This is a genomic window from Paractinoplanes ovalisporus (genome assembly GCF_016834655.1).
Taxonomy (GTDB): domain Bacteria; phylum Actinomycetota; class Actinomycetes; order Mycobacteriales; family Micromonosporaceae; genus Actinoplanes; species Actinoplanes ovalisporus.
This window is the reverse complement of record NZ_JAENHP010000017.1, coordinates 56,644-114,314: the sequence shown is the minus strand read 5'-3', so window position 1 is coordinate 114,314 and position 57,671 is coordinate 56,644. Positions and strand designations below refer to the sequence as shown.

At 69.7% G+C, this 57,671-nt stretch carries 47 protein-coding genes (2 of these 47 only partly in view); 29 read left to right on the top strand and 18 right to left on the bottom strand.

The genetic code is table 11. The features are described from left to right. Together JIG36_RS36385 and JIG36_RS36380 are read left to right on the top strand one after the other, a co-directional pair. A protein-coding gene (locus tag JIG36_RS36385) for an MFS transporter (protein WP_307873054.1) crosses the window boundary here: on the top strand, positions 1–476 show its final stretch. It extends 847 nt beyond the left edge of the window; the window shows 476 of its 1,323 coding nt (coding positions 848–1,323); its start codon lies off the left edge, out of view; its stop codon occupies positions 474–476. Between the two features lie 128 nt (positions 477–604). Then, positions 605–1,081 (top strand): peptidoglycan-binding domain-containing protein, encoded by a 477-nt coding sequence (locus JIG36_RS36380; protein ID WP_203380977.1) that lies wholly within the window; start codon positions 605–607, stop codon positions 1,079–1,081. 11 nt (positions 1,082–1,092) lie between these two features. Here the strand turns inward: JIG36_RS36380 and JIG36_RS36375 are convergent, their stop codons facing one another. The 5 genes from JIG36_RS36375 to JIG36_RS36355 form a co-directional block, all read right to left on the bottom strand. Further along, positions 1,093–2,181: a Gfo/Idh/MocA family protein gene (locus JIG36_RS36375; RefSeq protein ID WP_203380976.1), complete on the bottom strand. Its 1,089-nt coding sequence runs from the start codon at positions 2,179–2,181 to the stop codon at positions 1,093–1,095. 66 nt (positions 2,182–2,247) lie between these two features. Next, on the bottom strand, positions 2,248–3,702 hold the full coding sequence (locus JIG36_RS36370) for a mannitol dehydrogenase family protein (RefSeq protein WP_203380975.1): 1,455 nt from the start codon (positions 3,700–3,702) through the stop codon (positions 2,248–2,250). Beyond that, complete coding sequence (locus tag JIG36_RS36365) at positions 3,693–4,970, bottom strand: enolase C-terminal domain-like protein (protein ID WP_203380974.1); 1,278 nt, start codon at positions 4,968–4,970, stop codon at positions 3,693–3,695. Before JIG36_RS36365 ends, JIG36_RS36370 begins: the two co-directional genes overlap by 10 nt. Next, positions 4,967–6,379 carry a glucuronate isomerase gene (uxaC, locus tag JIG36_RS36360; RefSeq protein WP_203380973.1) on the bottom strand — a complete coding sequence of 471 codons (1,413 nt, stop codon included), beginning with the start codon at positions 6,377–6,379 and terminating at the stop codon, positions 4,967–4,969. Before uxaC ends, JIG36_RS36365 begins: the two co-directional genes overlap by 4 nt. A gap of 4 nt (positions 6,380–6,383) precedes the next feature. Further along, on the bottom strand, positions 6,384–7,622 hold the full coding sequence (locus JIG36_RS36355; RefSeq protein WP_203380972.1) for a Gfo/Idh/MocA family protein: 1,239 nt from the start codon (positions 7,620–7,622) through the stop codon (positions 6,384–6,386). A 232-nt stretch (positions 7,623–7,854) separates the two neighbouring features. Here JIG36_RS36355 and JIG36_RS36350 point away from each other — a divergent pair, with 232 nt between their 5' ends. The 8 genes from JIG36_RS36350 (at position 7,855) to JIG36_RS36315 (ending at position 15,524) form a co-directional block, all read left to right on the top strand. After that, complete coding sequence (locus JIG36_RS36350; RefSeq protein WP_203380971.1) at positions 7,855–8,889, top strand: LacI family DNA-binding transcriptional regulator; 1,035 nt, start codon at positions 7,855–7,857, stop codon at positions 8,887–8,889. A 14-nt stretch (positions 8,890–8,903) separates the two neighbouring features. Next, the gene (locus tag JIG36_RS36345) at positions 8,904–10,223 is read left to right on the top strand and encodes an ABC transporter substrate-binding protein (RefSeq protein WP_203380970.1); all 1,320 of its coding nucleotides are present in this window, start codon (positions 8,904–8,906) and stop codon (positions 10,221–10,223) included. Continuing rightward, positions 10,220–11,185, top strand: a complete 966-nt coding sequence (locus tag JIG36_RS36340) for a carbohydrate ABC transporter permease (protein WP_203380969.1) — start codon at positions 10,220–10,222, stop codon at positions 11,183–11,185. Before JIG36_RS36345 ends, JIG36_RS36340 begins: the two co-directional genes overlap by 4 nt. After that, a complete protein-coding gene (locus JIG36_RS36335) occupies positions 11,185–12,015 on the top strand; it encodes a carbohydrate ABC transporter permease (protein ID WP_203380968.1) in 831 nt (276 codons plus the stop codon). Before JIG36_RS36340 ends, JIG36_RS36335 begins: the two co-directional genes overlap by 1 nt. A gap of 7 nt (positions 12,016–12,022) precedes the next feature. Then, positions 12,023–12,658 carry a hypothetical protein gene (locus JIG36_RS36330; protein ID WP_203380967.1) on the top strand — a complete coding sequence of 212 codons (636 nt, stop codon included), beginning with the start codon at positions 12,023–12,025 and terminating at the stop codon, positions 12,656–12,658. 9 nt (positions 12,659–12,667) lie between these two features. Continuing rightward, entirely contained in the window at positions 12,668–14,359 is a 1,692-nt protein-coding gene (locus tag JIG36_RS36325; RefSeq protein WP_203380966.1) for a DUF6311 domain-containing protein, read from the top strand. A 24-nt stretch (positions 14,360–14,383) separates the two neighbouring features. Then, positions 14,384–14,755, top strand: coding sequence for a hypothetical protein (locus tag JIG36_RS36320; RefSeq protein WP_203380965.1), 372 nt, complete (start codon positions 14,384–14,386; stop codon positions 14,753–14,755). A 250-nt stretch (positions 14,756–15,005) separates the two neighbouring features. Continuing rightward, a complete protein-coding gene (locus tag JIG36_RS36315) occupies positions 15,006–15,524 on the top strand; it encodes a monooxygenase family protein (protein WP_203381070.1) in 519 nt (172 codons plus the stop codon). 281 nt (positions 15,525–15,805) lie between these two features. On the opposite strand, the gene JIG36_RS36310 is transcribed toward JIG36_RS36315, so the two are convergent. Next, the gene (locus JIG36_RS36310) at positions 15,806–16,249 is read right to left on the bottom strand and encodes a hypothetical protein (protein WP_203380964.1); all 444 of its coding nucleotides are present in this window, start codon (positions 16,247–16,249) and stop codon (positions 15,806–15,808) included. A gap of 37 nt (positions 16,250–16,286) precedes the next feature. Here JIG36_RS36310 and JIG36_RS52660 point away from each other — a divergent pair, with 37 nt between their 5' ends. Next, positions 16,287–16,952, top strand: a complete 666-nt coding sequence (locus tag JIG36_RS52660) for a DUF3052 family protein (protein ID WP_236048950.1) — start codon at positions 16,287–16,289, stop codon at positions 16,950–16,952. Between the two features lie 228 nt (positions 16,953–17,180). Here the strand turns inward: JIG36_RS52660 and JIG36_RS36300 are convergent, their stop codons facing one another. Both JIG36_RS36300 and JIG36_RS36295 read right to left on the bottom strand, forming a co-directional pair. After that, positions 17,181–18,266, bottom strand: coding sequence for a right-handed parallel beta-helix repeat-containing protein (locus JIG36_RS36300; protein ID WP_203380963.1), 1,086 nt, complete (start codon positions 18,264–18,266; stop codon positions 17,181–17,183). Between the two features lie 181 nt (positions 18,267–18,447). After that, positions 18,448–19,686 (bottom strand): FAD-binding protein, encoded by a 1,239-nt coding sequence (locus JIG36_RS36295; protein ID WP_203380962.1) that lies wholly within the window; start codon positions 19,684–19,686, stop codon positions 18,448–18,450. Between the two features lie 231 nt (positions 19,687–19,917). Between JIG36_RS36295 and JIG36_RS36290 the strand changes: the two genes are divergently transcribed. Both JIG36_RS36290 and JIG36_RS36285 read left to right on the top strand, forming a co-directional pair. Next, complete coding sequence (locus JIG36_RS36290; RefSeq protein ID WP_203380961.1) at positions 19,918–20,058, top strand: hypothetical protein; 141 nt, start codon at positions 19,918–19,920, stop codon at positions 20,056–20,058. 2 nt (positions 20,059–20,060) lie between these two features. Beyond that, complete coding sequence (locus JIG36_RS36285; protein ID WP_203380960.1) at positions 20,061–20,369, top strand: STAS domain-containing protein; 309 nt, start codon at positions 20,061–20,063, stop codon at positions 20,367–20,369. 265 nt (positions 20,370–20,634) lie between these two features. Here the strand turns inward: JIG36_RS36285 and JIG36_RS36280 are convergent, their stop codons facing one another. Continuing rightward, positions 20,635–21,609 carry a sigma-70 family RNA polymerase sigma factor gene (locus JIG36_RS36280; protein ID WP_203380959.1) on the bottom strand — a complete coding sequence of 325 codons (975 nt, stop codon included), beginning with the start codon at positions 21,607–21,609 and terminating at the stop codon, positions 20,635–20,637. A 106-nt stretch (positions 21,610–21,715) separates the two neighbouring features. Between JIG36_RS36280 and JIG36_RS36275 the strand changes: the two genes are divergently transcribed. Continuing rightward, a complete protein-coding gene (locus tag JIG36_RS36275; protein WP_203380958.1) occupies positions 21,716–22,543 on the top strand; it encodes an alpha/beta fold hydrolase in 828 nt (275 codons plus the stop codon). A gap of 200 nt (positions 22,544–22,743) precedes the next feature. Here JIG36_RS36275 and JIG36_RS36270 read toward each other — a convergent pair whose 3' ends face one another. Further along, a complete protein-coding gene (locus JIG36_RS36270) occupies positions 22,744–23,643 on the bottom strand; it encodes a LysR family transcriptional regulator (protein ID WP_203380957.1) in 900 nt (299 codons plus the stop codon). Between the two features lie 84 nt (positions 23,644–23,727). On the opposite strand from JIG36_RS36270, the gene JIG36_RS36265 reads away from it, so the two are divergent. The 5 genes from JIG36_RS36265 (at position 23,728) to JIG36_RS36245 (ending at position 30,522) form a co-directional block, all read left to right on the top strand. Further along, positions 23,728–24,600 (top strand): NAD-dependent epimerase/dehydratase family protein, encoded by an 873-nt coding sequence (locus tag JIG36_RS36265; RefSeq protein ID WP_203380956.1) that lies wholly within the window; start codon positions 23,728–23,730, stop codon positions 24,598–24,600. A 297-nt stretch (positions 24,601–24,897) separates the two neighbouring features. Beyond that, positions 24,898–25,266: a hypothetical protein gene (locus tag JIG36_RS36260; protein WP_203380955.1), complete on the top strand. Its 369-nt coding sequence runs from the start codon at positions 24,898–24,900 to the stop codon at positions 25,264–25,266. 255 nt (positions 25,267–25,521) lie between these two features. Next, positions 25,522–26,730 carry a hypothetical protein gene (locus tag JIG36_RS36255; RefSeq protein ID WP_203380954.1) on the top strand — a complete coding sequence of 403 codons (1,209 nt, stop codon included), beginning with the start codon at positions 25,522–25,524 and terminating at the stop codon, positions 26,728–26,730. Positions 26,731–26,926: 196 nt separating this feature from the next. Next, entirely contained in the window at positions 26,927–28,972 is a 2,046-nt protein-coding gene (ftsH, locus tag JIG36_RS36250; protein ID WP_236048949.1) for an ATP-dependent zinc metalloprotease FtsH, read from the top strand. Between the two features lie 1,109 nt (positions 28,973–30,081). After that, positions 30,082–30,522: a DUF4440 domain-containing protein gene (locus tag JIG36_RS36245; RefSeq protein WP_203380953.1), complete on the top strand. Its 441-nt coding sequence runs from the start codon at positions 30,082–30,084 to the stop codon at positions 30,520–30,522. On the opposite strand, the gene JIG36_RS36240 is transcribed toward JIG36_RS36245, so the two are convergent. Continuing rightward, positions 30,503–31,363, bottom strand: a complete 861-nt coding sequence (locus JIG36_RS36240; RefSeq protein WP_203380952.1) for a hypothetical protein — start codon at positions 31,361–31,363, stop codon at positions 30,503–30,505. The two genes, JIG36_RS36245 and JIG36_RS36240, sit on opposite strands and share 20 nt — an antisense overlap. 172 nt (positions 31,364–31,535) lie before the next feature. Here JIG36_RS36240 and JIG36_RS36235 point away from each other — a divergent pair, with 172 nt between their 5' ends. Further along, positions 31,536–32,378 carry a PHP domain-containing protein gene (locus JIG36_RS36235; protein WP_203380951.1) on the top strand — a complete coding sequence of 281 codons (843 nt, stop codon included), beginning with the start codon at positions 31,536–31,538 and terminating at the stop codon, positions 32,376–32,378. 258 nt (positions 32,379–32,636) lie between these two features. Beyond that, entirely contained in the window at positions 32,637–33,479 is an 843-nt protein-coding gene (locus JIG36_RS36230) for a PHP domain-containing protein (RefSeq protein WP_203380950.1), read from the top strand. Positions 33,480–33,707: 228 nt separating this feature from the next. On the opposite strand, the gene JIG36_RS36225 is transcribed toward JIG36_RS36230, so the two are convergent. Beyond that, positions 33,708–34,196, bottom strand: a complete 489-nt coding sequence (locus JIG36_RS36225) for a hypothetical protein (RefSeq protein ID WP_203380949.1) — start codon at positions 34,194–34,196, stop codon at positions 33,708–33,710. Between the two features lie 156 nt (positions 34,197–34,352). Here JIG36_RS36225 and JIG36_RS36220 point away from each other — a divergent pair, with 156 nt between their 5' ends. Beyond that, complete coding sequence (locus tag JIG36_RS36220; protein ID WP_203380948.1) at positions 34,353–36,665, top strand: sensor histidine kinase; 2,313 nt, start codon at positions 34,353–34,355, stop codon at positions 36,663–36,665. Beyond that, positions 36,662–37,297: a response regulator transcription factor gene (locus JIG36_RS36215; protein ID WP_203380947.1), complete on the top strand. Its 636-nt coding sequence runs from the start codon at positions 36,662–36,664 to the stop codon at positions 37,295–37,297. The genes JIG36_RS36220 and JIG36_RS36215 overlap by 4 nt, the downstream gene beginning before the upstream one ends. Positions 37,298–37,743: 446 nt before the next feature. Here the strand turns inward: JIG36_RS36215 and JIG36_RS36210 are convergent, their stop codons facing one another. Continuing rightward, entirely contained in the window at positions 37,744–39,945 is a 2,202-nt protein-coding gene (locus tag JIG36_RS36210) for an MMPL family transporter (protein ID WP_307873051.1), read from the bottom strand. 241 nt (positions 39,946–40,186) lie between these two features. Here JIG36_RS36210 and JIG36_RS36205 point away from each other — a divergent pair, with 241 nt between their 5' ends. The 5 genes from JIG36_RS36205 (at position 40,187) to JIG36_RS36185 (ending at position 49,959) form a co-directional block, all read left to right on the top strand. Next, the gene (locus JIG36_RS36205) at positions 40,187–40,954 is read left to right on the top strand and encodes a S1 family peptidase (protein ID WP_203380945.1); all 768 of its coding nucleotides are present in this window, start codon (positions 40,187–40,189) and stop codon (positions 40,952–40,954) included. Between the two features lie 173 nt (positions 40,955–41,127). Next, entirely contained in the window at positions 41,128–41,694 is a 567-nt protein-coding gene (locus JIG36_RS36200) for a TetR/AcrR family transcriptional regulator (protein ID WP_203380944.1), read from the top strand. Positions 41,695–41,913: 219 nt separating this feature from the next. Then, positions 41,914–44,094, top strand: a complete 2,181-nt coding sequence (locus JIG36_RS36195) for an MMPL family transporter (RefSeq protein WP_203380943.1) — start codon at positions 41,914–41,916, stop codon at positions 44,092–44,094. 215 nt (positions 44,095–44,309) lie between these two features. Then, the gene (locus JIG36_RS36190; protein WP_236048948.1) at positions 44,310–49,079 is read left to right on the top strand and encodes a PDDEXK-like endonuclease domain-containing protein; all 4,770 of its coding nucleotides are present in this window, start codon (positions 44,310–44,312) and stop codon (positions 49,077–49,079) included. An 82-nt stretch (positions 49,080–49,161) separates the two neighbouring features. Beyond that, positions 49,162–49,959, top strand: coding sequence for an ATP-binding protein (locus JIG36_RS36185; protein ID WP_203380941.1), 798 nt, complete (start codon positions 49,162–49,164; stop codon positions 49,957–49,959). 95 nt (positions 49,960–50,054) lie between these two features. On the opposite strand, the gene JIG36_RS36180 is transcribed toward JIG36_RS36185, so the two are convergent. The 3 genes from JIG36_RS36180 to JIG36_RS36170 all read right to left on the bottom strand — a co-directional run bounded on the left by JIG36_RS36180 (position 50,055) and on the right by JIG36_RS36170 (position 53,639). After that, on the bottom strand, positions 50,055–51,506 hold the full coding sequence (locus JIG36_RS36180) for an NAD(P)/FAD-dependent oxidoreductase (protein WP_203380940.1): 1,452 nt from the start codon (positions 51,504–51,506) through the stop codon (positions 50,055–50,057). Positions 51,507–52,158: 652 nt separating this feature from the next. After that, positions 52,159–52,746 carry a Cap15 family cyclic dinucleotide receptor domain-containing protein gene (locus JIG36_RS36175; RefSeq protein ID WP_203380939.1) on the bottom strand — a complete coding sequence of 196 codons (588 nt, stop codon included), beginning with the start codon at positions 52,744–52,746 and terminating at the stop codon, positions 52,159–52,161. A 2-nt stretch (positions 52,747–52,748) separates the two neighbouring features. Then, positions 52,749–53,639 carry a nucleotidyltransferase domain-containing protein gene (locus JIG36_RS36170; RefSeq protein ID WP_203380938.1) on the bottom strand — a complete coding sequence of 297 codons (891 nt, stop codon included), beginning with the start codon at positions 53,637–53,639 and terminating at the stop codon, positions 52,749–52,751. A 671-nt stretch (positions 53,640–54,310) separates the two neighbouring features. Here JIG36_RS36170 and JIG36_RS36165 point away from each other — a divergent pair. Then, entirely contained in the window at positions 54,311–55,234 is a 924-nt protein-coding gene (locus JIG36_RS36165; protein ID WP_203380937.1) for a hypothetical protein, read from the top strand. A gap of 536 nt (positions 55,235–55,770) precedes the next feature. Here JIG36_RS36165 and JIG36_RS36160 read toward each other — a convergent pair. Both JIG36_RS36160 and JIG36_RS36155 read right to left on the bottom strand, forming a co-directional pair. After that, positions 55,771–56,874 (bottom strand): glycoside hydrolase family 53 protein, encoded by a 1,104-nt coding sequence (locus tag JIG36_RS36160; protein ID WP_236048947.1) that lies wholly within the window; start codon positions 56,872–56,874, stop codon positions 55,771–55,773. A gap of 174 nt (positions 56,875–57,048) precedes the next feature. Further along, on the bottom strand, positions 57,049–57,671 hold the 3' portion of the coding sequence (locus JIG36_RS36155; RefSeq protein ID WP_307873050.1) for a LacI family DNA-binding transcriptional regulator. Its footprint extends 412 nt past the window's final position; the window shows 623 of its 1,035 coding nt (coding positions 413–1,035); the start codon falls outside the window, past its right edge; it ends in the stop codon at positions 57,049–57,051.

The following is a 57,671-nucleotide window of genomic DNA, read 5'->3' as shown; positions in this document are numbered from 1 at the left end:
TCATGGCCGTGGCGTTGCAGGTGCGGGCCACCCGCGGCGCCGACAGCCTGGCCGGCTCGACCCGGTTGCTGCGCTGGGCCGCGCTGGCCTCGGTCGCGGCCTGCCCGGTGGTCGCGCTCAGCGGCGCCACCCACGGCTGGGTGACGATCGCGCTGCTGGCGGCCGCGATCGTGTTGCTGACGGCCACTGAGCTGTGGATGTCGGGCGCCCAGTGGTACCTGCAGACCGAGATCCCACCCCCGGACCAGCGCGGCGCCTACATGGGCGCCAGCAAGTCGGTCGGCGGCGTGACCAAGATGATCGGCCCGGCCTCCCTCACGTTCCTGGCCATCCATACCGGCGGCTGGGGCTGGTGGCTGATCGCGGCCATCTTCCTGGCTGCCTGGGCCGCGGCGGCTCCGATCGTGGCCTGGGTCGAGCGCACCCCTCGCAACGGCATCCCGCCCGCCTTGATTCGATCAAGCAGCCCGTCCTGATTCGATCAAGAAGGCTGTTCTGATTCGATGACGGAGAAAGTCATCTCCCCCGAACGGTTCATTGACTGTCGTCGAATTGCGGTCATAGATTCCGCTCCATAGTGGAAAACGGGGAGAGGAAGAATTCCATGAGCAGAATCCTGATACGGGCCGCCCTGGCCGTGCTGGCCGGCCTCGCGATCGTCCTGTCGGCGACCGGCCCGGCCAGCGCCGACGTTCCGGCCGGGGGCCTTGCCGCCTCGGTCTCGTGCACCCGGGCCGCGCAGTTCACGTCGGGCGGATATCTCGCCAACTACGTGCCGGTCACCTCGGGCAGGAGCACCAACTGCATTCTTTCCAAGGGCAACAACAGCGGGGCCGTGACGGGCCTGCAGTCCAACCTGAACATCTGCTATCAGCGCAATCTCGCCCTCGACGGCGATTTCGGCCAGAACACCAAGAACGCGCTGATCTACGCACAGGGCAAGATGAAGACCGACACGGACGGCGTGTACGGGCCGGACACGCGCAAGAAGATGCTGATGTACTTCACGCTCAGCGGCACCACGCCGCTCTGCACCGTCTGGGGCGAGCGCACCTGGACGTTCGACCACTTCCAATACTGACCCCGCAAAGGTCACGAGACCGGCAACCTACGCCGCTCGGGTCGGCCGGCCCACGGAACTCCCAGTTCAGAGGGGAGTGACAGTGTGTCGGCCGAAACCCGCAGCAGGTCGTTGATCCCGGGGATCGTCCGGCCGGGAACCTTCAGCAACTTCGGGACGGCGGCGTCGGGCAGGGTCAGCGCCTCCAGCACGGTCGTGAACGCGACGGTGGATTCGAGCGGCACCAGCAGCGGGGCACCGTCGACCCGGTGGGCGAGCAAATTGGTCAGCAGGTCGGCCCGGCCGGGAACCTCGGTCAGGGCCGGATCACCGGGCAGCGCCAGTCGGTCGGTGGGATATTCGAGCAGAGCCCGGCCGAAAGGACCGCGGGCCTCGATCTCACCCGGAATGAAATCCTCGCCGGCCAGGGTGACGGCGACCAGCAACGGCAGCCCGCTCTCGAAGGTGACGCGGGCGAACGCCGTGTCCTCCACCTCGATCGGCCGCACCCGGTAGCGCTCGACCTCGAGCAGGCGAGGACGCCCCGCGCCCGCCGCCGCCCCCGCCGCCAGGGCCTGCATCACCGCGTGGGCCAGCGGATTGACCAGCGCGCCGTCGACCACTGGCCGGCCGTTCACCGTGCGGCGACCGGCCCAGGGGGAGCGGGCGTAATAGGCGTCGTCCCGCTTCCACGACGCGATCGCGGTCAGGGCGGTCAGGGAGGGGTCGAGGGCCGTCCGGAAGCGGGCCCAGGCCAGCGATCCCAGCGCCTGGAAACCGACCTGGCACGCGCGCCCGGCCCGGGAGGCCGCCTCGACCAGCGTGTGGTGCGCGGCCAGTGAGGTGACCGGCGGCTTCTCGAGCAGCAGGTCGCAGCCGGCGTCGAGGGCGTCGAGGGCGATCGGCAGGTGGGTGTGCGGCGGCGTGCAGATCACCACGACGTCGGGCTTGGTCTCGGCCAGCAACGCCCGATGGTCGGTGAACGAGGGCGCGTCCGGCGGCGGGTCGATCGGCCGCACGTCGGCCAGCCCGACCAGCGACACCCCGGACAGCGAAGCGATCGTCCGCCGATGCCACCGCCCATGCCCATTAGCGCCAACAAGCGCGACACGAACCGTCATGAAAGAGCCCCGATCAGCCCGACACGAACCGTCATGAAAGAGCCCCGATCAGCGCGACACGAACGGTCATGAAAGCGCCCCCACCAGGGTCGCCTCGACGCCGTGCTTGTCGAAAGCGGTCAACCACTCCACCAGCACAGCGCGCAACGCATCGTCCTCGGCCAGCGCGGGCGTGAACACCGTGTCCAACCCGAGCAGTGCGCCGACCACGCCGTCGGGAGTGTCGGGCGCCGCCGCGAGCCGGGCCCGGATCCGGTCGGCCAACGGATCGTTCAAGGGCAGCGGCTGCCCGTTGTCGGACACGCCCTGCACGAACCGCATCCACGCCGCCACCACCAGCGCACCCCAGCGCGGCACGTCCCCGGCCGCCAGCCGGTCCTGCACCGTCTGCAGCACCCGCTGCGGCATCTTCTGCGAGCCGTCCATCGCCACCTGCACGGTCTGATATTCGATGGCCGGGTTGGCGAACCGGGTCAAAACCTCTTCCCCGTACGCGATGGTGTCGACCCCGGACGGCGGAACAAAACTGGGTGCCACGTCGGACGCGATGTACTGCCGTACGACCTCGCGCATCCCCGGCACCTCCAGCGACGACGCGATCGTCGACCGCCCGGCCACCGCGCCCAGATAGGCGATCGCCGAGTGCACACCGTTGAGCGTCCGCAGCTTCAACCGCTCGTACGGGCGGGGGTCACCGGTCATCACCGCCCCGGCCCGCTCCCACGCGGGCCGCCCGGCCGGGAAGTTGTCCTCGATCACCCACGCCGAGTACGGCTCGCCGGAAACGGCCGCCCGGTCCCGCACGCCGAGTGACGAAAACGCCTCCGCCAGCGTCGAGGGAGTCGTGGCCGGCACGATCCGGTCGACCATCGACCCGGGGAACGTGACGCTCTCGCGCACCCAGTCGCCGATCGCGGTGGCCGCCGCCAGCTTGTCGATCAGCCCGCGCAGCCGGTGCCCATTGGCCGGCAGGTTGTCGCAACTGGCCAGCGCGATCGGCCCGGCGTCGGCTTTGCGCCGCGCGCAGAGCCCCCGGATCAGCAGGCCGGGCACGGTCTGCGGGGGCCGCCCGGTCTCGAGGTCGGCGCGCAGGTCGTCGTCGAGCAGCAGCCGTCCGGTGGCCGCGTCGAGCTTGTAGCCCTTTTCGGTCACGGTCAGCGTGACGATTTTGATTGCCGGGTCGGCCAGCAGCGCCACCACGGCGTCCGGGTCGGCGGCGGCCCGCATCTGCCCGGCCGACGAGCCGACGACCCGGGTGCTGTTGCCGGCCGGGTCGAGCGTGGTGACGCTGAACAGCCCGTCCTGAGCGCGCATGGCGTCGACGACCTGCGGCGAGCGCGGCGCGACACCGACGATGCCCCAGTCGCCACCGGCCGCGGCCATCGCGTCCTCGGTGAAGACGGCCTGGTGCGCGCGGTGGAACGCGCCCAGCCCGAGGTGCACGATCCCGGCGGCGGGCGCGTCGATGCGGGGCCGGGACGAGGCCGGCACGTGGGGGAGGGAGGCCCGGTTCAGTTCCATGCCGGGCCGTCCGGGAACGAGAACTCGGCGATCGAGGCGGGGAGCATGTCGGAGCTGTAGCCGGGCTGGTCGGGCACGAGATAACGGCCTTCCCGCGTACGCACCGGGTCCGCGAAGTGTTCGTGCAGGTGATCGACGTACTCGACCATGCGCCCGTCCAGCGACGTCCCGACCCGCAGGTAGTCGAAGATCGCGATGTGCTGCACCAGCTCGCACAGCCCGACCCCGCCCGAGTGCGGGCAGACCGGCACCCCGAACTTGGCGGCCAGCAGCAACTCGGCCAGCACCTCGGGGATGCCCGCGACCCGGCAGGCGTCGACCTGCATCACCCGGATCGCCGACGCCTGCAGAAGTTGCTTGAAGATGACGCGGTTGGCCGCCACTTCGCCGGTCGCGACCCGTACGGGGGAAACCGCTTGTTGAATGCGTGCGTGGCCGAGCACGTCGTCGGGATGGGTCGGCTCCTCGATCCAATAGGGATCAAATTCGGCCAGCCGGGCCATGTTCGCGATCGCCTCGTCGACGCCCCAGATCTGGTTGGCGTCCATCATCAGCAGCGCGTCGGGGCCGATCTCGGAGCGGATGATCCCGGCCCGCCGCACGTCGTCCTCGATCGGGCCGCCGACCTTCATCTTCATCGCGCGCCAGCCTTCGGCGTACGCCTGCTTGGTCAGCGCCCGCACCTTGTCGTCGGGGTAGCCGAGCCAGCCGACGCTGGTCGTATAGGACGGAAATCCGTCGGCGCGGAGGAGCGAGAGCCGGTCCTCGATACCGACCCGCCCCTTGTCGAGAATCGCGGCCGCTTCGGAAGGCGTGAGCGCGTCCGAAATGTGCCGAAAGTCCACGCAGGCGACAAGGTCTTCTGTCGACGAAAAAGCCAAGAACTCCCACATCGGCTTACCGGCCACCTTGGCCCGGGCGTCCCAGGCGGCATTCACCACGGCCCCGGTCGCCATATGCAGCGCCCCCTTCTCGGGCCCGATCCACCGCAGCTGCGGATGAGCGGTCAGCGAGCGGAGAAACTCCAACGGGTCACCAGCCAGGTCCACACCGATCAGAGAAGGAGCCAGAGCCCGTACGGCCGCGCAGGTGATCTCGTTCCCCTGCCCGTTGGTGAAGGTGAAGCCGGTGCCGGTCACCCCCGCGTCGGTGCTCAGTTCGACGTACGTGGCCGAGTAGTCGCCCCGGTTGATCGAGTCGGATCCGTCGCCCGCCTCGGCGGTCGGGAACCGCACGTCGTGCACGTCGACGCCCGTGATGGTGGTCATGACTTCTCCAGCTTGAAGATGCGCTTGGGCAGGTGGTAGGCCAGGTCGGCCATCGTCTCGGCCGCTTCGCCGAACGGCAGGCGGTCCTGCACGACGAGCGAGGCCAGGTAGGCGGCGTCGACCCGGCGCGCGACGTCATGGCGTACGGGAATGGAACAGAAAGCCCGTGTGTCGTCGACGAATCCCGCCGTGTTGTAGAAGCCGGCCGAGTCGGTGACCGCCTCCCGGAACCGGCGCATGGCGTCGGGCGTGTCGAGGAACCACCACGGCGCGCCCAGGAACAGCGCCGGGTATCCGCCGGCGAGCGGGGCCAGCTCCCGGCTGAACGCCGTCTCGTCCAGCGTGTACAGCACGACGCGAAGGCGCGGTTCCATCCCGTACGCATCCAGGAGCGGCCGCAGAGCGTGGACGTACCCGGTCGCCTGCGGGATGTCGCCGCCCACATCCCGGCCGTGCGCGGCGAACAGGACCCGGTTGTGGTCGCGCGACGCGCCCGGGTGCAGTTGCATGACCAGGCCGTCGTCGATCGACATGCGCGCGAACTCGAGGATCATGTGCCCCCGGAAGGTCTCGGCGTCGTCGGCGGTCGCCTCCCCGCGCAACCCGCGTTCGTAGAGCCGCGCGGCTTCGGTGGGGGAGAGCGCCACCGTACGGGCGGTGGGGTGCCCGTGGTCGGACGAGGTGGCGCCGGCCTCGATGAAGGCTTCCCGCCGCCGGCGCAGCGCCGAGAGATACCCGTCGTACGTGCCCGTGTCCTCCCCGGCCAGTTCGCCCATCCGCGCCACGTTGCCGGCCCAGCCGTCGCGTTCCAGGTCGACCACGTCGTCCGGCCGGAAGGTGGTGATCACCCGGCCGCCCGGACCGCCCCACCCGTCGGCGGCGAGCTTGGCGTGCCGCGCGAGGTCGTCGGTGGGCGACTCGGTGGTGGCCAGCACCTCGATGCCGAACCGCTCGAACAGCGCCCGCGGGCGGAACCCGGGCTCGGCCAGCCGCGCGGCGATCGCGTCGTACACCTCGTCCGCGGTCTCGGTGGTCAGGGGAGTGTCGACCTGGAAGACCGTACGGAACGTCTGCTCCAGCCACAGCCGGGACGGGGTGCCTCGGAACAGGTGCCAGTTCGCGGCGAGCAGGCGCCAGATCGCGCGGGGATCGGTCTCGACCGGGCCGCCGTCGCGTCGGGGAACGCCCAGCCGGTCGGGCGGGATGCCCTGGCTGAGCAGCATGCGCGTGACGTAGTGGTCGGGGACGATCAGCAGCCGGGCCGGATCTCCGAACGGTTCGTCGTCGGCCAGCAGCGCCGGGTCGACGTGCCCGTGCGGGCTGATCAGCGGCAGGTCGCGCGCCACCGCGTACAGGTCGCGGGCGATGCCGGCGTGCCGCGGATCGGTGACGAAGATGGGGTCGGGCACGGGGTTACTCCTTCTTGAGCAGATCGTCGACCCGCACCGGCGCCGCGTCCCGCAGGCTCTGGTTGGCGGCGAGCCCGGTGAGCAGGGCCAGGGTGCCGTCGCGGGCGGTCGCGGAGCGGTTCATCGGGTCGGTCTGGCCGCCGAGCAGCACGCCGGTCATCCGCTTGTCGGCCCCACCGTGGCCCTCGCGTTCGACCGGTTGCAGTTCGACCGCGTACGGCGGTGTCCAGTACGGCCGGATGGTCAGCCGCACCGAGCCCGACTCGGGGCTGGCGCCGTGCTTGACCATCCCGGACGCCGCCGGGCTGACGTGGTCGCTCTCGACGACCTCGAGCTCGAGCCGGCCCTTGCTGCCGTTGACCATCAGCCGGTAGCCCTCCCAGGGCGCGTACGCGGTGAGGTGGTAGGTCATCGTGGCGCCGGTGTCATAGCGGACCAGCACGGCCAGGTCGTCCTCGATCGTCACACCGGGCGCGAAGACGTCCTGGTCGCGGCGGTAGCCGTCCTCAGCTGACGGCTCCTCATAGAGCGCCTCCAGTCTCGGGTCGGCCGTGAGGTCGAGCGTGAACCGCTCGTCGTCGAGCCCCCGGCCCCGCCCCCGGTCGCCGTAGAAGAACAGCCGCCCCGACGCGAAGACCTCGAACGGCGCGGCGCCCAGCCACCAGTTGACCAGGTCGAAGTGGTGGCCCGACTTGTGCACGAGCAGGCCGCCCGAGTTGGCCTTGTCGCGGTGCCAGCGGCGGAAGTAGTCGGCGCCGTGCCGCACGTCGAGCATCCACTCGAAGTGGACCGAGCCGATCTCGCCGATCTCCCCACCGGCCAGCAGGGTGCGCACCACCTCGTGCACCGGGTTGAACCGGTAGTTGAAGGCGACCTGCACCCGGCGGCCGGTGCGCTCGACGGCGTCGAGGATGCGTTCGCAGCTGGGCGCGTCGACGGTCATCGGCTTCTCGGTGATGACGTCGCAGCCGGCCTCGAGGGCGGTGACGATGTGGCCCGCGTGGGTGCTGTCCACGCTGGTCACGATCAGTTCGTCCACGCGTTGCTCGTCCAGCATCCGAGCCAGGTCGGCGGCCTGGTAGGTCGGCACGGGCCGCTTCAGCCAGCCGTTGTGGACGTCCATGCGGGACTGGTTGACGTCGGCCAGGGCGACCAGCTCGGCGGTGTCGGCGTGGTCGTCGGTGACCGCGCGGATGAACATCTCGGCACGCGAGCCGGTGCCGATCACAGCGATGCGGCGCATGGGGGCCTCCCGGCGGCAAAGGTTTGCAGGGAAGTTAGACAGATCGATTTCCGGGCGTCAATGACCACGTGGTACTTGGTGGTGATTTGCCCAATTAAGAGTGCGTGCGGAGCGCTCCCATGCAATGTTTTCGTAACTCTCACCCATTGACTTGCGTGCAACCGCTTGCATTAATGGCTGTCATCACGTGACCGGGGCCACACCACCCACGTCGTCCACAGAGGAGGTCCGCATGGCCGTCACCATTCGCGACGTCGCGCGGGCGTCCGGCGTGCACATCTCCACCGTGTCCCGCACGTTCTCGGCCCCGCACCTGGTCAACCCGAACACCCGCAGTCGCGTGCTGGCCTGCGCCGAGCAACTGGGATACCGGCCCAACCGGGCCGCCCGCGCGCTCATCACCGGCCGCACCTACAACATCGGCCTGATCGTGGCCGACATCGCCAACCCGTTCTTCCCGCCGCTGATCAAGGCGGCCGAGAGCCAGGCCCGCAAGCACGACCACCACATCTTCGTGGCCGACACCAACGAGGACGCGGCCGTCGAGGAAGAGGTGGTGCGCGCCCTGGCCAAGCAGGTCGACGGCGTGCTGCTCGTCAGCCCCCGGATGAGCAACACGCTGATCGAGCAGCTCAGCCGCGAGGTGCCGCTGGTCGTGGTGAACCGGCAGATCGCCGGCATCCCGGCCGTCGTGATGGACGTCGCCCGCGGCGCCCGCATCGCGATCGAGCACCTCGTCGCGCTCGGCCATCGCCGGGTCGCGCTGCTCAGCGGCCCCCGCGGCTCGTGGACCAGCCGGGAGATCCGGCGGTCGGCGGCCGCGACCGCGAAGGCCGGCGGGGCCGAGCTCACCATCATCGGCCCCAACCCGCCGACCGAGGTCGGCGGGCTCACGATCGCCGAGGACGTGCTGCGGGCCGGCGCCACCGCCGTGCTCGCCTACAACGACCTCATGGCGATCGGTCTCATCGAGGGTCTGCTGGCCGCCGGGGCACGCGTGCCCGCCGACGTCAGCGTCGTCGGGATCGACGACATCATGCTCAGCCGGCTCACCCGTCCGAAGCTGACCACGGTGGCGACCCCCACCGCCGCCGCTGGTCGGGCGGCCGTCGACATGCTCCTCGCGCATGGCGACGACCGTCGCACCACCGCCCAGATACATCTGCAGACCGAACTGGTCATACGCGACTCGACGGGGCGGGGCCCGGGTCCGCACAGCCCTGCGGACCCGGGCGACGTGAACGCCCCCGGAGGTGTCGCTTCCTGATTAGGAGAAGCGTCATGGAGCCCAACCCGAGAGCGGGCACGCCCGCTCAACGTACTACCCGGCGCCGGTTACTCGCCGCCGCCCTTACCGTTCCCCTTCTGCTCGGCGGCGCCGCAGCCTGCGGCGACGATGATTCCTCCAGTGGTGGCAAGACCGAACTGTCGATCTTCTGGTGGGGTGCGGAGAAACGCGCCGAACTCACCGACCAGGCGCTCGCGCTCTACACCCAGAAACACCCGGACGTCACGTTCAAGAAGACCTGGCAGGGAAACCAGGGCTACTTCGACAAGCTGGCCACCCTCACGGCCGGTGGCAACGCGCCCGACATCTTCCAGATCGACGACAACTACATCTCCGAGTACGCGGGTCGGGGCGTCACGCTCGACCTGACCCCGTACACGCAGAACGGCAAGCTCGACGTCAGCAAGTTCCCCGAGAGCCTGCGCAAGTACGGCGAGGTCGACGGCAAGCTGGCCGGCGTCGCCATGGGCGAGAACACCCAGGGCCTGGTCTACAACAAGACGCTGCTCGAAAAGTTCAAGCTGCCCGAGCCCAAGACCGGCATGAGCTGGGAGGAGTTCATCGACTGGGCGGCCAACGTGACCAAGGTGTCCAAGCTGCCCGGCACCCAGGACGCGAGCGCGGTCTACCAGGCGCTCTGGGTCTACCTGCGGCAGAACGGCAAGGACCTCTACTCCGGCAAGCAGCTCGGCTTCGACGAGGCCGACATGACCAAGTGGTTCACGCTCTGGAAGGACGCCCGCGCCAAGGGGGCCACGCCGACCCCGGACGTGATCCACGAGGGCAACGCCAGCGACGTCAGCAAGCAGCTGATCGTGACCGGCAAGGCCGGCACGTCGTGGGTCTGGACCAACCAGATGCCCGAGCTGAAGAAGAACACCGAGGACGAGCTGGGCCTGATGGCCTACCCGGGTGACTCCAAGGTGCAGTGGGCGCGCGCGTCGCTCTACTTCTCGGCGTTCCGCGGCAGCAAGAACAAGGACGTCGCGGTCGACGTGATCAACTTCCTGGCCAACGACCCGGACGCGGCGAAGATCCTCGGCACCGACCGTGGCCTGCCGCCCAACACCGACATCCGGGCGCAGATCGCGGCCAGCGTGACCGACCCCAACATGAAGCAGACCATCGCCGTCCAGGACGAGCTGGGCAAGCAGTTCGGGCCGAACCCGCCGACCGTGCCGCCGCAGGGCCACAGCAAGGTGCGCTCCGAGCTGGTCCGGGTGGCCGAAGAGGTCGTCTACGGCCGGCAGACCCCGGAGCAGGCCGCCGCGGCGTACGTCTCGGCCGCCAAGGCGGCGATCGGCGCCTCGTGACCGCCTCGACTTTGACCCGCGACCCCGCTGCCCCCGCCGCTCACCGGCCGGGGCGGCGGGTCCGCCGGCGCCGGGAGAACCTGGCCGGATACGTCTTCCTGTCCCCGTGGCTGCTGGGCCTGCTCGGCATCACGGCGGTCCCGATGCTCATCTCGCTCTACCTGAGCTTCACCGACTACAGCCCGCTGATCTCGCTGGGCGACGCGAGCTGGGTCGGGTTCGACAACTACCGGCGCATGTTCACCGCCGACCAGTCCTACTGGCACGCGGTCACCGTGACCATCACCTTCGCGCTGGTCGCGGTGCCCCTGAAGCTGGCCGCCGCGCTCGGCGTCGCCATGCTGCTGAACCGCACCATGCGCGGCATCTCGGTGTTCCGCGGCCTGTTCTACCTGCCGTCGCTGCTCGGCGGCAGTGTCGCCCTGGCCATCGTGTGGGTCAGCATGTTCAACCGCGAGGGCGCGTTCAACTCGTTCCTCGCGCTGTTCGGCATCGAGGGCCTGCCCTGGGTCAACGACCCCGACTGGGCGCTGTACACGCTGATCCTGCTCGCGGTCTGGCAGTTCGGCGCCCCCATGGTGATCTTCCTGGCCGGCCTCAAGCAGGTGCCGTCCGAGCTCTACGAGGCGGCGTCGGTCGACGGCGCCAGCCCGTGGCGCAAGTTCGTGCACATCACGCTGCCGATGCTCTCGCCGGTCATCTTCTTCAACCTGGTCCTCGAGACGATCAACGGGTTCCAGGGCTTCACGTCGGCCTTCGTGCTCTCCAACGGCACCGGCGGCCCGGTCGACTCCACCCTCATGTACACGCTGAACCTCTACATCAAGGGATTCGTCGAGCTGGACATGGGCTACGCGTCGGCCATGGCGTGGGTCTTCCTGCTCGTGATCGGAGCCATCACGGTCGTGCTGTTCTCCACGGGCCGCTTCTGGGTCCACTACTCCGACAACGAGGAGCGGTGATGCGTTCGTACGTACGGCTTCTCGCTCTGCTGTTGATCCTCGCGGTCGTGCTCTACCCGTTGGTGTGGATGGTCGGCACCTCGGTCAAGTCGCCGTCCGAGATCGTCAACAACATCGGGTTGATCCCGCGCGAGTTCACCCCCGGCAACTTCGCCGAGGGCTGGACCAAGTTCGACGTCAGCTTCGGCCGCTTCTTCCTCAACAGCGCGCTCGTCTCGCTGCTGACCGTGGCCGGCAACACGATCTCGTGCCTGCTCGCGGCGTACGCGCTGGGCCGTCTGCGGTTCCGCCTGCGCGGCGTGTGGTTCGCCCTGATGATCGGCACGCTGCTGCTGCCCGGCCACGTGCTGATCATCCCGCAGTACATCCTGTTCCGGACCCTGGGCTGGGTCGGCGGCGACTGGCCCTACCTGCCGCTGCTGGTGCCGGCGTTCCTGGCCACCGAGGCCTTCTTCGTGTTCCTGATCGTCCAGTTCATGCGCGGCATCCCCCGCGAGCTCGACGAGGCGGCGGTGATCGACGGCGCTTCCCCGTACGGGATCTTCCGGCACGTCATCCTGCCGCTGTCCCGCCCGGCCCTGGTCACCACGGCGATCTTCTCGTTCATCTGGACCTGGAACGACTTCTTCCGCCAGCTGGTCTTCCTGTCCGAGCTCAAGGACTACACGGCTCCGGTGGCGCTGACCCTGTTCATCGACTCCACCAGCGAAAGCGCGGTCGGTCCGATGTTCGCGATGTCGCTGCTCTCGCTGATCCCGGTGTTCCTGTTCTTCGTGGCCTTCCAGCGGCTGCTGGTCGAGGGCATCAACACCAGCGGCCTGAAGGGGTGAGTTCCTGATGCCTCACGACTGGCGCGATTCGCTGCGGCTGGCGGCCGACCTGGCCCTGCTCGGCATCCTGGTGACGGTCGGGTCTCTGCCGATCGTGACGGCGGGCGCGGCCGTGGGCACCGGAAGCATGGCCGTCCACCGGCTGCTCACCATCGGCCGGTGGCCCACGGCGGCCGAATGCTGGGCGTCGTTCCGATCGCGCCTCGTGCCCGGTGTGTGGGCCGGGCCGCTGGTTCTGGTCGCCGCCTGGCTGATCGCGGTCGACGTGGCGGCGTTGCGGCGAGGCGCGGTGCCGGGCGGGGGAGTGGTGGTCGGTGCGGTGTTGCTGGCCGCCGCGCTGGGAGCCGGCTTCGCCGCTGTGGTGGCCGGGCTCTCCGGCGCTTTTCCCGTACGCATGGAGGCCGCACCCGGCGCGGCGGCCCGCCCCGGTTCGATCCGCCGGGCCCGCGCGCTCGTGGCGGCCCGGCCGGCTGCGTTGCCCGCCGTGACCGGCGTGGTGCTGGTCGCGGCGATGCTGGCCGCCTTCGTGCATCCCGCGCTGGTCCCGGTGCTGGCCGGGTTCGCGCTCTTCGCCGTGCACGCCGTGCTGGGGCGCGTCGCCTTTATCCGCGGATCCGCCGGTGGGAGCCCATCGCCGATGTAACCATGGTGCGTGGTCGCTCGCGGCTGGATCGTCCGGCACCGCGCCGACGGCCTCGCGGTCGGCGTCTTCGTCGTGCTCGGCCTCGTGGTGATGGGCCAGTACCTGCCCGATCCCGACGGCCGGGTCGCCGCGCACCTCGACATCGACAACACGTGGTTCGAGTGGTTGCTGGCGCACGGCGCCTACTCCGTACGTCATCTCAGCAATCCGCTGTTCTCGTTCCGGCAGAACGCGCCCGACGGCGTGAACATGATGGCCAACACGTCGGTGCTCGGCGTGACCCTCCCGCTGGCGCCGCTCACCCTGCTGCTCGGCCCGAAGATCGTCTACGTGGTGTGGATCGTCGCCGCCACCATCGCCACCGCGACCACCACCTACTGGGCCCTCGCCCGCCACCTGGTCCGCTCGCGGGCGGCCGCGTTCGCCGGGGCCGCCCTGGCCGGTTTCGCGCCCGGGGTGGTCAACCACGCGAGCGGCCAGCCCAACTTCGTCTCCCACTTCCTGCTGCCGCTGATCGTCGTCAAGGTGCTGACCCTCGGCCGCCCTTTGCGCGACGGCTTGGTTCTGGCCCTGCTGGTGACGTGGCAGGTGTTCATCAACGAGGAGATGCTGCTGATCACGGCCTGCACCTTGGCCGTCACGGTCATCGCGTACGCCTGGCAGCGCCCCCAGGCCGCCCGCGCCCGACTGCGCCCGTTCGCCGCGTCGCTCGCCGTCTGCGCGGTGATCGCGGCCGCGCTGTGCGCCTACCCGCTCTGGATGCAGTTCGCCGGCCCGCAGAGCTACCAGGCCCTCCCCGACTTCCACTGGTGGGGCGAGGACATCGCTGCGGTCGTCACCCTGCCCCGCGACTCCATCGGCGCGTTCGGCGTCGAGCCCCCGTTCAGCCGCACCGAACAGAACACCTGGTTCGGCTGGGCCCTGACCATCGTCGCCGTGCTGCTCGCATTCCTGCTGCGCCGCACCTCGGTCGCCGCGCGCACCGCCGCCGTGGTCGCGCTGGTCCTCGCCTTCGCCGCCCTCGGCCCCCAGATCCAGATCAACAACGAGCCCACGTACGTCCCCGGACCGTGGGCCCTGATCTCCGACCGCACACCGGTGCTGGGCCTGATCATGCCGAGCCGCCTGTCCTACGGCGTGCTCGGCGCTGTGGTCGTCCTGGTCGCCCTGGGCTGGGAACACGCACCCCGTCTCAGCCGCTTCGGCCGCCCGATCATCGTCGCCGCCCTGCTCCCGCTACTCCCCGTCCCCATCCAGACGGTCCCCGACCCGAGGCCTCCGCACTTCATCACGTCCGGAGCCTGGCGCCCGTACGTCCCACCCGGCACCACCCTGGTCCCCGTACCGTTGCCCGGCCTGGGCCTGGGCCGCACCACCCTCACGTGGAGCGCCGCCGCCCACCACGAGTTCCCCGTCCCGTGCGGCTACTTCCTGGGCCCCGACGAACACGGCGTGGCCCGCATGAACCCCGGCGCCCGGGTAACCACCGTCCAGCTGATCCTCGACGTCATCTATACCCGCGAGGTGCCCACCGTCACGGCCGCGACACGCGCCGCCGTACAAGCCGACCTGACCCGCTGGAACGCCGCCGTGGTCGTCCTGGCTCCCCAGCCGGCCGAGGCTCAGCTCCGTTCCCTGCTGGTCGACCTGCTAGGCCCGGGCGAGCGCCACTCAGACGTGTGGCTCTGGACCGTGCGCTGAGGCCGTTCCTCTACCCTGGCCCGCATGCACGATCACAGTCCCGCTGCCGCCGACGGCTCGTACGTCCATGAGGAGCACGAGGTCTTCCGGTACGTGCCGTTCCCTTTCCCGGAGGGGCAGTTCCCGCACAGCCTGGGCGCGGTCGTCCAGCGCACGGTTCTGGAGGGTGTCGAGCCGGCCCGCCAGGTCTTCCACACCGCGGACAACTCGTGGAACGTGGGCGACGGGGTCAACGACCCGAACGAGCCCGGAGCCGTCGTGGTCACCTGCCTCCGGCGGTTGGTCGACCGGGACCCGTCCATGGCACAGCTGGTCGACCTGCCCCACGGATACGAGGCGTACCGCGCCGGCCCCGATCAGCCGTGGCGGCGTGAACCCTTCACTCCGCTCGACTGAGCCGCCCCGCTTCCGGCCTTCGGCCTAGCGGGACGCGGGTCCGATCATGACCTTGTTTGCTGCGACCCGCAGATGGAGCGTCTCCGACCGGAGAAACCCGGTCGCGCTTTGCCGGAGCGTGCGGCCGGCGCTGGGAACCTCGTTCGGAGCAGGCGCCGATAGCTGACCGAGAAGGCCGCACGCACCAAAGTGGATGGTCGGTGCGCGGCCTTACCATCGGAGGATCCCTTGACCGGAAGGAGATCCGGTGATGCTGAGCCGCGTCAATCGAGAAACCGTCGACCTGTCGTCCTATCCCGACCTCGTGGTGGTCTATCTGGGCATGCGCGTCAACCGGCTCTACGGCCTGCGCACCCTGATGGCCCGCGGCCCGCGGATCGACCAGTCGGCCGACAAGCCGGACGGGTTGCTCGCGCACGAGCCACTCCTCTGGTCGTTGTTCCCCATGCACCTCGGCATCCGCCAGTACTGGCGCGACCTGCCCTCGCTGCTGACCTGGGCCCGTTCCGAGCCGCACCGCGTGTGGTGGCGCGACTTCCTGCGCGACAGCGGCGGCACCGGCTTCTGGCACGAGACCTACCTGCGGCGCGGCGGCATGGAGGCGGTCTACGACGACGTCCCGCAGCGCCTCGGCTTCGCCTCCTTCGCCCCGGTGCACCCGGCCCGCGGCGCGATGTTCGGCTCGGCCGCGCGTGTCGGCCGCCCGGAGGACGACCTCGCCCCGGTCGTCACCGAGGACGACCTCTACACCCCCGGGACCGGGCAGTAGATTCTGTCTCTCATGCCGCCGGGACAGCGGGGACCCAGTCGGGCATTTCGCGGTGGTCCTTGCCTTCGCCCGCCCTGGGCCCGCAAACCCAGATCAACGGCGAGCCCACGGACCTTTCGGGACCGTGGGCTCTGATCTCCGACCGCACACCGGTGCTGGGCCTGATCATGCCGAGCCGCCTGTCCTACGGCGTGCTCGGCGCCGTGGTCGTCCTGGCTGGGAAACACGCTCCCCGCCTCAGCGGCTTCGGCCGTCCATCGAGGCAAGCGGCCGCAGCGCGATCACCAAACCGTGTCATTCCGCCACGGATAGCCGTAGTTCTCTTTGCCGTTGCTGAGATTCCTGCGCGCTGCCACCCATTTGATGTAGTCGGTCGTCGCAGTCGGGCCGTAGACGGATATGTTGACCTCCCCGCCGCAATCCCCGGCCGGGCCGACCCAACCATTGGCGAGGAGCCCGGAATAGTGGTAGCCCGTCCTGTCCTCAGTGCGTCGGTCGTAGATCTCGTAGTAGACGAACGGCCGGTATCCGTCACCGCAGTTGTCGTCCTTGACCGTGAAGAGGTTACGGCCGACGTGATAATGCGTGCCCGCGTTGTACCAGGCGTACCCCGCACCGGACGGGGCACCCATCTCCGAGGTGGCGGCCAAGGCGGGCGCAGCGGTCGACAGAAGTGCCGCCACGGCAACAGTGGCGACAAAAGAAGAGCGTTTCAGGATGTTCATTTTTCCCGTTCCCCCGTTCCAGGCTCACCGTGATCCGATGAGCTCGAATCAAATGGCGTCGCGACCGGACAAGAATCGCATTCCGATTCTTTCCCTGCCGACCACCGTAGGAGTCCCGGCGATCGTCGCCCAGAGCCAATCCGGTGGCGGCTTGACGGTGCCACTCAGGATCTTGAGACGTGCGGGGCCGATCACCCGGCGCGGCCGCAGGTCTGTTCTGGGTGGACGGCGGCGCGGTTACCATCCTCGGGTATCCGACGATCGCGAAGGCGGGGCTGGCATGGCTGGTTACTCGGGCACGCCGCTGCATCGCAAGCTCGGCATCAAGCCGGGGCATCGGGTCGCGTTGCTCGACGCGCCGGACGGTTTCGCGGGCACTCTCGACGGACTTCCGGACGGGGTCGTCCTCCGGCCCGGGCTGGCCGTCGATGCGCCGAGCGACGTGGTCGTGCTGTTCGTGACCGAACGCGATGAGCTGCAGGCCCGCCTCGACGAGGTCAGGGCAGCCATGGCCCAGGACGGCGGCTTCTGGGTCGCCTGGCCGAAGCGGGCGTCAAAAGTGCCCACGGACGTCACCGAGGACGTCGTCCGTGAGATCGCGCTGCCGACCGGGCTGGTCGACAACAAGGTGTGTGCGATCGACGAGATCTGGTCGGGCCTGCGGCTGGTCATCCGCCGCGAGAACCGGAAGCCAACCCGCTGATGCCCCGTGGTGGACCGCCCACGCGAGGCGGCCCACCAACCCGCCCACGCGAGGCGGCCCACTAACCCGCCCACGCGAGGCGGCCCACCAACCCGCCCACGCGAGGCGGCCCACCAACCCACCCGCGCGAGGCGGCCCACCAACCCGCCCACGCGAGGCGGCCCACCAACCCGCCCACGCGAGGCGGCCCACCAACCCACCCGCGCGGGCCGGCCCACCGACAGAACGTCAGCGGCAGAGGACGGTCAGACCGGGCAGCCTCAGCCACGGGCGGTAGGTGACGCCGGAGCTGACCTTGTCGCCACGGCCCGCGGCGACCGCGCCCGGGCCGGTGATGGCGCCCCACCAGTTGCACGTCGCGTCGGCCGCCGCGCCCGAGGCCGGGTTGTTGAAGACGCCGTACTGGGAATTGCCCGTCAGGTTGTTGCGGTTGATCTTGACGGTGCCGGAGGCGGCGGCGACGTTCACGCCGTACTGGTTGTTGCGCAGCGTGTTGCCCGTGATGCTGACGGCGGAGTTGGTGCCGACGCCGAAGTCGTTCGCCAGCTTGACGCCCGACGCGGACGAGCTGATCGTGTTGCCACTGACCACGACCTGGCTGTTGCCACCACCGACGTAGATCGCCGACGACGACCCGTTGCCGGTCACCGTGTTGCCCGAGATTGTGGCCCCGGTCGTCTTGAACAACGCGACCAAAGTTCCGCCGGCGGTGCTCTTGTTGCCGGAGACAATCAGATTCGCATTACCTTCGATGAAGGTGATGTCGGCGTTGTAATTCGACGGAACCGGGCCCGTGAAAACATTCTCAACAATGGTCACGTCGCGTACGGGCGTGCTGTTGGCCTGGAATCCGTCGGACGCCGTGGACGTATTCTTCACCAGGTTGCGGCGGAACGTCGTACGGCTGGTCGTGATGGACGCCGCCCGGCCCGGGTTGTTGATGACGGTGTTCTGGATCGTCTCGCCGCTGTTGCCGTTCTGCATGACCAGCGCCGCCGTCCCGCCGCCGGGCGGGCCGTTCACGGTGAACCCGTCCACCGTCACGTCGTTCGCGCTGATGGTGATGGTGCCGGTCAGCGCCGACTCGCCCGAGCCACGGCGCGTCCGGGCGTCCTGACCGGCCTTCGCCCCGTTCAGGGTGAGGCTGCGGGCGATCGCGACGTTCTCGGTGAAGCTGCCCGGCGCGACCTTGACCGTCCGGCACGCGGTGGCGTTCACGGCCGACTGGATCGTCGGGTAAGCGGTGGACGGGACACTGCACACGGCGTTGCGCCCGGGCGAGGCATGACTCACCCCGCCCCCGATGGCGGACATCGCGACAACGGTGGCGACAAACCCACCCGACGTGAATGCTAATCTCATTCTCGGCCTACCCCTGATCGGCGGAAGAAACAGGGGCACAAAATAACCCCGCCGCCGCTCCGGAAACGTTCGCAGGCCGGAGCGGCGGCGTTTCACCGCCCAATCACCCGTACGGGGTCGTGCGGTTTCCGGGCTACCCGAGAATCGTGTTCAGCCAGTCGTTGCGGAACGTTCCGGCCGGGTCGTATTTACGGACGAGTTCCTGGAAGTCGCCGAAACGCTCCCACCCCTCGCGGATCGTCTCGGGCGTCATCGTGAACACCTTGCCGACGTGCGGGCGCGGCGCCAGCGGGGCCAGGCGCTGCTCGATCTCGGCCACGACCGGGGTCACCGCGTCGGCGTCGGCGATCCACGTGAAGTGCAGCGCCAGACTGTCCCGGTGGTAGTTCGGGCTCAGCCACAGGTCGTCCGCCTTGATCGTACGGACCTCGCAGACCTGCAGCACCGGAGCGACCCGTTCCCGGATCGAGGCGACGGCGTCGATCGCGGCCAGCCCGTCCTCGCGGCCCACGTGGTATTCCGACTGCAGCTCCTCACCGCTGGACGGCGTGAACTCCATGCGGAAGTGCGGCAGCCGGGTGTGCCACGGGCCGGGCACGCCGCCCTGCTCGGTGCTGTTCATGGCGGGCATGCCGGGCACCGGGTGGCGCGGACCGTCGGCGAGCCGGCCGCCGTACCACTCGTCGCCCATCGGCTCGGTGCGCTTGAGCCAGGCGTGGCTGATGTCGCGGCTCGTCCAGTTCGTGAACAGGCTGACGCTGTACCCGTCGCCGAGCATGTCGTAGAGGTGGTCGTCGAGCGAGGCCCGGGGCACGTTGTCGAACACGTACTGCCGGATGTCGAACGTCGGCACCACGTCGAGGGTGAGCGCGGTGATCACGCCGAGGGCGCCGAGGTGGACGACCGCGCCGTTGAAGTCGGCGTCGCCGCGCGACAGCGTCACGAGCTTGCCCGAGCCGTCGACGAACTCGATCGACGAGACGACGGTGGCCAGGTTGCCGTGGGTCATCCCCGAGCCGTGCGTGGCGGTGGCGATGGCGCCGGCAACCGAGATGTGCGGCAGCGACGCCGTGTTGTGCAGGGCCAGGCCGTGCGCATACAGGTAGGCGGCGAGCTCGCCGTAGCGGATGCCGCCGTCGACCCGTACGGACTTGTGGTCGGCACTGATCTCGGTGACCCGCGGCAGGTCGGCGAGCGAGATCAGGGTGCCGTCGGTGTCGGCCATGCGGTTGAAGGAGTGACCGCTGCCCAGCACATGAATCGGCCCACCACCGGCCACGATCTCCTGCACCTCGGACACCGAGCCCGGCCGGCGCAACATCCGCGCGTTGAAGACAATGTTGCCGGCCCAGTTCCTGACTTGCTCGCTCATCAGACCACGAGACTTTCCGCGATGTTGCCGGGCTGGCACAAGAAGTTGCTGACTTGCTCGCTCATCAGACCACCCTAAATCCCTTTCCCGTACGGTCGGCAGCCCGTTCCGCCCTGGTAGAGCACCCGAATCGGACCCCAGCGCGAAGACAGCACAAAACAGGCAGACCTTTCCACGTACGACCGGCAGCCCGTTCCGCCCCGGTGGCGGCGCCCGAGTCAGATCCCCGGCGTGAAGACGGCACGTAACGGGCAGACCTTCCCGCGTACGACCGGCAGCCCGTTCCGCCCCGGTGGCGGCGCCGAAGACAGTACGAAACGGGCCGAGCCCCGCACGACCGATGAGTTCCGCGCCCCCGGGGAGTCCCACTAGGTATGACGGTTGTGTTCGCCGTCGGCGCGACGATCACCCGCGCGGACGTTCCGTGCCTGTGCTCGGGCCTGGCCGACCTGTTACGCGGCCGTCCGGAATCGGGCGACGTCGTGTGCGACGTGTCCGCGCTCGCCCGCCCCGACGTGGTGACCGTCGAGGCCCTGGCCCGCCTGCGCCTGACCGCGGGCCGTCACGGCCGCCGTTTCCTCATCCGCGGCGCCACCCCCGAGTTGCTCGGCCTGTTCTCCCTGATGGGCCTGGGCGGTTTCCTGGCCGCCACCCGAAAAACCGCCGCCGAACCGCCCACCTGACACGCGCAGCCAGTCACGCCGCCCGTCCAACACACGCGCCGCCCACCTGACACACGCAGCCTGAGGCAGGCAGCCGCGCCGCCCGCCCGACACGCGCGCCGTCGAAACTCCGCCCACCTGACACGGACAGCCGTCCACGCCGCGCGCCGACACGCCGCTCACCTGACACACGGGGCCTGGGCAGGCAGCCGCGCCGCCCGCCCGACACGCGCGCCGTCGAAACTCCGCCCACCTGACACGCGCGGCCTGCCCAACACGCGCGCCGTCAGGCCGGCAGGCGGTCGGGCAGGCCGAACAGCGGGAACAGCCGCACGGTGTCGATGAAGTTGTTGACGCCGGTGATCCGCCCGTCGGAGATCTCGAGCACGATCAACGCCCACGGCGTGTGGCCGTCGCCGTCTTCGGCCGGACGGTATTGCGCGAACGCCGGCAGCCCGTTCGCCGCCACCGGAATCAGCCGCGACCCCTCGCAGCCGGCCCCGGTGCCGGTCATCCAGGCGATGATGTCGGCCGGACCGCGCAGCCACAGCGGCAGCGGCGGCATCGAGAGCGTCGCGTCTTCGTGGAGCAGGGCCGTGAGAGCCGTCAGGTCGTACGCCTCGAAGGCCTGCACATAGCGGGCCAGCAGCTTCTTCTGTTCCTCGTCGCCGGGTTCGAGCACCTGGGCGGTCTTGTCGGTCGACGCGATCGTCGCCCGGGCCCGCTGGAGTGCGCTGTTGACGCTCGGCACCGACAACTCGAGCAGGTCGGCCACCTCTTGCGCCGACCAGGCCAGCACCTCGCGCAGGATCAGCACCGCCCGCTGCTTGGGCGGCAGGTGCTGCAGTGCGGCCACGAAGGCCAGCCGGATCGACTCGCGGTCGGCGACCACCTGGGCCGGGTCGGCGACCGAGGCCAGCACCCGCCCGTCGGGCACCGGGCCGACCCAGATCTCGTCGGGTTTCGGCTCGCCCGGGTGGGTGGCATGGCCGGAGCCGGCCGGCGCGAGGTCCATCGGCCGGGCCCGCCGCTGGGCGCTGCCGAGCATGGTCAGGCAGACGTTGGTGGCGATGCGATAGAGCCAGGAGCGCAGGGCCGAGCGGCCCTCGAAGCCCTCGTAGCTCTTCCACGCACGCACGAGGGTGTCCTGGACGGCATCCTCGGCCTCGAAGGCGGAGCCGAGCATGCGGTAGCAGTAACCGGTCAGCTCGGGTCGGAACGTCTCGAGCTGGGTTTCGATCGGGGTGGCCACGTCGCTCACGGGACCGAAACTAGCCCAGGGGTACGACAGAAAAAACCTCCGCTCACACCGATGAGTTCGCGCGACGGTCCCGGTCCTACCCGCAACCGACGACGAAGGAGCCGAAATGACCACCACCTGGACCGCCGAGCAGCACGGCAACGGCGCGTACGCCGAGGTCAACGGGATCAACCTCTACTACGAGACGCACGGCGCGGGCCGCCCGCTGATCCTGCTGCACGGCGGGCTCGGCTCGGGCGAGATGTTCGGCCCGATCATCGGCCGGTTCGCCGCGGGGCACCAGGTCATCCTGGTCGACCTGCAGGGCCACGGCCGCACCGCCGACATCGACCGGCCGCTCGACATCAAGTTCATGGCCGACGACGTCGCCGCCCTGATCGACCACCTGGGCCTCGAGAAGCCCGACGTGGTCGGCTACTCGCTCGGCGGCGGGGTCGCCCTGCTGCTCGCGATCCGGCACCCGCAGAAGGTCGGCCGCCTGGTCACGGCCTCGGCCGGCATCCGGCGCGACGCCACCTACCCCGAGATCCTGGCGCAGCAGGGCCAGGTCGGCGCCGAGGCCGCGGAGTTCATGAAGGAGACCCCGATGTACGAGCTGTACGCACGGGTCGCGCCCCGCCCGGAAGACTTCCCCCGCCTGCTCGACAAGATCGGCAAGTCGATGGCCGTCGACTACGACTACACCGAGGAGGTCCGCAACCTGCAGGTGCCGACGCTGGTCATGGCGGCCGACGCCGACATGTGCCCGCCCGCCCACTTCGTCGAGGTCTTCGGCCTGCTCGACGGCGGTCAGCGCGACGGCGGCTGGATGGGCGAGGGCCGTCCCAAGGGCGGCCACGCGCTCGCCATCCTGCCCGGCCTGACCCACTACAACCTGTTCATGTCCCCGCTCTTCGCCGCGGCCGCCCTGGAGTTCGTGGACAAGGCGGAGTGACCGACCGCCCTGGAGTTCGTGGGACAGGGCGGAGTGACCGTCCGCCCTGGAGTTCGTGGGACAGGGCGGAGTGACCGTCCGCCCTGGAGTTCGTGGGACAGGGCGGAGTGACCGGCCGCCCTGGAGTTCGTGGACGAAGCGGAGCGACCGGCCGCCGCCGCCCTGGAGTTCGCGGAAAAGTCGGAGTGACCGGGAAACGATCAGAAGCGGTCACGCCGTACGACGTGATCGTCGACCATGGCCAGGAACGCCGCCGCGGCCCGGGTCGGCGCCACGTCCGCGCTGCGGGCCACCGCCAGCACCCACGTCGCCGCCGGCGGGTCCAGGTCGACCGGCACCACCCGGGCCCCCGCCTCGGCGACCAGCGGCGGCACCAGCGCCAGCCCGATCCCCGACTCCACATAGCCCGGGATCGTGCTCAGGTCACCGACCTCGATGGCGATCCGCCGGACGATCCCGGCCAGGCGGAAGTCGTTGTCGGTGTGGACCCGGTTGCAGAACCCGGGCGGCAGGTCGATGAACGGTTCGTCGGCCACCGCGGCCGCGCTGACACACTTCCGGCCGGCCAGCGGGTGGCTCGCGGGCACGAGCAGCCGCGGCTGGAACGTGGCGATCGACTCGACGTGCAGCCCGGGCACGTTGGTCTTGGGCAGCCCGACGAACGCCGCGTCCAGCTCACCCGAGCGCAGCGCGCCGACCAGCCCGTCGGTGCCTTCCGAGTCGACGTTGAGGCTGAGCAGCACGCGGGGGTGCCGTTCCCGGAAGTCGCGCACCAGCGCCGGCAGGTTCACCGCGGTCAGGCCCGACAGCGTGCCGATGCGCAGGCTGCCGGTGATGCCTTCGCGCACCCCGTCGACGGCGGCGCGGGCCTGGTCCAGGGAGTCGAGGGCGCGGCGGGCCTCGGGCAGCAGCGCCTTGCCGGCCCCGGTGAGGGCGACGCTGGTCGTGGTGCGCTTGAACAGCGGGGCGCCGAGGTCACGTTCCAGCGCCCGGATGCTCGCCGAGACGGTCGACTGCACGGCGTGGGTACGCCGCGCGGCCCGCGTGAAGCTCAGCTCCTCGGCGACGGCCACGAAGAACTGAAGCTGACGTTGTTCCACCCCCGCAGCCTATCGCCATCGGCTATCAGTGAGATCGGAACTATTCGTTGGCGGCGCATAGTCGCCCGGGCCAAGGTGGCTGTCATGAACGTTTTCCTGACCGGTGCGACCGGCTACATCGGCTCCCGTGTCCTTCTCGCGCTGATCCAGGCCGGTCACAGCGTCACGGCGTTGGTCCGAGACCCTTCCCGCGTACGGGCTGAGACCGCCCGACTGGTGACCGGTGACATGCGCGACCGCGACCTCGTCCGAGGGCTCGCCGCCGAGGCCGACGCCGTGATCGCCACCGCCGCACCCGGAGACGCGACCAGCGCCGCCGCCGACAACGACTTCGTCGAGGCTGTGCTCGCCGGTCTGCGGCCGGGCGCCACCCTCGTACGTACGGGGGGAATCTGGGTCTATGGCTCCGGAGACGCCATCACCGAGGAGTCACCCCTGTCGCCGCCCGCCATCGTCGCCTGGCGCGAGGAGATCGACCGCCGCGCACTGACCTCCCCCGGAATCCGCTCGCTGCTGGTCGAGCCCGGCGTCGTGTACGGCGACGGCGCCGGCATCCCCGCCATGGTGTTCGGGGGAGCCCAGCTCGGCGACCCGGCCGCGTTGCAGCTGATCGGCCCCGGAACCCAGCACTGGGCCACCGTGCACGTAGACGACCTGGCCGAGCTCTATGTGGCCACGCTGACCCACGGCTCGACCGGCGACCGTTTCCTGGGTGTCGGCGGCGACAGCCCGTCGGTGGCGTCCCTCGCCGACGTCGCCAGCCGTCGCCTGGGCCTGGACGGCCGGGTGGTCGCCGAGGACCCGGCCGACACGGTCGCGCGGCTGGGCGCTTTCGGCGAGGCGTTGCTGATGGACCAGCAGGCATCAGGCGAGAAGGCCCGCCAGACCCTCGACTGGAAGCCGTCACGCCCCACGCTGCTCGAGGTGTTCGCGGCCGGCGAGTACGACCCGTCCTGACCGTCGTTGTCCACACTGGCGGGTTGTCCACAGGGCAGCCCGCCAAGATCTCCCACTCCTGAAACAATGGAAATCGGGGGGTACCCCCAAGGCCCCGAAACGATCTTCAGCACGCGGCACCGGTCTCTCCGTCGGCCGTTTCAGTGCCGACGTCGATCGGGTCCTGCTCAACCACTTTGCACGGCCGGGATGGCGCCCGATCCGTCATGAGCATAGTGTCGACCTGTGATTGAACACGTTCAAATTGCGGAACGTCGACCGCCGGGACGGTCGTCTCGGCCACGCGCTTCCCGGCCGGTGGGGAAGCTTCGGTACGCGACAGCTGCGGTCGCGGTCATCTACACCGGGTTCGCCTCCGCCTACATCGGTGACGCCCTGACTTGGCGAGTGGGCGTCGGGTGGTTCGCGGCCGGTGTCGCGGTGACCGTCGCGCCCCTGTTCACCCGGAGAATCCGCGCCTTTCGCCTCGCCTGCCGCATCGAAGCTGTGATCGTGTTCCTGCTCAACGTGGTGTGCTTCATGGTCGTCGGCCTGCTGCTGTTGCCCGCGCTCGTTCCGCTGGTCGTCGCCGCCGCGAAGTCTCATCGAGCCGACACCGCGGCGACCCTGGCCTTGGTCACGGTGGCCGTTGCCTGCTTCAGCGCGGCGATTCTGGGCTGCGCATGACCGGCGTGATGCCGCTGCGCCGCCGGCTTGGTTTCACGGAGTTCGCGCCGGAGCCGGGTCCGGGCCGTCGCGCCGGGCCTCCGGGTGGCCGGCTACAAAACTTTGCAGCCGTCTAATGTGCTCTGAGCTGGCCTTTTGTGACCCACTCACAGAGATCACCTTAAGAAATCCTTAAGTGCTGATCGACCATGGGAGCGCTCCCGTATGGATGGCCGTAGCCAAAAACGGTCCCCCTTCGCGGAAGGCGCACTCCCAATGTACAGAGCACGCTTCAACAAGTCTTCCTCCAAGAACACGCGTCGCTGGCAGATCGGTGCGGTCGCGGGGGTCGCCGTGGCCATGGTCGGGGTCGGCCTGGGTGTGGCGTCGGCCGCGGAGTCGGTGCCGACCGTGAACTGCCCGACGCTGACCAACCTTCCCGCGGTGCCGGCTCAGGCCCAGGCCGAGGTGCAGCGCAACCTGGAACTGCTCAACACGCAGATCTCCGAGGCCAACAACCGCCTCCGTACGTCGGTGGGGCAGGGCGGCGCGAACTTCATCCAGAACGCCATCCTGGGCCCGCTGGCCGACAAGCGGTTCGCCACCATCAACCGCATCGAGACCGCGATCGGCCGTAACGCCGCCAAGCCGAACCTCAACGCCGAGGGTCTCAAGACCTGCACGCTCAACGAGGACGGCGGGAACTCGGCGCAGCAGCCGACCGACGTCCCGGCCGCGGGCGACAACGGCAACGCGGGCGGCGGCGAGAACGCCGGCGACGGCGGCAGCAACGCCGCCCTGCCGACCGTGAACTGCCCGCAGCTGACCAACCTGCCCGCCATCCCGGCCCAGGCCGCGGCCGAGGTGCAGCGCAACCTGGAACTGCTCAACACGCAGATCAGCGAGGCCAACGCCCGGATCGCGTCGACGGTCGGCCAGGGCGGCGCCAACTTCATCCAGAACGCCATCCTCGGCCCGCTGCAGAGCAAGCGGTTCGCCACGATCAACCGGATCGAGACGGCGATCGGCCGTAACGCCGCCAAGCCCGACCTGAACGCCGAGGGCCTGTCGGTGTGCTCGCTGAACCAGAACGGCGGGAACTCGGCCGAGCAGCCGACCGAGGTGCCGGCGGGCAACACCGGCGGTGGCAACGCGGGCAGTGGCAACGCGGGGGGCGGCAACAACGCGGCGGTCGCGACCGTGAACTGCCCGGCCGTCAACAACCTGCCGGCCATCCCGGCCCAGGCCGCGGCCGAGGTGCAGCGCAACCTGGAACTGCTCGACACCCAGATCGCCGAGGCCAACGCCCGGATCGCCTCGTCGGTCGGCCAGGGCGGCGCGAACTTCATCCAGAACGCCATCCTCGGCCCGCTGGCCGACAAGCGGTTCGCCACCATCAACCGGATCGAGACGGCGATCGGCCGCAACGCCGCCAAGCCCGACCTGAACGCCGAGGGCCTCAAGACCTGCACCCTCAACCAGTAACGACCACTGCACCACCGCAGACAGGCGCGCGCCCGGACCCCCACCCGGGCGCGCGTCATGCCGTACGGGAACAAACGCGGTTTCCCGTACGGCGGAGAGCTCGTCACCGCGTACAGGAAACCGCTCGTGAATTTGGCACGAGTCATGCGCGTCACGAGAGCGCATTCCTGTCACACGACCGGGGTAGCTTCGCGCCATGCCCGCCGATTCGCCGAACGCGAAGCCGCCGGAGCGCCCACACCCGTGGCGGGTGGAGGGTGCACCGTCCGGCAACCCTCCCGGTGGCCCGAAAGGGTCGCGCTCCACCTGGCTCCGCTTCGGCGGCATGCTGGTCGTCCTGCTCGCCCTCAACTGGATCATCTCGTCGTTCTTCCTGGCCCCGCCCGAGCGCGCCCCGGTGTCCTACACGTTCTTCCTCAGCCAGGTGCAGGCCGACAACGTCAGCGAGATCACCTCGACCGCCGACACCATCGAGGGCCAGTTCAAGAAGGAGACGGCCTACACGCCGACCGGCGAGACCAAGTCCGAGCAGGTCGAACGGTTCACCACCCAGCGGCCCTCGTTCGCCGAAGACAACCTGTTCGCGTCGCTGCAGGCCAACGACGTGCCGGTGAACGCCAACCCGCCCGACGCGGCGAGGCCGGTCTGGCAACAGCTGCTGATCGGGTTCGGCCCCACGATCCTGCTGGTCGCGCTGTTCATCTGGATCAGCCGCCGGATGGCGGGCGGCGCCGGGGGAGCGCTGGGCTCGTTCGGCCGCTCCCGCGCCAAGCTCTACCAACCAGAATCCGGCCCGCGTACGACGTTCGCCGACGTCGCCGGCATCGAAGAGGTCGAGAAGGAGGTCACCGAGATCGTCGACTTCCTGCGCGAGCCCGACAAGTACCGCAAACTCGGCGCCCAGATCCCCCACGGCGTGCTGCTGTCCGGCCCGCCCGGCACCGGCAAGACCCTGCTGGCCCGCGCGGTCGCCGGCGAGGCCAAAGTGCCGTTCTTCTCGATCTCGGCGTCCGAGTTCATCGAAGCGATCGTGGGTGTCGGCGCCAGCCGCGTCCGCGACCTGTTCGACCAGGCCAAGAAGGTCGCCCCGTCGATCATCTTCATCGACGAGCTCGACGCCATCGGCCGGGCCCGCGGCAGCGCGCAGTCCCTGGGCGGCAACGACGAACGCGAACAGACCCTCAACCAGATCCTCACCGAGATGGACGGCTTCACCGGCAGCGAAGGCGTAGTCGTGCTCGCCGCCACCAACCGCTCCGAAGTCCTCGACCCGGCCCTGCTGCGCCCCGGCCGCTTCGACCGCCGCGTCGTGGTGAGCCCGCCCGACCTGGCCGGCCGCCGCGCCATCCTGGCCGTGCACACACGCGGCGTCCCGCTCGCGTCCGGCGTCGACCTCGACGGCATCGCCGCCACCACCCCCGGCATGGTCGGCGCCGACCTGAAAAACCTGGTCAACGAGGCCGCCCTGCTGGCCGCCCGCCGCGGGCACACCCAGGTGGAAAACGCCGACTTCACCGACGCGCTGGAGAAAGTGGTGCTGGGCACCGTCCGGGGCATCATGCTGACGGCGGGCGAAAAGGAGCGGACCGCGTTCCACGAGTCCGGCCACGCCCTGCTCGGCATGCTGACCCCCGGCGCCGACCCCGTACGCAAGATCTCCATCATCCCCCGCGGCCAGGCCCTCGGCGTCACGTTCCAGAGCCCGTCCACCGACCGTTACGGCTACTCCGCGAAGTACTTGCGGGGCCGCATCATCGGCGCGCTGGGCGGCCGCGCCGCCGAAGAGGTCGTCTTCGGTGACATGACCACAGGCGCCGAGAGCGACCTCGACCAGGTCAGCAACATTGCCCGCCAGATGGTCGGCCGCTGGGGCATGTCCGAGGCGATCGGTCCAGTCACCGTCCTGCCACCCCCAGGCCGTGAGTCGCCTTTGGGTCTCGATGGGGTGGCGCCCGCCACCAAGGAGTTGATCGACGCCGAGGTCCGAAAGATCGTGGAAGCCTGTTACGCCGAGGCGTTGGAGCTGTTGCGCTCGCACAGGCCGCAGCTCGACAGCCTGGCCCGTCGTCTGCTCGAGACCGAGACCCTGGATGAGGCCGATGCGTATGCGGCTGCTGGTCTTGATCCGTCTGATGCTCCTGGGGCTGTGGCCCGGGGGGAGGCTCCTGGGTCCTTGCCTGCGCCGGGGATTCCTCATCCGGCTGCTGCTTCCTCTGATGGTGCTTCGGCTGTTCAAGCCTGAACTGCTTTGGGGTCGGGCGGCTTGCTTGCGCTTGGACGGTTGGGGGCCGGGGTGACCCCTCACGGCGGTAACCCATCTATTGCCATGAGGGGTCACCCCGGCCCCCAACCTTGCATGGGAATCAGTGACGGCCAGGACTTTGGTCGCCGACTGGTCCGTGCCGAGAAGGCTGAGGGACCCCCGTTGCGCCGGGTGGTCTGGCTCCGCGCCGGTCATTCCAGGGGATATTGCTTCCGCAGGCCGACGTGGGTGGGTGGCTGGTGTGACGGACCTCGCCGGTTGCGCACCGCTTCGCGGTAACCACGGGTCGGTCTTACAACCGAACTACCGACGGCAGGCGGGCGCCGGCCGAGCACGACCCGCTCACACGCCACCTACCGGTTCGGCGTCCCGGCGGCCGGCTTCGACTCTGCTCGCGCGGTGGTTTTGGCGGCGGGCTATAGCAGCCCGGATGGGGTCGTGCTGCCTAGCGGAAGGCGGCTGGTCTGAGGACAGCCAGCCTGGGATCGCGCCGCCAGAAGGTGCGGTGACGAACCAGACAGTTGGCGTCGGGCCTGTTTTTCTCCCCGCCCAGCCAGGGTTCACCTCGTTTCTGAATAGTGCCCTGCTTGGTTTGGGTGATCTCCTCGCGACGGCAGCCTCAGCTCATCGTGAGGAAGGGCAGGGTGCAACCGGGGTTTGGTTGCGCCCTGCCCTTCCTTGCGATTCGCTCTCGGCCGCCGCCGCGAGGAGACCACCCAAACCCACGCCGTCGTTGCTTCCTGCCTCGTCTTTGACCGAGCCTTTTCACCGATCTCCGAGCGATGGCCGGGGTTTGGGGCGGAGCCCCAAGGTCTTAGCTCTTGAGTTTCTTCGCAGCCCAGACGACTGTCATGGCCTCACGGGTCGCTCATCGGCGACGGTGGCGATCGGACTTCGCAGCCTCGGTGTGGTGCGTGGCGCGAGCCTGGTAGTGGTCGATCTTTGCAGCCTCGGGTTGGTGCGAGCCTCGTCGTAATCGGTCTCTGTAGCCTCGTAATGACCAATCATCGCCGCCCCCGTACGGCGTGAACTCTGACGACGACCCGCGACCACGCCCCCCAAACTCTCCAGCCCCCGACAGGATCTGCATGAGCGGCGACGAGCTTTCGTACCTCGTACGCACCTTCTTTGCAGCGTTCACCTCCGGTGACGGCTGCACCGAACGGCTGACCTCCCTCCCCGGCCTTTTCCTTCCCGAGGCGGTCATCATCAAGACCGGCGACGGGGACCCGGCGATCTACACGGTGGACAGCTTCCTGAAACCACGGCGGGATCTTCTGCTTGGCGGGGCACTCAGTGAGTTCCGGGAGTGGGAGACCGGCGGCCACACCGAGATGTTCGGTGATATCGCCCAGCACTTCTGCTCGTACGCGAAAGCCGGCGTGCTCGACGGAATCCCGTTCACCGGGCGTGGGATGAAGACGATGCAGTTTGTGCGTACGAAAACCGGCTGGCGCATCAGCTCTCTGGCCTGGCACGACGAAAACACCGCCACCCCGACGACCCCAATCACCGGGGCACCAGCTTGATGCCGAGCGCCGACACCGTGACGAAGCTGCTCAGCGGCTGTTCGTGATCCTTGGACGAGGCGGTCGCGCCCACCCGGCCCCTTGCTACCGGCTCCAGCCGCCAGAGCAGTTGCCCGGGTTCCTCCACTCGCGCCTTCGCTCCTATGCCGGTCAGCACGTGCTCGCCCTTGAACTCCAGCAGGGCGGTGGGATGCTGGGCCGCGACGGCGTTTGCCAGCCGGTCGATGCGTCGCTGGACCTGAAACACCCGGTGGTCGATGAGCAGCGTCGTCAGGATCGCGATCGACCACACGTCGATCGTGCAGGGTGACGGTATGAAATGGTCCTTCGAGCGGGCCGACCACGTGTTGGTCGCTTCGTTGTCGCCCGGGAAGGAGCCGGTTGCCAGGTTGCCGGCGCCCGGCGGCCAGTTCACCCGGAAACCGCCGCTGATCAGCGTGAAGTCGTCGGGCACCGCGGCGGAGACACGGGGATGGTTCGCCGGGGGGCTGGTCGCTTTCCGGTAGAGCAGGTTGCTCAGCAGCGCCGCCCGTGGCATGTCCGGGTGGTTGATCCGCATGCCGATCGCGAAGACTGTGAGGCGGTGCGGGTTCGGCACCCGGTGGTCCTTGGAGGACGCCAGCCAGGCCGTCCGGTTCTCGTTCGGGTAGGACGCGGTCAGCAGCGCTCCGTTGGGCACTTCCGCCGCCGTGGCGCCGCCGCCCACGACCACCATGTCCCGGTCCACCTCGGCCGCCAGATCGAAGAAGGCCGGCTTCGGCGGGTCGGGCGCCTGGTTCAGGAACACCGCGGTCGTCACGAGCCGGGAACTGTCCGTCTGCTCGAAAATCTTGGTCGCCATCGGTCTCCTCCTTCGCCGTCGGCTCACTTCCACAGTCGCAAGGTCAGGCCTTGATCAGCGTGTCGGTGTAGTGACAGCGAGCGGGTCTCCGTCGGCGGTCGAAGGGCACGGCCCTGCCTCGGGCGCGGTTTTGTCCTAGGGTGGGGTGATCGTCGATCGTGGGGGAGCGGCCATGCGGGACGAACTGCCGGCCGACAGTCATGTGCACAGCGAATGGTCGTGGGACACGCCGATCGGCGACATGGAAGCTACCTGTGCGCGGGCCGTTGAGCTGGGGGTGCCGGCGGTTGCCTTCACCGAACACCTTGACCACATCGTCTGGACGGCCGACCGGAGGACGCTTGAGGAAAGTCCGCATCTGGCCTCGTTTGCCGACGGCCTAGGACAGGTGACCGCACCACCGTTTGATGCGGTCGGCTATCTGGCGGCGATCGAGCGGTGCCGGCAGAGATTTCCGGATCTGCGCGTGCTCAGCGGGCTCGAGATCGGGGAGCCGCACCTGCATACCGAGGCCGTCGCGCGGGTTCTGAGCGCCGGGCGTTTCGATCGGGTTCTCGGGTCGATGCATGCGCTGCCGATTGCCGGCGAGTATTACGAGCCGCCGGGGATGTTCGAGCACTACGGGCGAGTGGAAGCGATACGCCGCTATCTCCTGGGGATCCCGGCTGTTGTCGCCGGTAGTGATGTCTTCGCCGTGTTCGCGCACATCGACTACCCGGTGCGGTTCTGGCCGGTTGATGCCGAGCCGTTCGACCCGTACGGATGGGAGGAGGAGTTCCGGCTCGCCCTGCGCGCTGTCGCCGATGGCGGGCGGGTGCTCGAAGTCAACTCGCAGGTGCCGTTGCATCCGGAGATCCTGCGGTGGTGGCGCGAAGAGGGTGGCGACGCGGTCTCGTTCGGCAGCGACGCTCACGACCCCACGACGCTGGCCGGCGGCTTCCGCGAGGTGGCCCACATGGTCGAGGCCCACGGGTTCCGCCCGGGCCGCGAGCCGCACGATTTCTGGACGCGCTGACGGGCCGAGCCCGCACGTCACCGGTCCCGGCCAGCCCTTGTTGCCGGCGGCCTCTGCGTATCAAGGCGGCGGTAGGCGGGAGGACGGCGGCGGGTCGGCCTGACGGCGGGAGCTTGGCGTCTGAGGTCATCGCGCGGTGGGCTGGTGAGTTGGGGCGGAAATAGCTGTGCGTGGCGATTGTTTGCCTGCGCTTCGGATGTCTGTCTCCGAGCGGGCTGTTGGCGCTGGATAGCGTGGGCGCCGACGAAGGGGGTGGACATGCCGGACACATTGCCGGGTGACAGCCACGTGCACAGTGAGTGGTCGTGGGACACGTCGGCCGGTGACATGGCCGGGACCTGTGCCCGGGCCGTGGAGATCGGGCTTCCGGCGGTTGCCTTCACCGAGCACCTGGACTTCAACCACTGGCTCGCCACCGCGGATTCGCTCGCCGTGAGCCCGCACTATGTGCCGTACACGGGGAATGATCTGGTGGTGCGGCCGCCGGTGTTCGACGCGGCGGCCTATCTCGCGGCGATCGAGGAATGCCGCGAACGCTTCCCCGGCCTGCGCATCCTCAGCGGGCTCGAGATCGGGGAACCGCACCTGAACCCGGCTGCCGTCGCCGAGGTGCTGAGTGCGGGCCCGTTCGATCGGGTGCTCGGGTCGCTGCACTGCCTGCCCGTGCCGAGCGGCCACACCAGCCCGCCGGTGCTGCTCGAGCAGATCAAGCCGGGCGAACTCGTCCGCCGCTATCTGGCCGAGGTTCCGTCGGTTGTCGCCGCGAGCGAGGCGTTCGCCGTGTTCGCACACATCGACTATGCGGTGCGTTTCTGGCCTGTCGACGCCGCGCCGTTCGAACCGGTCGACTTCGAGCCCGAGTTCCGGCACGCGCTGCGCGCCCTGGCCGAGGGCGGCCGCACGCTGGAGGTCAACACCCGCCTGCCGCTGCACCCGCAGATCGTGCGGTGGTGGCGTGAGGAGGGCGGCCGTACGGTCTCGTTCGGCAGCGACGCCCACACGCCGTCGGCCCTGGCCAAGGGATTCCGCGAAGCCACCCACATGGTCGAGGCCCACGGCTTCCGCCCCGGCCGCGAACCTCACGACTTCTGGACCATCTGACCGCAGGCGGCAGTCTCGGGGTGGCGGCGGAGGGCGGCCGCAGCCCGCTGGTGCCCCTCCAGGCAGTTGCGGGGTAGAGGATGGCCGCGCCGCGTGAGATAGGCGGCCCCGAAGGTGCTGCTCCGGAGCAGTTCAAGTTGTGCGGTCTGGTGGTGGTTCAGAGAGCTCCTCCGCCCGCAGGCTCTGGGCGCTGCGGGCGGTTCCGATGGGGAGAAGCCGCCGGGCGGGTCAGCTGTCCAGGCCGGCTACGGCCCAGAGGACGCCGCCGACGGTGAGGAGCACGTTGAGCACGGCCATGAACAGACCGACCAGGCCGACCACCCGGGCGGCGCCGCCCAGCGGGCGGGAACAGCGGGTCAGACCGGCCAGCCAGGCCGAGCAGGCGCCGAAGATGCCGGGGGCGCCCGACCAGAAGAAGACGATGCTCACCACTGAGAGGGCGCCGAACAGGATGGCGCCGACGCGGGCCCGTTCGGGGGTCTGCACCAGGCGCTGACCGAGGAGCACGGCCAGCACGAGCGCGCCCGTGCCGACGATGAGGATGTTCCGGATCGAGTCGACGGGGCCGTCGGTGGCCCACGGGTCGTGGTCGGTGAAGACGATCTCACCGACGAAGAAGGCGATCAGGCCGATCACGCAGATGCCGTAGACAGTGGAGATCAGAACCGGGGCGGTCGGGAGCGGGATCCTCCGGGCGCTCGCGGTGGGTGCGGACATGGCTACCTCCGAAATGGCCGGCGGTTCCGGCCGTCGGAGACACCGTCACGCCGGCGCTGTCCCGGGGGCGAGGCCTGGCGTTCCCGGGGTGTCCCGCGGTTTCCCGCCGTGTCCCGCAGCCTACCGGCGGTCGCCCCGGTGCCTCATGCTTCGAAGATGGCCCGCTCACAGGAAGCCGGTGTCAGCGTCGAGGTGCTGGCCGGTGGCGCCTGCTTCGTCGCGAGCTGTGGCGCGACGGCGATCTCGGCCATGATGCCGCAGGACCCGCCGGTTCTGGCCCTGCTGGTCGGCTGGCCCGTGTTCGCGCTGGCCGGGGCGGTTCTGCTCGACCAGCAGCCTGGCCGCCGGCCCGGGCGCGTGCTGATCGTGCTCTCGCTGATGCCGGTGGTCGATCTGGTGTGGGCGCTGATCCGGGCCCGCGGGGTGCCGACGGCGGGCGAACTGACCGACGCCGTAGCCACCCTGGCTCCGCTGCAGGCCGTCGCCGTCGGTCTCGCGCTGCCATGGTCGTTCCGAACCCCGCGCTTCCCCCGATGGTCCGCAGCCGTCGCGGCCCTGGCGATCGCCGGAGCGGCCGCGGCGGCCACAGCCAAAGCGATCACGACCAACGCGGTGGGCAGTGTGATCACGACCAACGCGGTGGGCAATGCGGCCACGGCCAACGCGGCCGGCACCATGGTCTCGGATAACGCGGCGGGCGACGCGATCCGGGGCAACGCGGCCTGGGTTCTGTCGGTCGTGGGGTGCGCGATCGTCTGGACACTGATCCTGGCGGCCGTCCGCTCAGACCCGAGAGCAGCCCGCCGCCGTACGGCGTGGGTCGTCATGAGCCTCGCGGCGAGCGCCGTCGTCCTGGCGGTGGCGTGGGCGGTCCCGAGCCCGGGCCTCGGCGCGTACGTCACCATGTCGGTCCTGGCGCTGATCGCCCTGATCACGCCCTGGTTGTCGCTCACCACGGACTTCCGCCCGCTCGACGAGCACCTGTTCGACCTGGGCCTGGCCGTCGCGGTCGTCACCACGGCGTCGCTGACCGGCCTGCTGGTCCGCGCGATCTCGGTCGTCCTGCACCTGCCCTCACCCGGCACGTCGGCCCTGTTCGCCAGCCTGACCACCGCCGCCATGGCCACCCCGGCCGCCCTGTGGATACGCCGCGCGGCTCTGTCCCGCCGGTACGGCAGCGGCCTGCTCGCACCGGCCGACTTCGCCGCGATCACCGCCGGCCTCCAAAGTCGCACCGACCCTCGCGAACTGCTGGACGAAGCGGCCCGGATGGTCGCGACGGCCAGCGGCGGTGGGCACGCCCGCATCGTGCTGACCCCGGACGACGCCGGCGGCGACGGGGATCCGCCTGCGGCCGGGCACTGGGTGCAGCACGCGCTCGTGGTCGGAGCCAACCGGGTGGGGGCCCTGGTCATCGAGTACCGCAGCGCCGAAGGTCCCGAGCCCCGGCAACGCGAAGTAGCGGCTCAGCTGTTGCCGACGGTGGCCCTGGTGGCCCGGGCCGTGGGCCTGGCCGTCGAGGCGGAACACGCTCGCCGCGACGTGGCCCGGGAGCGCGACGCGGAACGCCGGCGGGTGCTGGGAGATCTGCACGACGGGCTGGGGCCGATCCTGGCCGGAATGAGCATGCGGGTCCAGGCCGCCCTTCGCGCACGCCCGGGCGCGCGGGAGGAGGCGCTGCTCGAGGATCTGAGCCGGGGACTCGCTGAGAGCCGCACCGATCTCCGCCGGATCGTCGCCGGGATCACGCCGTCCACGCTGGACGACGGCGATCTCGCGACGGCCCTCGATCGGCTGGTCGAATCGTTCCAACGGGTCTCCGGCGGCCCGCGCCTGACGCTCGAGTTCGCGGTGGAACGGGAGCTTTCGCCGGCCGTGCAGGTGGCGGTCTACCGTTCGGTCGCCGAGGGCGTCACCAACGCCCTGCGGCACGCGGCCGCCTCCACCATCCGGGTCGACGTCCGGACCAATTCCCATTCCGTACGGGCGGAGGTCGCCGACGACGGCACCGGCGGCCCGATCGCCCCCGGTGTCGGCTTGTCCTCGCTGCGGCAGCGGGCCGGCGCTCTGGGCGGACAGCTACGGATCACCACCGCCGCACCCCACGGCACCCGCCTGTGGCTCGACCTGCCCGCCGAGGCCCACGACCCGACCGCGTCCGCCGCACAGGAGACGCCGGACACGCAGGACGCGCCCGACACGCAGGAGGCGCCGGGCGTGCGGGAGGCGGCAGGCACGCAGGAGTCGGCGTGCTTGAACGAGGTACCGGATATGCGGAAAGCGCCCGACATGCAGGACGCGGCGGCCATGCAGGATGCGGCGGGTAGGCAGGAAACGCCCGACACGCGGAAAGCGCCCGGCACGCCGGAGATGGTGGAACGAACGGGGACTCGCGGGAGGCCGGTCACCGGGGGAGCAGAGGTCGGCGTCCGCCGGGCCGGGACCGGACGGACGGGGGCGGATACGTGATCAGCGTGCTGGTGGTGGACGACCATCCGGTTGTGCTGACGGGGCTCAGCGCCCTCATCGACTCGGATCCGCAGCTGGAAGTCTTCGGCGTGGCTCGCAGCGCGGCCGCGGCCCTGGAAGCGACGGCCGACGGAGGGCCGGCGGTGGCGGTGCTCGATCTTCACCTGCCGGACGGGGACGGGATCGGGCTCGGGGTCCAGATCAAGCGGCGGTGGCCGGCCACGCGGGTTCTGCTGCTGACCATGCACGCGGACGACGCGACCGTGATCCGCAGCCTCACCAGCGGGCTGGACGGGTATCTGCTCAAGGACGCCGACCCGGAGGATGTGCTGGCGGCGGTCCACTCGGCGGCGGGCGGGTCGCTCGTGGTCGGGCGCAGCGTCAGCGCGGCGGTGATCGCGGCGGCGCGGGCGGCACCCCGTACGGACGCTCTGGGTCGTCTTGATGCCCGTGATCTGGAGATTCTCGAGCTGTTGGTGGACGGGCTGCCGGTCGGGCAGGTCGCGTCGCGGCTCTATCTGGCGCCCAAGACGGTGCGGAACCGGATCTCGGAGATGCTCGGCAAACTGGGCGTGGCCACCCGCGACGAGGCGATCAGCCTGGCTCGCGCGGCCGGCCTGCGAAAGAGCTGAACGCGAGCGTCGCAACCGGCCTGCGGAAGAGCTGAACGCGAGCGTCGCAACCGGTCTGCAGAAAGGCAAACGTGGGCGCCGCGACGATTGGCGGAGGGGTCGGCTGCGGAGCGTCGCGACGTGAGGGCGTTGGCGCAAGAGCCGAAGGCGGGGGTGTCGTGAGGGCGTTGGCGGAGGGGCCGAAGGCGGGCTGTCGTGAGGGCGTTGGCGGAGGGGCCGAACGCGGGCTGTCGCGAGGGCCTTGGCGGAGGGGCCGAACGCGGGCTGTCGCGAGGGCGTTGGCGCAAGAGCCGAACGCGGGCTGTCGCGAGGGCGTTGGCGGAGGGGCCGAACGCGGGATCTCGCGAGGGGGTTGACGGCAAGGCTGAACGCGGGGCGCCGCGACGGCCGGCGGCAAGACCGAAAGGGGGGCGCCGCGACGGGCGCCCCCTTCCGGTGTCGAGCGGTCAGTGGTGGCCGACCAGCTCCGGCTCGGGTGTGGGCGGCGTGACCACGGCCGACGCCGTGTGGCGGCCACGCGGGCGCATGAAGCGCGGCGCCCACCAGTTGGCCTTGCCCAGCAACGTCATCGCCGACGGCAGGACCACGGCCCGGATGATCGTGGCGTCGAGCAGGATGGCCGCGGCCAGGCCGATGCCCAGCTGCTTCATGTCGATCGTGGACAGCGTGGCGAAGATGGAGAACACCGCCACCATGACCAGAGCCGCGCTGCTGACCGTGCCGGCCGAGCCGGTGATGCCCTCGGCCACCGCCGCGCGGGTCGGCACGCCGCGCAGCACCGCCTCGCGGATCCGGGACACCACGAACACGTGGTAGTCCATCGACAGCCCGAACAGCACCACGAACAGGAACAGCGGCAGCCAGCTGACGATCGCGTCCATCGAGGTGAAGTTGAGCAGGTCGGGGGCCCAGCTGCCCTGGAAGACCAGCACCAGCAGCCCGTACGCGGCGCCGACCGAGAGCAGGTTCAACAGGATCGACGTCAACGCGACCACGATCGAGCGGAACGTCCACGCCATCATCAGGAACGTCAGCAGCAGCACGACCCCGGCCACGATCGGCAGCGTCTGCCAGATGTGCTTGGCGTAGTCCTCGTTGTTGGCCACGTCGCCACCGACCGCATAGGTGACGCCCGGAACCCCGTCGAGCGCGGCCGGCACGAGGTCGGAGCGCAGCCGGTGCAGCGAGTCGGCCGCCTGGTCACTGCGCGACGAGAACGGCGTCGCCACGTGCAGAACGGTGACCGTCTTGTCGGGGGAGACCTCGATGTCGGGCCCGCTCTGCTCGAGAGGCGCGAACAGAGGGTCGCCCTGGGTGCTCTCGGAGAGACGAGTCAGCGCGGAAGACACGGCGCCGGCGGATCCCGCGGGCGCGGTGACGGCGACCAGGTGGTTGGTGCCGTTGCTGGGATAGGAGGCGGTCAACCGGTCGTACGCCTGCATGGCCGGCGTGGTGCGCGGCAGATCCTCCGTACCCGGGAACTTGAGGTTCATGTTCAGCGCGGGCGCGGCCAAGGCCAGCAGCGCGAGCACGCTCACGATCAGGGTCGCCGCGGGCCAGCGCAGCGCCGGGTAGAGAATCGCCCGCCAGAAACGCGAACCCGAACCGGAGTTGCGGGCGGTCAGGCGCCACACGAACGGCACCCGCGGCCGGTCGACCCAGCGGCCCAGCTTGGCCAGGATCGCGGGCAGCACGGTCAGCGAGCCCAGCACGGCCACCGCGACCACGAGGATCGAGCCGACGGCGAGCGACGAGAACGTGGAGTCGCCGGCCAGGAACAGCCCGGCCATGGCGATGACGACGGCCGTGCCGCTGACCACCACGGCGTGCCCGGAGGTCTCGGCGGCGATCTCGACCGCGTCGACGTGCCCGCGGCCCTTGGCCCGTTCCTCGCGTTCCCGCCGTACGTAGAACAGCGAGTAGTCCACGCCGACGGCCATGCCGATCAGCAGGATGACGCTGGCCGTGACGTCGGTCGACGGGATCAGGTGGGAGGCCAGGGTGGACAGACCCATCGCGGCTGCCACCGACGACAACGCCAGCAGCACCGGCACTCCGGCCGCGATCAGCGCGCCGAAGACCAGGATCAGGATGGCCAGGGTGACCGGCAGGCTGAGCAGTTCGGCCCGCTTGAAGTCCTCGCCCAGGGTGTCGTCGAGGGCCTTGCCGATGGACGGCCCACCGACCTGTTCCACCCGCAGATCGGGGTGGGCCTGCTGCACCTCGGCGGTGGCCGCGCGCAACGGCTCGACCCGGTCCGAGGCCGACTCGGGGTCGCCGCTCATGGTGATCGGCACCAGCAGGGCCGAGCCGTCGTTGGCCGGGATGGGCTTGCCCACTTCGGCGACGCCGGTGACCGAGCTCAGCTTGGCGGTGGCGTCGGCGGCGGCCTTCTGCGCGGCCGCGGTGTCGAGCTTTCCCGTACGGGCGGTGATCAGCACATTGTCGACGGCCGGCTCGTCCGCGAACCCGCCCTCGTCGATCATCACGTACGCGCGTCCGGCCTCGCCGATCGCGTCGTCCTGAGCCGTCGCCTCCTTGAGGCCGGCCGCGTTGCCGCCCACGAAGCACACCGCCACGAAGACCACCCAGAGCGCGATCGCGCGCCACGGATGTTCGGCGCTCCACCGCGCCATGCGTACCGTCACCGGTCGCCTGCCCATTGTCAGCCCCCTCGAGAAACCTGTGTCGAAGCTGAAGTTATGGAGTGAGGGAGCTGGGTACATCGGGGCCTGACCCCGGTCGATCCCGGAGCCTGCGACACGCCGTGGACGGTCGGAAACACGACGCCACGCCGTGGAAAGACCTGCAAACCGGGCATACGGCTCAGGGTTTCCCCCGGGACTTCCCCGATTCGCAGGCCTTGATCGCCGGGGTTAGGTTGTCCACATGGGACAGCGAAAGAGGTCGATTCTCACCGCGATCGGTGCCTTCGCCGTCGTGCTTCTCGGGTCCGCGGGCCCGGCGAACGCGATTGCGAACGGTGACCCGGTCAAGCCGGGCCGATACGCCTTCTCGGTCAAGCTGACCATGACCGGAATCCCGACCGCCGACGGCGGCAAGCGCAACAGCGCGTGTTCCGGCGCGTTGATCGCACCCCAGTGGGTGATCACGGCCGGGCACTGCTTCCGCGACGAGAACGGTGTGCGGGTCGAGCGGCCCGTCGCCGACTCGACGATCGCGACGATCGGCCGCACCGATCTCACGGACACCACGCGGGGGCACGAGCTGGAGATCGTGGCCGTGCGCCAGTCCAGCACGGCCGACGTGTCGCTGGCCAAGCTCGCCGAGCCGGTGCGTGACGTCCGCCCGATCAAGGTCGGCCGGGCTGCGCCGGAGGCCGGGGACATCCTGCGGGTCACGGGTTACGGATCCACCACCAGTGTGAATCCGGCTCCGGTGACCTGGCTGCGTACAGGAAAGATGGAGGTGGTCGCGCTCAGCGACTCGGTGACCCAGGTCCGGGGCAACTCCCCGCAGGCCGACACCACACCCTGCCCGTACGACTCGGGCGGCCCGTTCTTCGTCGAACGGGGCAAGCGGCCGCCGGCGCTGGTCGCCGTGGTCAGCAACGGGCCGTCGTGCCCGCACGAGAGCATCGAGAACGCCGCCCGGGTGGACAACCTCGCCTCCTGGGTCTCCGAAGTCACACACTGACCCCTGTTCGCCGGGCCGGTTGCGGGGAAACCCGGAACCGGCCCTTTCGTATGCGGTGAACTGAGGAATGCCCGGTCGAAGAGCGGTGAACCGAGGGACGCCCGGTCGAACTGTGAGGACCGACACGGTCGGTTACCGACCAACCTGGTCCTATTCCGACTAGGGTGGTCCGCATGCCGCGCCCGACCAAGCAGCAGATCGACGACGAGATCCTGGAGACCGCCGCGACCCTTTTCGCGCGGCACGGCTTCAAGGAGACGTCGATTCAGCGCATCGCCGACGCGGTGGGCTATTCCAAGACCGGCCTGCTCCACCGCTATCCGACCAAGGAGGCGCTGCAGCAGGCGGTCGTCGACCGCGTCCTGCGCGACATCCGCGAGGTCGCCGACGGGGTGCGCGACCAACCGCCCGGCCCCGAGCGTGACCGGGCCGCCGTCACCGGCATCGCCCGCCTCGCCATGGAAGGCCGGGGCACGGTGTCGCTGCTGCTCAGCGGTCTCGCCAGCGAGCAGGAGAACGATCTCGGCTGCACCCTCGAGGCCATCGGTGAAGTGATCTTCGAGTGCTTCGCGGCCGACCCCGAGACCGATCCCGTCCGGGCGGCCCGCGTGATCGGCGCCCTGGGTGCGCTCGCCGTCGTCGGCGTCACGCTGCGCGAGAAACCCCTGGCCGTCACCCTCGACGACCTCGTCGACCTCAGCTACGACGCGCTAGGTCACGGGCGCGGTGCGGCGAAGTAGAAGCCGCGGCGAAGTGGAAACCGCGGCGAAGTGGAAACCGCGGCGAAGTGGAAACCGCGGCGAGGTGGAAACCGCGGCGAGGTGGAAACCGCGGCGAGGTAGAAGCCGCGACGACGGAGAAAGCCACAGCGAAGTAGGCGCAAGGCAAGGAACGGCAAGGCCCCTCCAAGTAAGGGACCTCGGTAAACGCAAGGCCCCTCCAAGCAAGGGAACAAGCACATGGCAACGTTGCTGCACCGACTCGGCCTGGGCGCCGTACGCCACAAGGCCCTGGTCATGATCGCCTGGCTGGTCGCCGTGGTCGCGCTCGGCGTCGGCGCCGGCACGCTCTCCGGCACGATGGTCAACACCTTCTCGATCCCGGGCCAGGAGTCGACCACCGCCCTCGACCTGATGGAGAAGCGGTTCGGTTCGGCCTCGGCCGGCGCCACCGCCCAGGTCGTGATGGAGGCCCCCGGCGGCGGCAGGATCACCGACCAGGCCACGGCCGGGCAGGTCGCCCAGGTCGTCGCCAAGCTGCAGAAGCTGCCGGGCGTGGTCTCGGCCACCAACCCGCTCGACCCGCAGGCGCCGACCGTCTCGCAGGACCAGAGCGCCGCTTACAGCACGGTCACCTACGACGTGAAGGCCGAGCAGATCACCCCCGAGCAGCGGGAGGCGCTGACCGCGGTGGTCGACGAGTCGAGCGGCGCCGCCCTGACCGTCGAGGCGCGCGGCGAGGCCACCCAGGAGTCGGGCGCCGACATCGGCGGCGCGGGCGAGATCCTCGGTGTGGTCGTGGCGCTGATCGTGCTCGCGGTCACCTACGGCTCGCTGGTGCTGGCCGGCATGAACCTGCTGACCGCGCTGATCGGCGTCGCCATCGGCGCGCTCGGCATCACCACGCTCAGCGGCTTCACCGACCTGCAGGCGACCACCCCGATCCTCGCGATCATGCTGGGCCTGGCCGTCGGCATCGACTACGCGCTGTTCATCGTCACCCGCTTCCGGCAGGAGCTGCGCCGCGGCCTGCCGGTGCCCGAGGCGGTCGCGCTCTCGGTCGGCACCGCCGGTTCGGCCGTGGTCACGGCCGGTCTGACCGTGGTCATCGCGCTGGCCGGCCTGTCCGTGGCCGGCATCCCGTTCCTGACCGAGATGGGTCTCGCCGCGGCCGCCACCATCGTCGTGGCCGTGCTGGTCGCGATCACGCTCGTGCCCGCCTTCCTGGGCGCGGTCGGCCTGCGGGCCCTGCCCAAGGCCGCCCGTCAGAACTCCACCGATTCCCCCGTACGGGACAGGGGGTTCTACCGCGGGTGGGCGCACATGGTCACCCACCAGCGCGTGCTCAGCCTGATCGTCGCGGTCGCCGCCCTCGCCGTGATCGCCATCCCGTTCTTCTCGATGCAGACCACGCTCATCCAGCGGGCCGCCGAGGGCAGCTCCCAGGCCAAGGCCGACGAGATCATCGCCGAGCGGTTCGGGCCGGGCTTCGCGGGGCCGCTGCTCGTGCTGGTCGACGGCACCGGCTCGCCCGCGTACGCGACGACCGTACGGGAAAAGATCTCCGCTCTTCCCGATGTTGCCTTCGTGGCCGAGCCCCAGCCCAACCAGGCCGGCAACGCCACCCTGATCTCGGTCATCCCGAAGTCGGGGCCGGAGGACACCGCCACCATCGACCTGGTGCACGCCATCCGTGACGACGTGGCCGACGGGCCGGACGCCGATGTCTACGTGACCGGGCAGACCGCGGTCAGCATCGACGTGTCGCAGAAGCTCGACGACGCCCTGCCGGTCTATCTGATCCTGGTCGTCGGCCTGGCCTTCGTGCTGCTCGTGCTGGTCTTCCGGTCGCTGCTGGTGCCGGTCGTCGGCGTGCTCGGCTTCCTGCTCACGATCGGCGCCGCGCTCGGCGCGACCACCGCCGTCTTCCAGTGGGGCTGGCTGGCCGGCGTGGTCAACGCCGAGACGACCGGGCCGCTGCTGAGCCTGGCTCCGATCATCATCGTCGGCATCCTGTTCGGCCTCGCGATGGACTACCAGGTCTTCCTGGTGTCGCGGATGCACGAGGCGCACGCCCACGGCGCCGACCCGCGTGCGGCGGTGACCACGGGCTTCCGGCAGGCGGCCCCGGTGGTCGTGGCGGCCGCGACGATCATGTTCGCGGTGTTCGCCGGCTTCGTGCCCGAGGGCAACGACACGATCAAGCCGATCGCGTTCGCCCTGGCCATCGGCATCCTGTTCGACGCCCTGGTGATCCGCATGGTCGCGGTGCCGGCGGCGATCGCGATGCTGGGCCGCTCGGCCTGGTGGCTGCCGCGCTGGCTGGCCTGGCTGCCGGCCGTGGACGTGGAGGGCGCCGCCCTGGAGCGGCAGGTCCCGGACGACGCGCGCGACATCGAGGAACACGCGCACGCCGCCTGAGGCGCACGCGGCGGCTCCGGGGCAGCCCCGGAGCCGCCGCGTGCGTTCGGGGCGCCGGGGTGCTGCAAGTGGCTTCCAGCCGTCCCCGGAGACGCCGCGAAACGGCCTCGAAAAGCCGTATGCCGGAAATATCCTCAAGCAGGTCGGCGAATCCCCCACGTAACGGGCGTCCGGCTTGCTGGAATTGAGGCATGTGGCCGGAACATGAAGAGGATTTGGGTGGGCTCCCGGGTGCCGAGGTCAGGTCGGCCCTGGAGACCTGGCGCTCCGGCCTGGTCGACCTGACCGGCACCAACCCCCTGCTCAACTTCGCCCGGGTCGCCTCGGGCGCCGTCGAGATCACCGGCCCGTCGCCCAAGGCGATCGTCAAGGTGCTGCAGGAGGGTGGCGGCTACAGCTTCCACTCCGACGACCCCGACGCCCCGGTGCACGTGCTGCGCACCGAGCTGGCCCTGGAGCAGCTGGGCGCGCTCCTGCACCACTTCTGGCGGCGGTCCCGCCAGGAGATGCTCGACCGGGGCGTCTCCCCGCTCTATCTGGGCCTGGGCATGCTGCACTGGTCGGACGACGACGGATCCCCGTACGAAAGCCCGATCCTGCTCGTCCCGGTCGAGATCGACCCGACCGGCCCGCGGCTGATCGCCCGCCCCGAGGACCCGATCGTCAACCCGGCCCTGGTCGTGCGCATGGCCGAGCTCGACATCGAAATCCCCGAGATCAACTCCCTGGCCGAGCTCGACGTCACCGTGCTCTGGGCCAAGGTCGACGTGGCCATCGGCGAGCGGCGCGGCTGGTACGCCGACGAGACGGTCACCCTCAGCTGCCTCAGCGTGCACCGCGAGGCCATGTACTACGACCTGTTCGAGAACGAGCCGCACATCGTCGAGCACCCGATCGTCCGTGCGCTCGCCACCCAGGACGCCGACCGCGCGTTCGCCTTCGAGCCGACCGCGGTCGAGCGGATCGACGTGGTCGCGCCGCCCGAGGACGTCCCGCTGATCCTCGACGCCGACGCCACCCAGCGCGTCGCGGTCGCCGCCGCCGTGGCCGGGCGCAGCTTCGTGCTCGACGGGCCGCCCGGCACCGGCAAGTCGCAGACGATCGCCAACATGGTGGGCGGGCTGCTGCACGCCGGCAAGCGGGTGCTGGTCGTCTCGGAGAAGGCGGCCGCGCTCGACACCGTGCAGCGCCGGCTCACCGAGGCCGGGCTCGGCAACTACCTGCTCGCGCTGCACAGCGACCTGACCGGGCGCCGCGAGGTGGCCGACGCGCTGGCCGCCGCGCTCGAGACCGACGCCGTGCCGCTGGCGACCATGGACCCGATCGACCGGCGCGCCGTCCGCGAGAGGCGGGAGAGGCTGACCTCGTACGCGGAAGCCTTGAACCGTGTCCGTCAGCCGCTCGGCCGCAGCCTGTTCGAGGTGCTCGGCATCTGTGCCCGCCTGCTCGACGTGCCGTCGGCCCCGGTCGCCGGGGTCAACCCGCACGACCTCACCGGCGAGGCCGTCCTGCGCATCCGCGACGCGGTGTCCCGGCTCGGGCGCGTACGCAGCGAGACCTACCTGTGGCGGGAGGCGATCGACCGCGAGCCCCTGGACGCCCGCCTGCGCCAGGCCATGACCTCGCTCGGCAAACTGGCCGAGACGGTGATCGCCAACTCGACCCTGGCCGACGCGTTCGACCTGCACGAGCCCTCCGGCGCCGCCCAGCTGGCCGCGCTCTCGGCGCACGCCGGCAAGCGCCCGGTGAAGGTCGAGGAGGACTGGCTGACGATCGACAGCATCCAGCCCGTGCAGAAGGCGGCCACCGACCTCACCCACCACCTGGCCGCCCTGCGCTACGGCGGCATCCCGTGGTCGGAGCTGCCCTCGGCCGACGACATGGCCGCCATCCCGGACCTGTCGCACCTGGTGCCCGAGGCGGTCGACCTCAAGCCGCTCAACGCCGCCCAGGCCGACCACCTGGCCAACAAGTTCGCCGAGGAGGCCGACCGGCTCGAGGGCCGCCAGGAGAGCCTGGACCGGGTCACCGCCCGGCTCGGCCTGCCCAACGTGGTGACGTTCAGCGACTCGGCCCGGGTGATCACGATCGCCGACCTGATCGAACGGGAGCACAAACCCGAGCCGGCCTGGTTCGAGACCGGCGGAATGCCGGCCGCCCACGCGGCGGTGCGCGCCCTGCGGCTGGCGATCGAGCGCGTACGGGAAACCGAGTCCCAGGCCCGTCAGCACTTCGACGAGACCGTGCTGGGTGAGCCGATCACCGAGGTCGCCGACCGGCTCACCCGCAACCGCGGCCCGCGCAAGCTGCTCCGGCCCTATCGGCGCGACAAGAAGCTGGCCGCCGAGGTCGCGCTGCCCGACGTCAAGCCGTCCGATGCGGTGGCCAACGTCGAGGACGCCGCCGCCTGGAAGAACGCGCTCGAGGACCTGGCCGCGGCCGAGGCCGAGCACGCCGCCATGCTCGGCAGCCACTGGAAGGGCCTGAACACCGACTTCCACGCCGTCCAGGAAGCGATGCACACCGCCGACGAGGTGATCCGCGAGGTGCCGGCCGACGCGCTGCCCGCCGTCACCGTGCACGTCTGCGCGCCCCGCCCCAACAGCGCGCTGCTGCGCATCGTGGGCGAGGCCCGCGACGAGTTCACCCGCTTCCGCACCACCCTGCGCCCGGCCCCGGCCCGCGCGCCGCGGCCCGAGCTGGGGGAGGGCGCGATCGCCGACGCCGTGTCGTGGCTGCGGGCCCACATCAAGCCGCTGCACGCCGCGGCCGAGATGATCCGGTCCTACAGCGTGCCCACCGGCCGCGACCTCACGCTGGCCGAGGCCATGGACATCGCCGAGCAGCGGCAGGCCGCGACCGACGCCGAGGCGGCGATCTGGGCCGAGGCCACCACCCACTCGGCGGTGCTGGGCACGGTCTACCGGGGCACCAAGACCGACGACGAGGCGATGAACGAGGTCGTCGCGTGGACGGCCCAGGCCCGGCGGCTGATGACCGGCGAGGACGCGGCCATGTCGCGCGAGCAGGCGCACGCCCTCATGGAGGCCCACCCGACCGAAGGACTGCCGGCGGCGGTGGCCGGCTGGGAGACCGCCCGGGGACAGGTGCTCGACGCGTTCGGCCCCGACCGGCACGGCGAGCTCAACGAGCGGCTGGGCGACTACGACAACGCCCGCGACCTGCTCGTCGAGCTGCTGCACGACCCCGAGGGCCAGCAGGAGTGGTTCCGGCACGAGGACGCGCGCCGGGTGCTGGTCGAGCACGGCCTGGCCGACGCGCTGGAGTTCTGCGCCGACGAGGAGACCCCGATCGACCAGGTCTGGCCGGTGCTCGAACGGGCGCTCTACCGGGGCTGGGCCGACGCGGTCATCGAGGAGGACCCGGGCCTGCAACCCGTCTCGGCCGAGGACCGCACCCACCTGGTCGAGGTCTACCGGCTGCTCGACCGTGAACTCACCTCGGCCGCCCTGGCCGACATCGTCTACGCCGTCGAGGCCCGCCGCCCGTCGGCCTCGGCCAGCGGCGAACCCGGGGTGATCCGGCGCGAGGGCAACAAACAGTCCGGCCACCTGCCCGTGCAGGAACTTCTGGCCCAGGCCCGGCACGCGGTGCAGGGCCTCAAGCCGTGCCTGCTGATGTCCCCGCTCGCGGTGAGCCGCTACCTGCCGCCCGAGATGGAATTCGACATGGTCATCATCGACGAGGCGTCGCAGGTGACCACGGCCGACGCGATCAACTGCGTCTACCGCGGCGACGCGCTGGTGGTCTCGGGCGACGAGCGGCAGCTGCCGCCCACGTCCTACTACGACCGGGTCGAGGACGACGTCACCGACCTCCCGTCCATCCTCGAGCTGGCCCGCGACACGTTCCCGGTGCTGCACCTGGGCTGGCACCACCGCAGCCGGCACGAGGCGCTGTTCGCGTTCGCCAACCTCGCCTACTACCACGGCCGGCTGGTCGGGCTGACCCGCTGCTATCCGCAGGAACCCGACCACGGCGTCGAGATGTTCGTGGTCGACGGCGTCTACCGGCGGCAGACCACGTCGGACAACCCGATCGAGGCCGACGCGGTGGCCGAGCGGGTGCTGCACCACTACGCGACCCGTCCCGAGAAGTCGCTCGGCGTGGTGACGCTGTCGGTGGCGCAGGCCGACGCGGTCGACGAGGCCGTGCGGCGGGCGGTCGCCGAGCGGCCCGACCTCGAGCACTTCCTGGAGGACAACGACCGGCTCTCCGGCTTCTTCTGCAAGAGCCTGGAAGCCGTCCAGGGCGACGTGCGCGACGTGATCATCCTGTCGATCGGGTACGGCTACGACGAGAACGACAAGATCAGTACGAACTTCGGGTCGCTCAACCGCCCGATGGGCTGGCGCCGCCTCAACGTGGCGATCACCCGGGCCCGCGAGCGCGTCGAGGTGGTCGCCTCGATCCGGGCCGGTGACGTGCCCGACATGGGCAACGAGAGCGTGCGGCACCTCAAGGCCTACCTCGAGTACGCCGAGCGGGCCGCCGCCACCCTGGGCCGCGAAGCCTCCGACCGCCAGGACGCGACGCCCTTCGAGGACGCCGTGCTCAGCTCCCTGACCGAGTGGGGTTACACCGTACGGCGGAGGGTCGGCGCCGCCGGGCACTGGATCGACCTGGCCGTGCTGCATCCCGACCAGGACGACGACGTGTTCGCCATCGGCATCGAGTTCGACGGCCCGGAATACCAGTCCATCCCGTCCTCGCGCGACCGCGACCGGCTGCGCGACGAGGAACTGCGGGCCCTGGGCTGGCACATGCACCGGATCTGGTCGGTGGCCTGGTATCAGAACCCGGCCGAGGAGCAGAACCGGCTGCGCGCCGCGATCGACCGGGCCCTGGCCGACCCGGTCGGTGTCGACCAGTTGTCCGTCCCGGAATGGCCCCCGTACCGGGCCATCTCCGGCGAGATCCTGCCCGCGGAGACGCCGGTGACCCGATCAGGTGACGCCCTTTAGAAGGTAATCGCCGGTATTTGCGCATGGTGATCTCTTCGCGGGGTAGCCGTCGCCGGTCATGGAGAGCAATCGTTGGCCGGTCATGCGCGGACGTCATGCCCCCGGCCGTCACGAAACCCGCGACATCAGCGGCGCCGTCGCCGTAACGGCGGACGCGGAAGGCGCCGTCACGGTCGTCACCGTGCGCGGCGCCTGGGGCAGCCCCCTGCGCCGTGACACCTTCACGGCCGTGAAGAAAGCACTCAGCGAACACCCGGCGGCCATGGTCATGGACCTGTTCGAGGTGATCGACACCGGTGCCGCGAGCGCCTCGACCTGGCTGACCGTGTCCAAGGTGGGCGCCTCGATGCAGCCTCGCGTACGGGTCGCCGCCTGCCTGCCCCGCCGTACCGCCCTCAACCAGCGGCTCGACCGGCTGGGCTCGTCGCGTTTCCTGCCGACCTTCGACGACCTCGGGCGGGCCCGGGCGGCCGTGATGGCCGGAGGCCCGGTCACCGACCGGCTGCGGCTCGACCTGCCACCGCACCCGGACAGCCCCGCGCTCGCCCGCAACCTGGTCAGCGAGGCGTGCGCGGCGTGGGGACTGCCCGAGGTGCTCTACCCGGCCCGGCTCGTGATGAGCGAACTGGCGGCCAACGCGATCGAACACGCCGCGACGCCGTTCTGCGCGGTCGTGGCGCGCCGAGGCGCCGGCGTGCACCTGATCGTCAGCGACCACGAGCCGCGCATGCCCTACCTGGTCGACCCGCCCCACGACCCGCCCGGCAACCTGTGGGACCTCCGCGGCCAAGGCCTCCGCACCGTCCAGGCGGCCTCCACGGCCTGGGGCGCGCTACCCACCCGCGACGGCAAGATGGTCTGGGCCACCGTCCGCCCTTGACCCGCCCGCGCGTTGGTTCTGAGGCGCCCAGGCCCGGACACGACGTGGGCCACGCCGCTCAGCAGCGTGGCCCAGATCAGAACGTCAGCGTGGCCTCAGCGGCCCACTGTGGCCTTCTCGGCCTCCGCCTTCTCGGTGGCGGCCTTCTCAGCCTCGGCCGGATGCTTCTCGCTCGGCACCTCGGTCGAGCCCAGCGCCTCGGCCTCCTCGGCCTCACGCACCCTGCGGAACGGGTCGCCGTAATCCTTCATGGCCCGCCGCGCGAACGCCTGCTGCTCGGTCGCCACCCGCTCCGACCGCCCGCGGCCGATGAAGCTGACCGCCCAGTGCAGCACCGTCGTGAACCGGTTCTTGAAGCCGACCAGGTAGACCACGTGCACCGCCAGCCACATGAGCCAGGCGAAGAAGCCCGACAGCCGCAACTTGCCCACACTCGCCACGGCCGAGAACCGCGAGATCGTGGCCATGCTGCCCTTGTCGAAGTATTTGAACTTGTCGGGCGCCGGCTTGTTGCGCAGACGACGCTTGATGACGTCGGCCGCGTAACGCCCACCCTGGATCGCCACCTGCGCCACACCCGGCAACGGACGGCCGTCGTCACCCGGCAGGTGCATCATGTCGCCCAGCACGAAGATCTCCGGGTGCCCCGGAACCGTCAGGTCGGGCTGCACCATGACCCGCCCCGCGCGGTCGGTCTCGGCCCCCGCCGACTCGGCCAGCTGCCGGGCCAGCGGCGGCGCCTGCACACCGGCCGCCCACACCTTGGTCATCGACGGGATGCGCTGGTGACCACGCTCCGACTCGACCTCGATACCGGTCAGGTCGACGTCCACCACCTTCGTGTTCAGCTCGACCTCGACCCCCATCAGGTGCAGCTGACGCAGCGCCCGGGTCGAAAGGTGATCACCGAACGTGTTCAGCACCGCGCCGACCGCGTCGATCAGGATGATCCGCGCCTTGCGGGGGTCGATGTGCTTGTACTGCCCGACCAGGTTGCGGTGGGCCAGCTCGGCGATCTGACCGGCCATCTCCACACCCGTCGGACCAGCCCCGACCACCACGAAAGTCAGCCAGCGCTCCTGGGCCTCCGGGTCGGTCTGCAGATCAGCGATCTCAAACGCGCCGAACACCTTGGCCCGCAACTCCAGCGCGTCGTCGATGCTCTTCATACCCGGCGCGTAGTCGTTGAAGTGGTCGTTGCCGAAATACGACTGCGACGCGCCCGCGGCCACGATCAGCGAGTCGTACTCCACCGTGTAGTCGATGCCCGGCCCCGCCACCGAGATGAGCTTGCGCTCGGTGTCGATATCTTTGGCCCAGCCGAGCTTGACGTCGACGTTGTCCTGCCCCTTCAACACCTCACGGATAGGAGGGGCAATCTCGCCTTCAGAGAGCACGCCCGTCGCAACTTGGTAGAGAAGAGGCTGAAACAGGTGGTAAGCCGTGCCGTTGATGAGTGTGATGTCGACGTTCGCGTTCCGAAGGGCCCTGATCGCGAACAGACCCCCGAAGCCGGCGCCGATAACTGCCACCCGATGCCGCTGCATTACCACTCCCTCGGTGCTCGGTGTCTCACTTAGTAGAGCACCCTGACCAGGCCGATTATGCCGTGAGTATCAACACTGTGGAGGCCCTGCGCACTTCACGCACGGGCCTCTCGAAGATCTGTTTTCCCAGCCCGGCCGGGGGAAAACCCGGTTTCCGCCATCATGCCGGACGTGGCCCGTCTACCGTGAGTGTTTGGTGGGGTAGATCGGCTCACACCGCTCCGCAACGGCTCGCTGCCTCCGCCTGCCGCGCAGCCCAGGCCAACCCGGGTGGCGGCTGGTGTGACGGACCTCGCCGTTGCCACATAGCTCTACTGGTTTGGGTGATCTCCGCGCGACGGCAGCCTCGGCTCATCGTGAGGAAGGGCTGGGCGCAACCGGGGTTTGGTTGCGCCCAGCCCTTCCTTGCGATTCGCTCTGGCCGCCGTCGCGCGGAGATCACCCAAACCCACTGCTCCACCCCTTGTTCTTGACTTGGCCCTTAACCGATCTCCGACGACGCGCCGGGGTCTGGGGCAGCGCCCCAGGGTCCTCGCTCTTCCACCCAACGTAGGTAAGTAATCGCTTCGGTAGAGGTGGAAAACGGCGCGGTAGTGGGCGCGGTCCCCGTCAGCGAGCTGCGACGCCGCCGGTGCTTCTGAAGGGAAATTCTCTACTGCCGGGTAAGCGTCAGGGTGCCTTTGCGTCCGCGGGAGTTGAAGTAGCGGCCCCGCATCTCGCCGCTGGCGGTGTCGATCACGACCTCGGCGGTGCCTTCCTGGTCGTTCATGTCGGGGTCGGCTATGCCGGGCTGGACGGCGTTGCGGTAGGTGTAGGTGAGTCGTGCGTGCAGGTGTCCTTCGGTGCTGAGGTTCGCGGCGATGGAGTAGGAGCTGGACGTTCGGGTGCCGAGGACCTCGAACCGGATGGTGATGTTGGTCCAGCTCTGGTCGATGCAGATCTTGATAGGCAGCATCGTGTTGTTGTACGAGGAGACGAGTTGCCCTTCGTAGACACCCTCGACGACCGGAGTCTTGATGAAGCCGAGCCGGCGGAGCCAGATCCAGCGCCACGCTGTGGAGTCGATCAGCCGGTAGAGCAGGCCGTACGCCGCGGCGACAGTAGGTGCGCTGAAGAGCCAGCCGGGTCCGATGTCGAGTGCGTCAGTGACAGAGTCCGCGGCGATCGCGGTCAGAACCGCGATCAGGGCGATGATGCCGTAGGCGGAGATCCGGCTGTCGGTGCTGCTGTAGAGGTGCACAGCTAGAGGGTCCGCCAGAGCGCGGCAAGGATCTGGGAAGCGGTGGCAGCGTCGTGGTGACCGGGGTCGTTGACGAACAGCCGGTGGACCTCGTCTCCTGACTTGAAGGTGTTGGTCAGGTCGACGATCGACAGGTTGTTCAGCCAGGCGAGGACGGCGGAGAGCCGCGCGGAGTCGTCGGTGAGGAAGTATGTGTCGGGGACGTTGTAGGTCATGCACTCCAGCAGGTAGCCGGGGGCGATTCCGTCGGCGAGCAGACCGGTCGCGACCGCCCGTTTGCGGAGGTTCTTGATCTGACGGACGGTCGGCTTGTAGCGCTCGGAGCAGCGCTTGTTCTTGTCCCTGCCGTTCTTGATGTGCTCCTTCGGGTAGTTCACGACCCGGGGACCGTGCAGCGGGTCGATGGCGACACCCTCGATCCAGGTGGGCTGCCCGTAGGCCGGATACGAGGTGTAGAGCCGGTGCTGAAGCGTCGGAACCACGTCGGCGTCGACGTATCCAGCGGTCCTGTCGACACGCAGGCACTTGTTCTTCGGATGCACTCGGTCGGTGCCGTAGTAGTCGATCAATGCCTGGTGGACCAGCGTTCGGAAGCGGCCGGCGCTCGTTGTGCCAGCTCGTCGACCCCGCTGTTGGCGGTCCTGGTCGGCCGGCAGCAGGCGACTGACGTCGGGGTACATGGTGGACGTAAGCATCACGACCACGTCGACGTCGGAGTCACCCCGCGTGTTGGTCGCGTTCGCGTACGACCCCTGCAGGAAGACCTCCCATCGGAGGTTGCGTAGGGCCGTGGAACGGTCCAGGGCAGCCTTGACCGATGTATAGGTGTTCTGGGCCGCGTCCTGCGTGCCCGGGGTGGTCCAGTTGCGCCGCTCGGCGTCGGTCGTCGTCACGTGCTCCCCCTCGGTCTTCGAGCACAGGGTAGGAGGCCCCTCTGACAGAAACCCCCACCGAACTCGGCAGCATCCCTCCGTCGAGGTCATGCAGAGCACCGGACGGCAGCCGAAGGGCCTCGAAGTCCGCCACTGCGGATGGCGGCGAAGCGGCCGTGTCGACAAGGTTGACGGTGCCAGGCGAGCTCGCGATGCTTCCGGGACCTTTCTCGCGTCCTCGATGGGATCGGTGATGAAGTCGATCCGCGGGACGTCACGGGACCGGACGGCCAGGCCCGGCTTGGACCTGGCCGCAAGCAGTCTGCGGCTCTCCGACGTGGCGTTGAACGGTGTCGGCTCGAGACTCAAAGTTCCCGCCGCCTACCTGCGCTGCATGGCGCGCCAGGACACGCCCTTCGCGGACGGCAACAGCTCGCGGGGACGACCGCCGCTTCCGCGTGCGCTGTCCGCGTGACAACGTCGGCCACGACGAGAGCCCGCCCGGGCGTTCCTGTACGCCGGAATGCCGAGCAGAGTAGACCCGCTGTGAGCCGCTCGGTTGGCGAACGGCAATCCGTTGCGGTCCCTGCCCCACCCGTCTCGCGTCGGCGGCGGCAAGAAACGGCTGTTATGTCAGCACAGTAGGCCACTAATCTGACGAAGCTGAGTTAATTGGTCGCAGGAGAAAGAAGATGTTCGAAGTCAAGCTTGGTGGTTATGAACAGGACGATCCGGAGGATCCGTTTCTCATCGGTGCGCCGATGTGGGATCTGCCGCAGATCGTTGGACCGCTCATCAAGGATCGCCGAGAGGACATGCAGGTCTACTCGGTCTTGAAGGCGATGTCGGTGGCGGGGTTCGCTCGGAACCCGCTGACGGTCGAGGTAGGTCAAGATCCTCCGGATCGGTGGTTGGTGCACGCCGACCGGCGATGGGCCGCCGAGTTGACGGAGTTGACCATCCAAGACGTGCGCCAGACGGTGGCACCGCCCCGGATGTTCGCTCGCACACTTTCGGCGCGCCTCAACGCCGAACTCGACCGCTACGCCCATCTACGTGATCGACTCGTGCTTCTTTCTTGCGATGAAGGCGCCATCCCACGCCGGCCCGCCGCCCTGCTCGACGAGATCGCTCAGCTGCTCACCACCGACATCGGGTTCGTCGGCGAGGGCATCGACCTCAGCTCCGGGCCGCCGGAGACGCTGCCGATGGACCGAGGCTTTCATGGCGATCACGGGCCGTTCTCGATCACCGTTCAGCAGGGCGTCGCCGACGGCGCGGTGGTGGTGTCGGCGTCGACTCCAACGAACATCAAACGATCAGAAGCGATCGCGGCGCTGGTAGCACGGGTGCTCGACAAGGATGTGCCGTCGAACGAGGTATTGCTTGTCACCTGCGGCGCCCCTGATCCACAGGGCTACGTCTGTTCAGTGGACAGCTCGATTTTCCAGCTATTGCGTGATAGCCATCTGGCGGGCGTCAACATCCTGGAAGGCATGGTGCCGTTGCAGCACCTGCAGTCCGTAGTCCTGCACATGTGGAATACGGATCAGCTTGTGATCTTTGGCGCGAACGAGGATCTACCGTGGAAGCCAGTTCAACGTGAGACTGCTTGAGCATGCAGCAGCGGCGAGCGGGACCAGAGAGCCTGCTTGCTACGCACCGGTTCGGGGCTCTCGCTTGGCGAGTGGGCTCGCCTGCTTCCACAATTTAGCGCCGAGGCTGCCTTTTCGGTGAACAGTTTCAACAGCCCGTTCGGGCCGGTCAGCTCGAGCCCGCGTTCCCGAGCCTCGGCCACCATCGCCGCTGCCGCAGCCTGCTCAGGCGACAGCGCGCGCCCTTTCGGGGCGGGTTCTTACGCGGACTTTAGATTTCTGCGGTCATTACTCACAGTGCCCATCCCGCCGGATCGAAATCCAGCGAATCGGGCCAGAAGTACCGTTCGTGGAACAGTCTTGGTGGTAGGCGCGGCCAGAGTGGGGCAGTGCTGTGGTGGGGGACAGGCCCGGGGCTGGGGTCGTTGCGGCTGAGACGGGGAAGGGGCGGGTGAGTCGGCCAGGGTGGGGTGGAGCCTGATCAGCGGGCCACAAAGGAGGGCGGGTCCAGCGTGAGGGCACGCACGCTAGACCCGCGCTAGGGAAAGGGGAAGGGGTTAGGGGGTCCAGCGGATGTTCGGGTTCACGCGGCCCGTCCAATCAAAGACGGCCATGTTGTCCCAGCCATCCCCCGTACCGTTGATGTTTGCCGGGTCCCAGCCGTTGCCCTTGATGGCATACCAGGTCGGCTCCCAATAGAAGACGCCCACGGCCCCCGCATTGCGGGCCGTATTCTGCACCCACGTGAACTGCTGGGCCTGCCCCGCCCACGTGGCTGGGATGTTGTCGCAGAGGACCGTCCCCGGGATCGAATTGGGCTCACTGTCGGCGTCGGCCGTTGTGAACTGGTACGCCGTCTCCGCGATCACCACCGGCTTGCCGTAGCGGGTGCGGGCGTCGGTGATGACGTTGTAGAGGTTGGCCAGCGTGCCGTGCCACATGCAGTAGTAGGAAAGCGCGGTCACATCCCACGGCACCCCCTGCGACTTGATCCCGTCGTAGAACCAGCGCATGTTGGCCATGCTGTCGGCGTCGGCCACGTGGATCCAGACCTGGGTGGCGCTGTTGCAGGCCTTCACCGCGTTGTAGCCCTGCTTCAACAGCGAGGCCAGCGGCGCGAAGTTGTTGTTGACGACCTGACCACGGGGCCACAGCATGCCCACGTTGATCTCGTTGCCGACCTGGACGCTGTCGGGCGTGGTGCCTTGAGCTTTGAGGGCGGTGCAGACGTCGTACGTGTAGTTGTAGACGTCGGTACCGAGCTGGCTGATCGAGTGTGACGACCACGCCGCGGGCGTGAACTGCTTGCCGGGGTCGGCCCACGTGTCGGAGTAGTGGAAGTCGATCAGCAGCTTCAGACCCTTGGCCTTGATCGCCTTGGCCTGCTGCAGGACCTTGGCCTTGTTGTTGTAGCCACTGGCCGGGTTGTTCCAGATGCGCAGCCGGGCGTAGTTGACGCCGGCCGACTTGAGGATGTCGTAGGGGTCGGCCTGGCCTCCGGAGGCGTTGTAGTACTTGCCGCCGAGGTCGAGCGTGCGCTGCAGCGACGACACGTCGGCGCCGCGCATGGTCAGCGTGTTGGCGGCGTGGGCGGGGGTGGCTGCCGCGGCGAGGGCCAGAACGGTGGCGATCACAGCGGCGGCGACACGGGACGGTTTCAAAGCGCGCTCCTTCACGGACGAAGGGGGACGAAACCGGCGTCGGTGGAGACGCCGATCTGGAGCCGTGGAGCGGTGCCCGGGCGGGGAAAGCCCAAGCGGTGCCCGGGCGGGGAAAGCCCAAGCGGTGGAGCGGTGCCCGAACGGGAAGCCCAGGCGGGCCGGAGCGGGGAAGGCTCAGGCCGGGGAGGACGCGCGCACGACCAGGGTCGTGGGCACGGTGATGGAGAGAGGGGTCCGACCGGCGATCACATCGGTGAGCAGGCGGACCATTTCCTCGCTGACCCGGTCCAGGGGATGGCGGACCGTCGTCAGCGGGGGCTCGGTGGTGGCGGCCAGCCCGGAGTCGTCGAAGCCGACCACCCGGACCTCGCCGGGGACGTCGCGGCCGGCCTCGCGCAGCACCCGCAGGGCGCCGGCGGCCATGGCGTCGGACGCGGCGAACACCGCGTCGAGGTCGGGGGACTGGTCGAGCAGCGTCCGCATCGCCGCCGCGCCCGACTCGCGGCTCCAGTCGCCGTGCACGATGCGCCCGGGTTCGATGGTCAGACCGTGGGCGATCAGCGCGTCGTGGTAACCCTGCAAGCGGTCGACGCCGCCGGCCGTGTCCTGCGGGCCGGTGATCGTGGCGATCCGCTGGCAGCCGGCCGCGATCAGGTGCTCGACCGCCGAACGGCCGCCGTTGCGGTCGTCGGCCATCACCGAGCTGATCACCTGTTCGTAGCCGAGGACCCGGCCGCACGCCACGATCGGCACTTCGGCCCGCACGAGCTGGCTGAGCAGCGGGTCACCGGAGTGCG

Coding starts and splice junctions, on each gene's coding strand:
- JIG36_RS36315 (WP_203381070.1), top strand. CDS start 15,006: ATGCTGAGCCGCGTCAATCGAGAAACCGTCGACCTGTCGTCCTATCCC.
- JIG36_RS36285 (WP_203380960.1), top strand. CDS start 20,061: ATGACGGTTGTGTTCGCCGTCGGCGCGACGATCACCCGCGCGGACGTT.
- JIG36_RS36380 (WP_203380977.1), top strand. CDS start 605: ATGAGCAGAATCCTGATACGGGCCGCCCTGGCCGTGCTGGCCGGCCTC.
- JIG36_RS36295 (WP_203380962.1), bottom strand. CDS start 19,686: ATGAGCGAGCAAGTCAGGAACTGGGCCGGCAACATTGTCTTCAACGCG.
- JIG36_RS36365 (WP_203380974.1), bottom strand. CDS start 4,970: ATGACCACCATCACGGGCGTCGACGTGCACGACGTGCGGTTCCCGACC.
- JIG36_RS36240 (WP_203380952.1), bottom strand. CDS start 31,363: ATGGCGACCAAGATTTTCGAGCAGACGGACAGTTCCCGGCTCGTGACG.
- JIG36_RS36205 (WP_203380945.1), top strand. CDS start 40,187: ATGGGACAGCGAAAGAGGTCGATTCTCACCGCGATCGGTGCCTTCGCC.
- JIG36_RS36225 (WP_203380949.1), bottom strand. CDS start 34,196: ATGTCCGCACCCACCGCGAGCGCCCGGAGGATCCCGCTCCCGACCGCC.
- JIG36_RS36230 (WP_203380950.1), top strand. CDS start 32,637: ATGCCGGACACATTGCCGGGTGACAGCCACGTGCACAGTGAGTGGTCG.
- JIG36_RS36255 (WP_203380954.1), top strand. CDS start 25,522: ATGTACAGAGCACGCTTCAACAAGTCTTCCTCCAAGAACACGCGTCGC.
- JIG36_RS36195 (WP_203380943.1), top strand. CDS start 41,914: ATGGCAACGTTGCTGCACCGACTCGGCCTGGGCGCCGTACGCCACAAG.
- JIG36_RS36265 (WP_203380956.1), top strand. CDS start 23,728: ATGAACGTTTTCCTGACCGGTGCGACCGGCTACATCGGCTCCCGTGTC.
- JIG36_RS36275 (WP_203380958.1), top strand. CDS start 21,716: ATGACCACCACCTGGACCGCCGAGCAGCACGGCAACGGCGCGTACGCC.
- ftsH (WP_236048949.1), top strand. CDS start 26,927: ATGCCCGCCGATTCGCCGAACGCGAAGCCGCCGGAGCGCCCACACCCG.
- JIG36_RS52660 (WP_236048950.1), top strand. CDS start 16,287: ATGAGCTCGAATCAAATGGCGTCGCGACCGGACAAGAATCGCATTCCG.
- JIG36_RS36345 (WP_203380970.1), top strand. CDS start 8,904: ATGGAGCCCAACCCGAGAGCGGGCACGCCCGCTCAACGTACTACCCGG.
- JIG36_RS36185 (WP_203380941.1), top strand. CDS start 49,162: ATGCGCGGACGTCATGCCCCCGGCCGTCACGAAACCCGCGACATCAGC.
- JIG36_RS36180 (WP_203380940.1), bottom strand. CDS start 51,506: ATGCAGCGGCATCGGGTGGCAGTTATCGGCGCCGGCTTCGGGGGTCTG.
- JIG36_RS36235 (WP_203380951.1), top strand. CDS start 31,536: ATGCGGGACGAACTGCCGGCCGACAGTCATGTGCACAGCGAATGGTCG.
- JIG36_RS36375 (WP_203380976.1), bottom strand. CDS start 2,181: ATGACGGTTCGTGTCGCGCTTGTTGGCGCTAATGGGCATGGGCGGTGG.
- JIG36_RS36200 (WP_203380944.1), top strand. CDS start 41,128: ATGCCGCGCCCGACCAAGCAGCAGATCGACGACGAGATCCTGGAGACC.
- JIG36_RS36300 (WP_203380963.1), bottom strand. CDS start 18,266: ATGTCCGCCATCGGGGGCGGGGTGAGTCATGCCTCGCCCGGGCGCAAC.
- JIG36_RS36355 (WP_203380972.1), bottom strand. CDS start 7,622: ATGCGCCGCATCGCTGTGATCGGCACCGGCTCGCGTGCCGAGATGTTC.
- JIG36_RS36350 (WP_203380971.1), top strand. CDS start 7,855: ATGGCCGTCACCATTCGCGACGTCGCGCGGGCGTCCGGCGTGCACATC.
- JIG36_RS36310 (WP_203380964.1), bottom strand. CDS start 16,249: ATGAACATCCTGAAACGCTCTTCTTTTGTCGCCACTGTTGCCGTGGCG.
- JIG36_RS36220 (WP_203380948.1), top strand. CDS start 34,353: ATGGCCCGCTCACAGGAAGCCGGTGTCAGCGTCGAGGTGCTGGCCGGT.
- JIG36_RS36165 (WP_203380937.1), top strand. CDS start 54,311: ATGTTCGAAGTCAAGCTTGGTGGTTATGAACAGGACGATCCGGAGGAT.
- JIG36_RS36320 (WP_203380965.1), top strand. CDS start 14,384: ATGCACGATCACAGTCCCGCTGCCGCCGACGGCTCGTACGTCCATGAG.
- JIG36_RS36330 (WP_203380967.1), top strand. CDS start 12,023: ATGCCTCACGACTGGCGCGATTCGCTGCGGCTGGCGGCCGACCTGGCC.
- JIG36_RS36370 (WP_203380975.1), bottom strand. CDS start 3,702: ATGGAACTGAACCGGGCCTCCCTCCCCCACGTGCCGGCCTCGTCCCGG.
- JIG36_RS36335 (WP_203380968.1), top strand. CDS start 11,185: ATGCGTTCGTACGTACGGCTTCTCGCTCTGCTGTTGATCCTCGCGGTC.
- JIG36_RS36245 (WP_203380953.1), top strand. CDS start 30,082: ATGAGCGGCGACGAGCTTTCGTACCTCGTACGCACCTTCTTTGCAGCG.